Source organism: Abyssisolibacter fermentans, assembly GCF_001559865.1.
Classification (GTDB): domain Bacteria; phylum Bacillota; class Clostridia; order Tissierellales; family MCWD3; genus Abyssisolibacter; species Abyssisolibacter fermentans.
Genome location: NZ_LOHE01000035.1, coordinates 57,672 through 115,342, shown reverse-complemented (window position 1 = coordinate 115,342; position 57,671 = coordinate 57,672). Strand labels below are relative to the sequence as shown.

At 28.4% G+C, this 57,671-nt stretch carries 56 protein-coding genes (1 of these 56 only partly in view); 14 read left to right on the top strand and 42 right to left on the bottom strand.

Annotated elements, in window-relative coordinates; all coding sequences use genetic code 11:
* The 5 genes from AYC61_RS03325 to AYC61_RS03305 form a co-directional block, all read right to left on the bottom strand.
* On the bottom strand, positions 1 to 231 hold the 5' portion of the coding sequence (locus tag AYC61_RS03325; protein ID WP_066496873.1) for a thiamine pyrophosphate-dependent enzyme. 702 nt of this gene lie to the left of the window's left edge; only the first 231 of its 933 coding nucleotides appear in the window; its start codon is at positions 229 to 231; its stop codon lies off the left edge, out of view.
* A gap of 13 nt (positions 232 to 244) precedes the next feature.
* Positions 245 to 1,426 (bottom strand): pyruvate ferredoxin oxidoreductase, encoded by a 1,182-nt coding sequence (porA, locus tag AYC61_RS03320; RefSeq protein ID WP_066496871.1) that lies wholly within the window; start codon positions 1,424 to 1,426, stop codon positions 245 to 247.
* A gap of 12 nt (positions 1,427 to 1,438) precedes the next feature.
* Positions 1,439 to 1,735 carry a 4Fe-4S binding protein gene (locus tag AYC61_RS03315; RefSeq protein WP_066496869.1) on the bottom strand — a complete coding sequence of 99 codons (297 nt, stop codon included), beginning with the start codon at positions 1,733 to 1,735 and terminating at the stop codon, positions 1,439 to 1,441.
* Positions 1,735 to 2,310, bottom strand: coding sequence for a 2-oxoacid:acceptor oxidoreductase family protein (locus AYC61_RS03310; RefSeq protein WP_066496867.1), 576 nt, complete (start codon positions 2,308 to 2,310; stop codon positions 1,735 to 1,737). The genes AYC61_RS03315 and AYC61_RS03310 overlap by 1 nt, the downstream gene beginning before the upstream one ends.
* Before the next feature lie 375 nt (positions 2,311 to 2,685).
* Positions 2,686 to 4,113 (bottom strand): sigma 54-interacting transcriptional regulator, encoded by a 1,428-nt coding sequence (locus AYC61_RS03305; protein ID WP_066496864.1) that lies wholly within the window; start codon positions 4,111 to 4,113, stop codon positions 2,686 to 2,688.
* A gap of 441 nt (positions 4,114 to 4,554) precedes the next feature.
* Between AYC61_RS03305 and AYC61_RS03300 the strand changes: the two genes are divergently transcribed.
* The 7 genes from AYC61_RS03300 (at position 4,555) to AYC61_RS03270 (ending at position 12,232) form a co-directional block, all read left to right on the top strand.
* Positions 4,555 to 7,326, top strand: a complete 2,772-nt coding sequence (locus tag AYC61_RS03300; RefSeq protein ID WP_066496863.1) for a sigma 54-interacting transcriptional regulator — start codon at positions 4,555 to 4,557, stop codon at positions 7,324 to 7,326.
* 109 nt (positions 7,327 to 7,435) lie between these two features.
* The gene (locus tag AYC61_RS03295; protein ID WP_066496857.1) at positions 7,436 to 7,870 is read left to right on the top strand and encodes a PTS sugar transporter subunit IIA; all 435 of its coding nucleotides are present in this window, start codon (positions 7,436 to 7,438) and stop codon (positions 7,868 to 7,870) included.
* Complete coding sequence (locus tag AYC61_RS03290; RefSeq protein WP_066496855.1) at positions 7,855 to 8,328, top strand: PTS sugar transporter subunit IIB; 474 nt, start codon at positions 7,855 to 7,857, stop codon at positions 8,326 to 8,328. The genes AYC61_RS03295 and AYC61_RS03290 overlap by 16 nt, the downstream gene beginning before the upstream one ends.
* Positions 8,329 to 8,416: 88 nt before the next feature.
* Positions 8,417 to 9,190, top strand: a complete 774-nt coding sequence (locus tag AYC61_RS03285; RefSeq protein ID WP_066496853.1) for a PTS mannose/fructose/sorbose/N-acetylgalactosamine transporter subunit IIC — start codon at positions 8,417 to 8,419, stop codon at positions 9,188 to 9,190.
* Positions 9,183 to 10,010 carry a PTS system mannose/fructose/sorbose family transporter subunit IID gene (locus tag AYC61_RS03280; RefSeq protein ID WP_066496851.1) on the top strand — a complete coding sequence of 276 codons (828 nt, stop codon included), beginning with the start codon at positions 9,183 to 9,185 and terminating at the stop codon, positions 10,008 to 10,010. Before AYC61_RS03285 ends, AYC61_RS03280 begins: the two co-directional genes overlap by 8 nt.
* A 109-nt stretch (positions 10,011 to 10,119) precedes the next feature.
* Positions 10,120 to 11,166 (top strand): SIS domain-containing protein, encoded by a 1,047-nt coding sequence (locus AYC61_RS03275; protein ID WP_066496850.1) that lies wholly within the window; start codon positions 10,120 to 10,122, stop codon positions 11,164 to 11,166.
* Positions 11,167 to 11,578: 412 nt separating this feature from the next.
* The gene (locus AYC61_RS03270) at positions 11,579 to 12,232 is read left to right on the top strand and encodes a DNA alkylation repair protein (protein WP_066496848.1); all 654 of its coding nucleotides are present in this window, start codon (positions 11,579 to 11,581) and stop codon (positions 12,230 to 12,232) included.
* Between the two features lie 717 nt (positions 12,233 to 12,949).
* Here the strand turns inward: AYC61_RS03270 and AYC61_RS03265 are convergent.
* The 7 genes from AYC61_RS03265 to AYC61_RS03235 all read right to left on the bottom strand — a co-directional run bounded on the left by AYC61_RS03265 (position 12,950) and on the right by AYC61_RS03235 (position 19,781).
* Entirely contained in the window at positions 12,950 to 13,609 is a 660-nt protein-coding gene (locus tag AYC61_RS03265) for a Dph6-related ATP pyrophosphatase (RefSeq protein ID WP_066496847.1), read from the bottom strand.
* A gap of 20 nt (positions 13,610 to 13,629) precedes the next feature.
* A complete protein-coding gene (locus AYC61_RS03260; protein ID WP_066496845.1) occupies positions 13,630 to 14,586 on the bottom strand; it encodes a class I SAM-dependent methyltransferase in 957 nt (318 codons plus the stop codon).
* A 303-nt stretch (positions 14,587 to 14,889) separates the two neighbouring features.
* Complete coding sequence (locus AYC61_RS03255; protein WP_066496843.1) at positions 14,890 to 16,020, bottom strand: hypothetical protein; 1,131 nt, start codon at positions 16,018 to 16,020, stop codon at positions 14,890 to 14,892.
* A 313-nt stretch (positions 16,021 to 16,333) separates the two neighbouring features.
* Complete coding sequence (locus tag AYC61_RS03250; protein ID WP_066496839.1) at positions 16,334 to 17,602, bottom strand: ABC transporter permease; 1,269 nt, start codon at positions 17,600 to 17,602, stop codon at positions 16,334 to 16,336.
* 3 nt (positions 17,603 to 17,605) lie between these two features.
* The gene (locus AYC61_RS03245; protein ID WP_066496838.1) at positions 17,606 to 18,481 is read right to left on the bottom strand and encodes an ATP-binding cassette domain-containing protein; all 876 of its coding nucleotides are present in this window, start codon (positions 18,479 to 18,481) and stop codon (positions 17,606 to 17,608) included.
* A complete protein-coding gene (locus tag AYC61_RS03240; protein ID WP_066496836.1) occupies positions 18,482 to 19,234 on the bottom strand; it encodes a hypothetical protein in 753 nt (250 codons plus the stop codon).
* Positions 19,221 to 19,781, bottom strand: a complete 561-nt coding sequence (locus AYC61_RS03235) for an RNA polymerase sigma factor (RefSeq protein ID WP_066496834.1) — start codon at positions 19,779 to 19,781, stop codon at positions 19,221 to 19,223. The genes AYC61_RS03240 and AYC61_RS03235 overlap by 14 nt, the downstream gene beginning before the upstream one ends.
* A gap of 199 nt (positions 19,782 to 19,980) precedes the next feature.
* On the opposite strand from AYC61_RS03235, the gene AYC61_RS03230 reads away from it, so the two are divergent.
* The gene (locus AYC61_RS03230) at positions 19,981 to 20,463 is read left to right on the top strand and encodes a GNAT family N-acetyltransferase (protein WP_066496833.1); all 483 of its coding nucleotides are present in this window, start codon (positions 19,981 to 19,983) and stop codon (positions 20,461 to 20,463) included.
* A gap of 35 nt (positions 20,464 to 20,498) precedes the next feature.
* Here AYC61_RS03230 and AYC61_RS03225 read toward each other — a convergent pair whose 3' ends face one another.
* From AYC61_RS03225 to AYC61_RS03140, 19 genes are all read right to left on the bottom strand, one after another.
* Positions 20,499 to 21,035 carry a GNAT family N-acetyltransferase gene (locus tag AYC61_RS03225; protein ID WP_066496832.1) on the bottom strand — a complete coding sequence of 179 codons (537 nt, stop codon included), beginning with the start codon at positions 21,033 to 21,035 and terminating at the stop codon, positions 20,499 to 20,501.
* 318 nt (positions 21,036 to 21,353) lie between these two features.
* Positions 21,354 to 21,869: a GNAT family N-acetyltransferase gene (locus tag AYC61_RS03220; RefSeq protein ID WP_242866731.1), complete on the bottom strand. Its 516-nt coding sequence runs from the start codon at positions 21,867 to 21,869 to the stop codon at positions 21,354 to 21,356.
* A gap of 242 nt (positions 21,870 to 22,111) precedes the next feature.
* A complete protein-coding gene (locus tag AYC61_RS03215; RefSeq protein ID WP_066496822.1) occupies positions 22,112 to 22,294 on the bottom strand; it encodes a hypothetical protein in 183 nt (60 codons plus the stop codon).
* A 102-nt stretch (positions 22,295 to 22,396) separates the two neighbouring features.
* On the bottom strand, positions 22,397 to 23,266 hold the full coding sequence (locus tag AYC61_RS03210; protein ID WP_066496821.1) for an SMR family transporter: 870 nt from the start codon (positions 23,264 to 23,266) through the stop codon (positions 22,397 to 22,399).
* A 196-nt stretch (positions 23,267 to 23,462) separates the two neighbouring features.
* On the bottom strand, positions 23,463 to 24,776 hold the full coding sequence (locus tag AYC61_RS03205; RefSeq protein ID WP_066496820.1) for a M50 family metallopeptidase: 1,314 nt from the start codon (positions 24,774 to 24,776) through the stop codon (positions 23,463 to 23,465).
* Between the two features lie 197 nt (positions 24,777 to 24,973).
* Entirely contained in the window at positions 24,974 to 26,143 is a 1,170-nt protein-coding gene (locus tag AYC61_RS03200; protein WP_066496816.1) for a MalY/PatB family protein, read from the bottom strand.
* 66 nt (positions 26,144 to 26,209) lie between these two features.
* On the bottom strand, positions 26,210 to 27,502 hold the full coding sequence (locus tag AYC61_RS03195; RefSeq protein WP_066496813.1) for a PTS sugar transporter subunit IIC: 1,293 nt from the start codon (positions 27,500 to 27,502) through the stop codon (positions 26,210 to 26,212).
* 21 nt (positions 27,503 to 27,523) lie between these two features.
* The gene (locus tag AYC61_RS03190; RefSeq protein ID WP_066496811.1) at positions 27,524 to 27,826 is read right to left on the bottom strand and encodes a PTS lactose/cellobiose transporter subunit IIA; all 303 of its coding nucleotides are present in this window, start codon (positions 27,824 to 27,826) and stop codon (positions 27,524 to 27,526) included.
* Positions 27,827 to 27,861: 35 nt separating this feature from the next.
* Positions 27,862 to 28,170 (bottom strand): PTS sugar transporter subunit IIB, encoded by a 309-nt coding sequence (locus AYC61_RS03185; protein WP_066496809.1) that lies wholly within the window; start codon positions 28,168 to 28,170, stop codon positions 27,862 to 27,864.
* Positions 28,171 to 28,358: 188 nt separating this feature from the next.
* Positions 28,359 to 31,073 (bottom strand): sigma-54-dependent transcriptional regulator, encoded by a 2,715-nt coding sequence (locus AYC61_RS03180; RefSeq protein WP_066496806.1) that lies wholly within the window; start codon positions 31,071 to 31,073, stop codon positions 28,359 to 28,361.
* 330 nt (positions 31,074 to 31,403) lie between these two features.
* Complete coding sequence (locus AYC61_RS03175) at positions 31,404 to 32,213, bottom strand: ABC transporter permease subunit (protein ID WP_066496805.1); 810 nt, start codon at positions 32,211 to 32,213, stop codon at positions 31,404 to 31,406.
* The gene (locus AYC61_RS03170) at positions 32,197 to 33,132 is read right to left on the bottom strand and encodes an ABC transporter ATP-binding protein (protein WP_066496804.1); all 936 of its coding nucleotides are present in this window, start codon (positions 33,130 to 33,132) and stop codon (positions 32,197 to 32,199) included. Before AYC61_RS03170 ends, AYC61_RS03175 begins: the two co-directional genes overlap by 17 nt.
* Positions 33,133 to 33,548: 416 nt before the next feature.
* The gene (locus AYC61_RS03165; protein ID WP_066496803.1) at positions 33,549 to 34,697 is read right to left on the bottom strand and encodes a TraB/GumN family protein; all 1,149 of its coding nucleotides are present in this window, start codon (positions 34,695 to 34,697) and stop codon (positions 33,549 to 33,551) included.
* A gap of 45 nt (positions 34,698 to 34,742) precedes the next feature.
* Positions 34,743 to 34,922, bottom strand: a complete 180-nt coding sequence (locus AYC61_RS20975) for a hypothetical protein (RefSeq protein ID WP_156456321.1) — start codon at positions 34,920 to 34,922, stop codon at positions 34,743 to 34,745.
* Positions 34,923 to 35,103: 181 nt separating this feature from the next.
* Positions 35,104 to 36,486, bottom strand: a complete 1,383-nt coding sequence (papB, locus tag AYC61_RS03160; RefSeq protein WP_162265429.1) for a PapB family radical SAM/SPASM ranthipeptide maturase — start codon at positions 36,484 to 36,486, stop codon at positions 35,104 to 35,106.
* Positions 36,487 to 37,077: 591 nt separating this feature from the next.
* Positions 37,078 to 37,665, bottom strand: a complete 588-nt coding sequence (locus AYC61_RS03155; protein ID WP_066496798.1) for a TetR/AcrR family transcriptional regulator — start codon at positions 37,663 to 37,665, stop codon at positions 37,078 to 37,080.
* A 106-nt stretch (positions 37,666 to 37,771) separates the two neighbouring features.
* The gene (locus AYC61_RS03150; RefSeq protein WP_066496795.1) at positions 37,772 to 39,127 is read right to left on the bottom strand and encodes an MATE family efflux transporter; all 1,356 of its coding nucleotides are present in this window, start codon (positions 39,125 to 39,127) and stop codon (positions 37,772 to 37,774) included.
* A gap of 276 nt (positions 39,128 to 39,403) precedes the next feature.
* A complete protein-coding gene (gene argH / locus AYC61_RS03145; protein WP_066496793.1) occupies positions 39,404 to 40,783 on the bottom strand; it encodes an argininosuccinate lyase in 1,380 nt (459 codons plus the stop codon).
* Between the two features lie 84 nt (positions 40,784 to 40,867).
* A complete protein-coding gene (locus AYC61_RS03140; protein WP_066496791.1) occupies positions 40,868 to 42,073 on the bottom strand; it encodes an argininosuccinate synthase in 1,206 nt (401 codons plus the stop codon).
* Positions 42,074 to 42,449: 376 nt separating this feature from the next.
* Between AYC61_RS03140 and AYC61_RS03135 the strand changes: the two genes are divergently transcribed.
* Positions 42,450 to 42,872 (top strand): GrpB family protein, encoded by a 423-nt coding sequence (locus AYC61_RS03135; RefSeq protein ID WP_066496790.1) that lies wholly within the window; start codon positions 42,450 to 42,452, stop codon positions 42,870 to 42,872.
* 303 nt (positions 42,873 to 43,175) lie between these two features.
* Here the strand turns inward: AYC61_RS03135 and AYC61_RS03130 are convergent, their stop codons facing one another.
* Both AYC61_RS03130 and proB read right to left on the bottom strand, forming a co-directional pair.
* Positions 43,176 to 44,432 (bottom strand): glutamate-5-semialdehyde dehydrogenase, encoded by a 1,257-nt coding sequence (locus AYC61_RS03130; protein ID WP_066496789.1) that lies wholly within the window; start codon positions 44,430 to 44,432, stop codon positions 43,176 to 43,178.
* Positions 44,433 to 44,449: 17 nt separating this feature from the next.
* On the bottom strand, positions 44,450 to 45,592 hold the full coding sequence (gene proB, locus AYC61_RS03125; RefSeq protein ID WP_066496787.1) for a glutamate 5-kinase: 1,143 nt from the start codon (positions 45,590 to 45,592) through the stop codon (positions 44,450 to 44,452).
* A 230-nt stretch (positions 45,593 to 45,822) separates the two neighbouring features.
* Between proB and proC the strand changes: the two genes are divergently transcribed.
* A complete protein-coding gene (proC, locus tag AYC61_RS03120) occupies positions 45,823 to 46,638 on the top strand; it encodes a pyrroline-5-carboxylate reductase (protein WP_066496785.1) in 816 nt (271 codons plus the stop codon).
* 179 nt (positions 46,639 to 46,817) lie between these two features.
* On the opposite strand, the gene AYC61_RS03115 is transcribed toward proC, so the two are convergent.
* From AYC61_RS03115 to AYC61_RS03100, 4 genes are all read right to left on the bottom strand, one after another.
* Positions 46,818 to 48,296, bottom strand: a complete 1,479-nt coding sequence (locus tag AYC61_RS03115) for a leucyl aminopeptidase (RefSeq protein WP_066496779.1) — start codon at positions 48,294 to 48,296, stop codon at positions 46,818 to 46,820.
* Between the two features lie 160 nt (positions 48,297 to 48,456).
* Entirely contained in the window at positions 48,457 to 49,389 is a 933-nt protein-coding gene (locus tag AYC61_RS03110) for a glycosylasparaginase (protein WP_066496778.1), read from the bottom strand.
* 144 nt (positions 49,390 to 49,533) lie between these two features.
* A complete protein-coding gene (locus tag AYC61_RS03105; protein WP_202906791.1) occupies positions 49,534 to 50,280 on the bottom strand; it encodes a copper homeostasis protein CutC in 747 nt (248 codons plus the stop codon).
* 33 nt (positions 50,281 to 50,313) lie between these two features.
* Positions 50,314 to 51,120, bottom strand: coding sequence for a transposase (locus AYC61_RS03100; RefSeq protein WP_202906790.1), 807 nt, complete (start codon positions 51,118 to 51,120; stop codon positions 50,314 to 50,316).
* 112 nt (positions 51,121 to 51,232) lie between these two features.
* Here AYC61_RS03100 and AYC61_RS03095 point away from each other — a divergent pair, with 112 nt between their 5' ends.
* The 4 genes from AYC61_RS03095 to AYC61_RS03080 all read left to right on the top strand — a co-directional run bounded on the left by AYC61_RS03095 (position 51,233) and on the right by AYC61_RS03080 (position 55,248).
* Positions 51,233 to 51,760, top strand: coding sequence for a DUF4358 domain-containing protein (locus AYC61_RS03095; RefSeq protein ID WP_066496776.1), 528 nt, complete (start codon positions 51,233 to 51,235; stop codon positions 51,758 to 51,760).
* A 24-nt stretch (positions 51,761 to 51,784) separates the two neighbouring features.
* The gene (locus AYC61_RS03090) at positions 51,785 to 52,285 is read left to right on the top strand and encodes a DUF4358 domain-containing protein (RefSeq protein WP_066496770.1); all 501 of its coding nucleotides are present in this window, start codon (positions 51,785 to 51,787) and stop codon (positions 52,283 to 52,285) included.
* 395 nt (positions 52,286 to 52,680) lie between these two features.
* Entirely contained in the window at positions 52,681 to 54,102 is a 1,422-nt protein-coding gene (locus AYC61_RS03085) for an MBOAT family O-acyltransferase (protein WP_066496769.1), read from the top strand.
* A gap of 15 nt (positions 54,103 to 54,117) precedes the next feature.
* Positions 54,118 to 55,248 carry a DHHW family protein gene (locus AYC61_RS03080; RefSeq protein ID WP_066496768.1) on the top strand — a complete coding sequence of 377 codons (1,131 nt, stop codon included), beginning with the start codon at positions 54,118 to 54,120 and terminating at the stop codon, positions 55,246 to 55,248.
* Between the two features lie 90 nt (positions 55,249 to 55,338).
* Here AYC61_RS03080 and AYC61_RS03075 read toward each other — a convergent pair whose 3' ends face one another.
* The 5 genes from AYC61_RS03075 to AYC61_RS03065 form a co-directional block, all read right to left on the bottom strand.
* Complete coding sequence (locus AYC61_RS03075) at positions 55,339 to 55,956, bottom strand: hypothetical protein (protein WP_066496761.1); 618 nt, start codon at positions 55,954 to 55,956, stop codon at positions 55,339 to 55,341.
* Positions 55,911 to 56,093 (bottom strand): hypothetical protein, encoded by a 183-nt coding sequence (locus AYC61_RS20970; RefSeq protein WP_156456320.1) that lies wholly within the window; start codon positions 56,091 to 56,093, stop codon positions 55,911 to 55,913. The genes AYC61_RS03075 and AYC61_RS20970 overlap by 46 nt, the downstream gene beginning before the upstream one ends.
* Positions 56,094 to 56,268: 175 nt before the next feature.
* Positions 56,269 to 56,409 carry a hypothetical protein gene (locus AYC61_RS20965; RefSeq protein ID WP_156456319.1) on the bottom strand — a complete coding sequence of 47 codons (141 nt, stop codon included), beginning with the start codon at positions 56,407 to 56,409 and terminating at the stop codon, positions 56,269 to 56,271.
* A 178-nt stretch (positions 56,410 to 56,587) separates the two neighbouring features.
* A complete protein-coding gene (locus tag AYC61_RS03070) occupies positions 56,588 to 57,133 on the bottom strand; it encodes a DUF2812 domain-containing protein (RefSeq protein ID WP_066496759.1) in 546 nt (181 codons plus the stop codon).
* Positions 57,130 to 57,462, bottom strand: a complete 333-nt coding sequence (locus AYC61_RS03065; protein WP_066496755.1) for a PadR family transcriptional regulator — start codon at positions 57,460 to 57,462, stop codon at positions 57,130 to 57,132. The genes AYC61_RS03070 and AYC61_RS03065 overlap by 4 nt, the downstream gene beginning before the upstream one ends.
* Positions 57,463 to 57,671: the final 209 nt, after the last annotated feature.

Genomic DNA, 57,671 nt, shown 5'->3' with positions numbered 1-57,671 from the left:
TGCATTTTCGAATGCGTTATGAATAAATGAATCTTTCCAAGCTGTATATGGGTACATAAATGTAGATACTTCTAAACATCCTGTAGCAGAACCTATTACAGCTTTGTCTTCTTCTTTTAAAGCTCTAAGGACACTTCTTACAGCAACTGGACCACCACAGCCAGCACACATTCTATGTCCTCCTGCCAATCTTTCAGGTTTTTCAAATACTTCCTTGTGATTATATGCCATTTGCGAGCACCTCCTATTCTCTTACGCTTAAATATCTATATACGTTTTCTACTTCTTCTGCTTTTCCTAATTTTTCTATTTCAGCATAAACTTCTTCTATATTTTCAACTCTTACGTCTCTTCCACCTAAACCGTAGATGTAGTTAACCATAGCTGGTTTTTCACTTACTTGGTACATAGCAGATCTAACTTCAGCAAAAAGTGGTCCTCCACAAGCTGAGAAGCTTTCTGTTTTGTCCATTACTGCAACTGCTTTAAGATGTTTTAAAGCTTCTGCAATTTCTTCAGCTGGGAAAGGTCTGAATAATCTTATTTTAAGAAGTCCTACTTTTTTACCCTCTGCTCTTAATCTATCAACAGCTGTTTTTGCTGTACCAGCAGTAGAGTTGATGATTACTAATGCATATTCAGCATCATCTAATTTGTACTCTTCAAATAAGCCGTATTTTCTACCTGAAATTTTCTCAAATTCTTCAGCTACTTCTAAGACAACTTTCTTAGCATTCATCATTGCTTGAGCTTGTTGTCTCTTATGCTCCATGTAGAACATAGCTGTATCATAAGGTCCAACTGATAAAGGTTGCTTAGCATTTAATAAATATTCTTCTGGTTTATATTCACCAACAAATGCTTTAACTTTTTCATCTTCTATTAATTCTATATTTTCAACCGCATGTGAAGTTATGAAACCATCTTGACAAACCATTACTGGTAGCATAACATCTTTATGCTCAGCTACTCTAAATGATTGAATATAGTTATCATATGCTTCTTGGTTGTTTTCTGAATATATTTGAATCCATCCACTATCTCTTGATCCCATACTATCTGAATGGTCAGCGTTTATATTTATTGGTCCTGATAAAGCTCTGTTTACTACTGCTAGTATTATTGGTAATCTGTTTGATGCAGCTACATATAACATCTCATGCATTAAAGCTAAACCACATGATGAAGTTGCTGTTACAGTTCTTGCTCCTGCTGTTTCAGATCCAATACAAGCAGACATTGCACTATGCTCACTCTCTACAGGTACAAATTCAGTATCTACTTTTCCATTAGCTATATATCTTGAGAAATATTGAGGTATTTCTGTTGATGGAGTAATTGGAAAGGCAGCCATTACGTCTGGATTTATTTGTCTCATAGCTGTTGCTACAGCTTCATTTCCTGATAATCTTTCACGAATACTCATTCTATACACCTCCTATTTGTCTTTAACCATTTCAATTGCGTCAAAAGGACAAACTTTTGCACAAATTCCACAGCCTTTACAGTGATCGTAATCAAATTCTAATCTTTTACCATCTTTTACAGGTATTGAACTATCTGGACAAACAGGAACACATAAAAGACAATGTTTACATTTTTCTTCTATTAATACTGGTTTGTCAACTCTCCAATCACCTGTTTTAAACTCTTCTGAGTTACCACTTGCACATATATTTCCACCAGGAGTTATCTCTTTCCATGTAATTGACTCATTGATATTCACTTTAGACATTATGATCTAACCTCCTCGATAGTTCTTCTTAATGCATCCATATTACCTTTAATAACTTCAGGCTTAGTTGCAAATTTATGCTCAAATGAATGTTGCATTTGTTCAATAAATACATCTGTAGGCATAACTTCGCTTACTTTTACTACTGCTGCAAGCATTGGAGAGTTAGGGAAGTATCTTCCTAAACAAGCTTCAGATATTTTTCTTGCATCAACTGTAAAAACTCTTCCATTATATCCTTTTAACTCTTTTTTAATTTCCTCTGGACTCTTTGCTGTATTTATAATAATAGCACCATCTTCTTTTAATCCTTTAGTTACAGGTACGCTCTCTAATAATGTTTCATCTACAACTACTACATAATCAGGTTCATAAATATTAGAATGAACTAAAGATCTTTCATCACTAATTCTGTTATAAGCTGTTATTGGTGCACCCATTCTCTCTGGACCATACTCTGGAAAACCTTGTACGTATTTACCTGTACTAAAAGCAACATCTGCTAACAAAAGTGATGCAGTTTTAGCACCTTGTCCACCACGACCATGCCATCTGATTTCTATCAGTTGTTTCATTTTTTTACCTCCATTCTCTGTGAAAAATCTACATACTAAATTCAACATACTAATATAAGAGCAATAATCGTGCCAACTTTTTAAAACGTGTTGTTTATAACATTTATAAAAAAATAAGCATTAATATTTCATTCAAACTGTTAGAATGTGTTGTAATTTGTTATAGTATGTTGTAATACGTTAGAGTGTCATATACTTAACATCAGTATACCTTTGAACATAAAAATAACATGTATTCTAACACCTCCAATACATGCTAATTATAGTTAAATATTAATCATTTACTATTTACAAAGGATACATAGGTCAATAAGAAATATATTATAATAGGTAAGAATAATACTACTCAAATCGTAGAAAAACTATTAGTATAACTTATTTCCCACATTTTTTTAAATAATAGGCTATTTGATAATATTTTATGTCATATCCCTGTTCTTGTAATATTTTAGATATCTTCCTTGGACCTAATCCATTATTCCTCAAATCTAAAATCATCTGTTTTGGAAGTACGGTTTTTAAATAATATGGATTACTATTAATATCAAATGTCTTTGAAGATGTGCTATTATCAACAAACGAATTTGTATGTGTTGGAATATGAGTAGAATCAACATAAACATCAATAGAAGAATATGGTTTTATATCACTAATTAAAGGACATGCTGAATCTATACTTGCATTTATAACATCACGAAATTGTCTTATGTTTCTTGGATATTCTGCATCCAACAGTGCTACTTTTGCAATAGGAGTATAATTAACTTCAAGATTTATTTTATTTATTGTTAGAACATTTTCTTCATATTTATCTGTAAAATGTTTTAGTAGATCTTCTTTTTCTTGTTTTGTTCTTTCAGCTAAAGGTGGTAAATACAATTCGTACTGAGCTAACCTCTGATATAATTCAGGTAATAGAACTTCTTTCAAATTTTTTGTGGACGCAGCTATTATAATTACATCAACATTTTGTAATTTAGTACCACCAATTTTACGAATATTTCTTGATTCTATAGCCTTCAAAAGCATTGTTTGGTGATTACCTAATGCATGTGCTTCATCTAAAAAAAGTACACCTTTATCTGCTTGTTCAAATAATCCTTTTTTATTTGTAGATCCAGTAAAAGCACCTTTTTCAGAACCAAATATTTCTATTGCTGCAATGTCTGGATTTGTAAATTGAGCACAATTTACCTCAATAAATGGAGCATCCTTGCCTAACGCACCAATTTCCTTAGCATACAAATATATATAATACGCAAGCATAGACTTTCCCGTTCCTGATTGACCTGTTATAATAGAATGTCTTGGACCACCTAATGCACCTACTGTTTTTCTAGCTTTCTTGATAATATTCTTTAAACTTCCGTTTGCCCCTACAATACTTTCATTGTGGCTTTCTGATTTACTCAATTTTATCTGTAATTCAAGATGATTTAACCTTTCGTTTAATTGCTCTATATCATCAATACTCTTAAATACTGAAAATCCTCCTTTAAATTTGCCATCAATAAAAAATGGATATGCATTAACTAAATATCGCTTTCCATTTTTATAATTTATCTTTCTTCCAACAATCTCTTTTTTATCCACCATTAAATCTCTTAACGCCGAATGTGGATAAAATTCATCTATTGGTTTATTCAACATCTCATCTATACTTTTATTTGCGTATTTTGCTGATTCTTCATTAACAAACACTAGTATACCATTTTCATCTATCACATTAATTCCATCATTTACATGATTAAATATTTCATTAAACATATAATTCTTATCGTAACCAGGCAAATCAATTGACATATATATCTCCTTTCAATATATAGATTGTGCATTAATGATATAATAATATTTTATCACAATATATTAAAACATGGAATTATGTTAAGATTAATTATCCCTGATTATTTCATATTTTTATGTAATCAGGGATAATAATAATTTTTAAACTTTATTTAATTCTTATTTTAAAATTTATTATAACTATATTTTTCACAAGTCATTCATAAATTTTTTATATAATATAACTTCTATAATCTATTTAAAATCTTCTCTTTGAGGTGTAAATATACATAATACCATATATATTTATAAGTCACGTACTATTAAGCCAATCAATTCAATATAATTTTTACCAATGTAAATAGAAGCATTGATGAAAATAAATAAACTTGATAAAATATTATTAATTACGACATATTTTGCATTGGATTGCACTATAGTTTTAGTAATAGGAGGTTTTTTATGAAGAAAAGTTCAATTTTAGAATATTTATACAAAATTACTGAGACCTTTGATTTTGATGGTAAAGAAAAATTTACCGCCAATTATATCAGTAAACAATTTAATTTAAGCCGTAATACAATTAGCCAATACCTCAACGAATATGTTCAATTAGGAAAAGTTATCAAGACACATTCTAGACCGGTTTATTTTTTTCATAAGGAATGTTTAGAAACTAAGTATTCAGTTTCTTTTAAGACAACTAATTTTGATAACATAGATGAACTAAAAAAATTTTTGATAGAAGTAAAAAAACCTTTAAATAATTTTCAAAAAGCTATAGGATTTCAAGATAGTTTATATTATCCTATAGAACAACTTAAAGCTGCTATTAAATACCCTACCGATGGCTTACCTGTTTTAATCAACGGTCCAACAGGTGTTGGGAAAAGTTTTTTAGCACATTTGATGTACGAATATGCTGTTGATAATAAGATAATAGATACTAATCATCCATTTGTAGTTTTAAATTGTGCTGAATTTGCTGATAATCCTGAACTATTGACAGCTAATTTATTTGGCTATGTTAAAGGTGCATTTACAGGAGCAGATACAGATAAAGTAGGACTAATAGAAGAGTCAAACGGCGGCTTTTTATTTCTAGATGAAGTACATTGTTTAAGCTCTAATGGGCAGGAAAAACTTTTTCTTTTTATGGATAAAGCAAAATTCAGAAAATTAGGAGACAATAAAACTTGGCATACTTCTAAGGTTAGAATTATTTTTGCAACTACTAAAAATCCCGAAGAAGCACTTCTTAAAACTCTTATGCGAAGAATTCCTATTGTTGTTCAAATTCCTGCTTTAGAAGAACGTTCAGGAGAAGAACGTCAACATATGGTTTATCATTTTTTACAGGTAGAGTCACAACGTATCGGTAAAACAATTATAATAAGTAAACAAGCTTATAATGTTTTATTAAAAGTAAGCTTTTCAGGTAATGTAGGGGAATTAAAAAATTGTATAAAGCATACTTGTGCTAATGCTTATATGAAACAAGACCAGCAAACAGAGCATTTATCAATTCACATGAATCATTTACCTTATAATTTGTATGGAAATATTTTTGCAAAAAATATAGAAATAAATGCTTTAGAAGATGTTAAAGATATGATAGTTATTAGTCAAGAAAATACTCTCTATTTCGATCAAACACGCTGCAATCGGTTAATAAATTTATATGGTAAAATCATCACTTGCTTTGATAATTTTTACGAGGAAAAAATCGATATCGATACATTTACACAAAAAAGTTTAGGTTATGTGGATAATTATTATGATTACCTTATCTTTAGAAATAAAAACAGAAATCTTAATGCTAAATTGGATATTATCATACATTTACTCAATAATATTTTTAATATGTTAGAGAACAAATACGGTTTGAAAATGCAAAATAATATGATTTTAATTTTATCACAATACATTTTAGAATACGATCATATAAAATCGTATCTAAAAGTCAACAAGCATTTTGAAAGAAAAGAAATAACAAGAATTTTTAACTATTTACAAATAAATTTTCAAAAAGAATATATTATGACAATGGAATTGGTGGATTTTATTAATAAAAATCTGGATGTTGAACTTGATACAATGGATATAGTTATTTTTATTCTTAATATCAAGTCTATTCATAAAAATAAAAACACTAACAAAATTCTGGGTATTATATTAAGCCATGGTTATTCAACTGCGAGTAGTATTGCTGATGCAGCAAACAAATTAATCGGGCAATATGTATACGAAGCAATCGATATGCCCCTAGACGTATCGACTGAAACAATTCTTTTTAGGTTGAAACGCTATCTAAATCGTATGCATACTTTTAAAGAGGTCATCTTATTAGTTGACATGGGTTCACTCAAAGATATTTACAAAGGCTTAGAAAGCTTTGAAGACCGTACAATCGGAATAATAAATAATATCACTACAAAATTAGCACTGGATATAGGCTCTAAAATTGTACAAGGTAAGGAAATGGAAAGCATCTTAAAAGAATCCAGTGAAAATATTTATTCTACTTATAGAATAATCCGCCCTAAGAATAAAAAGAAAGCAATTATAACAGTGTGTGCAACTGGAATTGGAACAGCAGAGAAATTTTCAGAACTACTTAAAACGAGTATTCCATCTAAGGTTGATTTAGACATTATTGCTTATGATTATGAAAGATTATCGAGAAATAAAAAAAATGATGAGGTTTTTAAAAAATATGATGTTGATTTAATATTAGGAACACTAAATCCTGATATTGAAGGTTCAACCTTTGTCGCAATAGAAGATATCATCTCTGGTAAAGGTATTGATGTGCTAAAAAAATCTTTAATTGAATATTTAAGCGAAGAAGAGCTTGAAATTATTAATAATAACATTGTAAAGAATTTTTCTCTACAAAATGTACTCAATCATTTAACTATTCTAAACGCTGATAAAATTTTAGATTATATAGAAGATGCTTTAAATAAACTACAAATTGCATTAGAGCAAAAACTAAGTAATAAAATATTTATTGGTTTATATGTACACTTGAGCTGTTTAATTGAAAGGCTTATAATGAAAAATCCTATTAAGACATATTATAATATAGAATCATTCATAAAAGAACATAAAGACTTTATGCAAATAGTTAAAAATAGTTTTAGTGTCATTGAAAAAGTTTATAGTGTCGAAATTCCCGAAGCAGAAATTGGTTATATATATGATATTATATCTAATGAATGTGATATTTAAGAACTTTCTAATAAAAATTCTATGAATGCCAAGTAATCGCCAGATTATTTGGCATATTTTTTGCTCTTATATAAAGCAGAGAAAAAATAGTAAACAAAGGAGGGCAGATATGAAAAAATTTATTTTAGCATCACATGGGAATTTGGCAGCAGGGATTTTAGACTCAGCCCAGATGATTATTGGAAAACAAGAAAATGTTAGCGTTTTTTCTCTAAAACAAGGAGAACATCCTCAGGATATAGCTGATGAAATAAAAAAGATGATTTTAGCATCACCAAATGACGATTTCATTATTGCAACTGATATCATGGGAGGAAGTGTTCAACAAGCATTATCTCAATTAGTTAAACTAGATCATGTATATCTGGTTACTGGAATGAATTTGTTAATGGTTTTAGAATTGTTTTCAATGGGAGATGAAGAATCAGCTCCCGAAAAAATAAGAAACATTGTAGAGGATGTAAAAAAAAGCATCGCTTTTACAAATGATCAATTTGAACAAAATAAAAACAAAGGAGATGAAGATGAATGGTTAAATTGTTAAGAATTGACGATCGTCTTTTGCATGGACAAGTTGCCTTTGCGTGGACAAAATCTTTAGGTGTAGAAGCAATTGTTGTAGCAAATGATGATGTAGTCAAGGATGATTTAATAAAAATGAGTATCAAAATGGCAGCACCACCAGAAGTTAAATTGGCAATACGTTCAATTGATGATGCTGTTAAATTGATAGAACATCCAAAAACTCAAGATATGTCACTATTCGTCGTAGTAAGAACAGCAAAAGATGCACTAAGACTAGCTGAAAAAACTGATTTAATACAACATATTAATGTTGGAGGAATTAAAAAAGAAGAAGGTAAACAAATGTTAACAAGAGCAGTTTTTGTTAGCGATGAAGATATTCAAATATTTAATCAATTATCAGAAATGGGACGAGAAGTAGAACTAAGACAAGTTCCTACTGATAGTAAAAAGTATATCCATGAATTATTAAAATAAACCCTGATTTTTATATAACTTTAAATAATATGATATTATATTTAATTTGTATGAATAATCTTGGTTAAATAATAGGAGGGAATAAATCATGTTTAATGCCTTTTTGATTGGTCTTATTAATGTATTTGGTTATTGTGATTATTTATTTGGTGGAATTATGATCAATCGTCCAATTGTACTAGCACCTTTAGTAGGTTTAGTATTAGGCGATTTACAAGCAGGTATCATGATTGGAGCAACTTTGGAACTTGTTTTCATGGGAGTTGTTACAATCGGTGCAGCTACACCACCAGACACAGTAACAGGAAGTGTACTTGGAACAGCTTTTGCAATTTTAACAAATAGTGGTCCTGAAATCGCTTTAGCATTAGCTTTACCTATAGCTATGTTATCACAGGCTGCTAAAATTGGAATCAATATTTTAAGAGCAAGCTTTATGCCAAAAGCTTTAGCCTATGCAGAAGCAGGTGATACAAAGGGAATGGAGAGAATCCACTGGATTGCATACTCTCTAATGTTAATAACAATGTTTAGTATTGCTTTTGTATCAATACTAATTGGTGCTGATGCCATGAAAGTATTTGTAGATAGTATTCCAGCTGTAATACTAGACGGAATGAAAGCTTCAGCAGGTTTATTACCAGCTGTAGGAATTGCTTTGCTAGCTAAAATGTTGATATCAAAACAATTTGCAGTATTTTATTTCTTAGGATTCATTTTAGCTGCTTATTTCAAATTACCTATTATGGCTGTTGCAATTTTAGGTATCATCGTTGCAGTTATTCTAATGTTTTTAGTACAGAAAGAACCTGTTAAACAAACGATTGTAGACGCTGAAGAGGAGGTACTTTTTGATGACTAGTATTAATAAAGAAAAAGATATGTCAACTGAGGATAAAAAACTATTAAACAAAGTTTTTAAAAGATCTTTTACACTTGAGTGTTCATTTAACTATGAAAAAATGCAGGCTTTAGGTTTTGCATATTCTATGATTCCTGTAATCAATAAATATTATAAATCAAAAGAGAAAAAAGCAGAAGCTTTAAAGAGACATATGGCATTGTTTAATACAACACCTCATGTTTCTTCATTTATAATGGGTATGGCTGCTGCTATGGAAAAACAAAACGCCGAAAAAGGAAATGTTGAACCATCTTCTATAAACGCAATTAAAGTTGGTTTGATGGGTCCAATGGCTGGTGTAGGTGATTCATTTTTCTGGGGAACTTTTAGAATTATAGCAGCAGGTGTTGGTGTTCAATTGGCTCAACAAGGTAGCCTTTTAGCTCCATTGATTTTCTTACTACTTTTCAATATTCCTCATTTAATAGTACGTTATTTCGGAACATTCTTAGGTTTTAAATTAGGTGCAAAGTTTTTGAAAAATGCTTATGAAAGCGGTATTATGAATAAGATTTCTAAAGCAGCAACTATTGTAGGATTAATGGTTGTAGGAGCAATGACTTTCTCAATGGTAAACTTCAGTACACCATTTGTAGTCAACTTAGGTGGAGCAAGTGTTGCACTACAAAATATTTTAGATCAAATCTTGCCTGGTGTTTTACCACTTGCATTAACATATGTATGCTATAAACAGCTTGAAAAAGGTCGAAATGTTAACTTAGTATTAGTTAGTTTATTAGTATTAGGAGTTCTTGGAAAATTTATAGGTATAGTATAAATAATTTAATATAACACATAACGGAAATTATACTCATCTGCAAATTTCAATGTTTATAATTTCCGTTGTGTTATCAAACTACATTGAAAATGCATAAAGAGGTGATATTATGAATATGTTGGATTACGTCAATCAAACACCAGAAGTATTACAAGATATTTTGTCAAAAAGAAAAACTATATTCAAGCCTTTAGTTGAGGCATTAAAAGAAAAACATTTTAATGAAATTGTATTTATTGGATCAGGAACTTCATATAATGCTGCTTTTACAGCAAAAATCTTTATAGAAACGATTTTAGATGTTAAAGTAACAACAGTTTATCCATATATGTTTAAGCATTATGAAAATATACTAAATCCTAATGCAATTTATATAGGAATTTCACAAAGTGGTAGTAGTCGATTAACCCATGAAGCTCTATCTAAGGTTAAAGCAAAGGGTCTTACTACAATTTCTATTACAAGTAATTTAAACAGTCCAATTGCAAAATTAACTCCTATATCACTAGATATGAGCTGCGGCGTGGAAACTGTTGTATATAGAACAAAAGGATACAGCTCTACACTACTTGACCTTTATCTTTTAACTCTAGAACTTGGGTTAAATCTTGAAAAAATCAGTGATGATAAATATGCTCAGCTAATCTTGAAATTAGAAAATGTTATAAATGAATTAGATGAAGTAATTGAAGCATCCGTTAATTGGTATAAAGAGCATAAAAAACCGCTTTTGAATAGAGATAAAATGGTATTGATCGGAACAGGTGAAAATTGGGGTACAGCTATTGAAGGAAGCTTAAAACTAGTAGAGACAGTTAAATGCTTTACTAATGCATATGAATTAGAAGAATATATGCATGGTCCTCAAAACGCTTTATCTGATGAAAGCTGCTTGTTTATCATAGCATCTGAAAATCAATCAAGTAAAAAAGCTAAGTTATTAAATGAATATCTAAAAACTAAAGTTAGTTGTTCATACTTAGTTGGAAGTGAAGGTGATTTGAAATTACCATGTAAAGGCGAAGCTGAATTCAGTGCTTTAGAGCTTGTGATTCCATTTCAAGTACTTTCATATTATCTTTCAATTGACAAAGGAATTGATTTAGATAAAAAACGCTTCCCTGATTTTGATGAATTCGTAGGTAAAAAATTATAACAAAATATTTTGTATTTAGTTATAAAACAAAATTCAAATAAATGTGGATAATTTTTATTGTTTTAATTCATAAGTTTTTGGCGAGGGAAACCATCTAATAATCTTTGACGGTTCCGACAAGAGCTCGTTTCTTTTGATTTAAGTAGAAGCGATGAAGAAACGAACTCTTGAAGTCACACTTTCAAAGAAACATTAGATGGTTTCCTAGTGACTATATTGGTAGTTTTTATAACTAATTTCAAAGCATCTAAAGATAGAATTTATGGGTATGTAGCATTTTGCAATTAACTAAACATTTTGTATTTAGGGGTGTTTGATACACCCCTATTTTTATTTTCACTCACTATCAAAAAGTATCTTTATAGGTTATAATAAATATAAACAAAATCTTGATTAATGTGGTGATATATATATGTATGAAGATATAATAAATGCTTTTTATGATAATAGGAATAAAGAAAACGCTATAAAAATGTCAGCTTATTTGAAAAATAATTTTCCTTTCTTAGGAATCAAAAAGCCTGAGAGAGCAGCTTTACAAAAGAATTTTATAAAACAGTGTAAACAAACTAAAAAAATAGATTGGAATTTCATATATGAACTATGGAATTTACCTGAAAGAGAATTCCAATATCTAGCTTTAGATTTATTAATAGCTTTAATCAAGGAACTTAAAAAAACTGATATTAATAAAATTGAAAATCTTATCATAAACAAATCATGGTGGGATACAGTGGATTTGCTAGCATCTAAACTAACAGGTTCTATTGTAAGCAAATACCCAGAGTTGAAGGAAACACATATTATAAATTGGAGCAATCAAGAAAATATATGGCTTATAAGAACTGCTATATTATTTCAATTAAAATACAAAGAAAAAACTGACACAGAGTTTCTCAGCAAAATCATAACTACTAATTACAATACAAATGAATTTTTTATTAACAAAGCAATAGGCTGGATATTGAGAGAATATTCTAAAACAAATAAGCAGTGGGTAAAAAGTTTTATCGAGAATAATGAATTATCGCCACTAAGTATTAGGGAAGGTAGTAAATATATATAGTCAATAAACAAAACTTACTGTTAGAGTCACTTACTCAGACTCATTCTTCCTCTGAGTAAGCGATTCACTCCAAAAATGAATTTTGGGTTCTCTGCTTACAGATATGAGCGTACTAGATGTAGCTCACTACTCACTACGTTCCTAGGAGTAAGCGACTTACTAGAAATCAAAGATTTCTGTTCGCTGCTCATCGCAGAAATTTGCCATTTTGAGACATCTCTTTGGGTTGTTTCAAAATAAGTAAAGTTCAAGGCTATATACTAATTGAAACTCAGACTCATTCTTCCTCTGAGTAAGCGATTCACGCCAAAAATGAATTTTGGGTTCTCTGCTTACAGATATGAGCGTACTAGATGTAGCTCACTACTCACTTCGTTCCTAGGAGTAAGCGACTTACTAGAAATCGTAGATTTCTGTTCGCTGCTCATCGCAGAAGTTTGCTATTTTGAGACATCTCTTTGGGTTGTTTCAAAATAAGTAAAGTTCAAGGCTATATATTATTTGAAACTCAGACTCATTCTTCCTCTGAGTAAGCGATTCACTCCAAAAATGAATTTTGGGTTCTCTGCTTACAGATATGAGCGTACTAGATGTAGCTCACTACTCACTTCGTTCCTAGGAGTAAGCGACTTACTAGAAATCGTAGATTTCTGTTCGCTGCTCATGATTAGTCGTGAAATATTTCAATAACGCAGAAATTTGCCATTTTGAAACAACCTAATTTAAATCCAAATCAAGCATATAATAGTTTTGAATTTTAATGACATCCTTTCGTGCAAATTTTAGTGGTTCTTTAAAGATAGGTCCGTCAATAACTATTGTATGAAATTCGCCATTTTCTCCACATGCATCAATACCAAGTTGTTCAAATTCTTTAATTAATGTTTTATCAAAAACTCTGCCTAAATAATCTTTTGACAAAACATCACCATTCAATGTCACTATAATAGCTTTGAAGCCTAAATCAACAAATTCTTCAATTAACTTTCTTCTACTCTCCTGCCAAATAGGATGATATACTTCTATTTCAGTATGATCGCATGCCTTTACAACCCACTCTCTATGGTCATCTATATCTATATCTCCAAATACACCTATTTTAGCTCCTTCTTTTTCTAATAGACACATCTTTTCTTTAAAAACATTTTCATAGTCTTCCCATGTAGCCTCTCCATAAATTAAGTCCATATCAAGAAGCTCAGCCTGTTTTTTTATAATTTCAGGCTTTAAACCATGTCCTCTAGATCTTTGTCCATCTTCTTTAAACATTGTAAATAAATATTTCACTTTAATTCCTTCTTTTAATGCTCTATGTAGTGCAAGACAAGAATCCTTACCCCCACTAAAGGAACAAAAAGCATTGTTTTCTTTGTTCACTTCACTCACCCCTAATTTAACTAAAACTTCAATATCCTTGTTGAATAAAACCTTTGATCCATTGATGATATTTGATGTTTTTTTATGCTGTACTGCCCTAGAGTATTTATATAAGCTTCAACACCCAGCAGTCCCGGTGCATAAATAAAACTTCCATTTGTTTTTAATGAGCTTAATAATTCATTAATTTTCGTATTGAATTTTTGGATATGTCCATCTGATCTATTCATGTGATGATAGACATGATTTGAAAATGCCATATGCGATATGATAGTTCCCCAATAATTCTTTCTATAATCAAAATCAAACCAATCAAATGAATATAAGTAATCAGTATTTTTATCTATACATCTATCTAATCCATATGCTTTTATTCCATGATCTCTCAAATATTTAACTAAATTAGCATTTTCTCCACAGCCTAAGTCCAAAACAGGCTCTACTATATCAGATATATTTAAAGCTAGTATTTTCAGCTGAAATTCAGGAGAATATTCTTCACATATTATTTTTTCTATAAACATATTACTTTGATTTTTAGAAATATAGTCTCCATTAGTCTCTATCAAAAACTCACAAAGATTACAAGAATGAATATATAATATCTTTTCAATATCTTTAGTATTTATTTCTTCCCTACTTAGTAGTTTATATATATTCTCAATGTATCTTATATAAATATCTTTCAATATTTTTTGACTGCTCTTTGTAAAATATAAATATTGATTATTAAATATAAACATTTTTATAGCTTTCTGCATGAAATAATCAGATAGATAATCATACTTATCATTATCATATTCACTCTTTAAACTTTCTCTAATCTCATTCTTGAATTTTCCACATCCAAATAAAAAATATTCAGACGGTCTTATGTTACTTTTAGTACCTTCTAAATTTCTTTTATAAAATAAGTTTACCTTTTCATTATATCTAAACTGCATATCTATATAATTTATCAATTCTTCTCTATTCATATAAATCCTCGTTATTGTTTTTTTAATTCTAACCAATTTATAATGTTTTCATAATTATCATACGTTTTTATCAAAAAATAACACAAAATAACTATTCTTATCTAATTGGTCTTCTACCTTCTAACTAAATTCTCTTTATTAATCTAAAATTTGTGTCACTAGCGGAGACACAAATTTGTTTCAAGAAGTAAGCAATTAACAACAAATGAATTTAGCCTATGCTTAAAAAATTCCTATTAAAAGAGTATTAACTCTAATAATAGGAATTATATCATATACACACTTATAAACAAATTAAATTAACTATATTTCTATAGCTCTCTCCTTTTTCCATCTTAATACAACCAACACTGTAGAAATTATAATAAGTGTTAGGTAACAAATAAATGTTAATGCTTTACCTTTATATATAACTGTCAAATCATTAATTATATATCTTTGCACTAAGAATATAAGCCCTGCATATATTGGAATCTGCAACCCTATTGCAGCCATATAATTTGATACTTTGCTTGATACAAATGCTGTTATTAATGAAACTACAAAGCTTAATATAAATGTACATATAACAATAACATATATATACTGCATAAAACTCAAATCAAACCAAAATAATTTATTGAAAATAGAATTTATACTGCTCTTAAAATACATACTTACATTATTAGTAGAATAGATTATCAAGAAAGCTCCCATTTGTGTTGCTGTAATCATAAATGCTGAAATCAAAGCTGCAGCTATCTTTTTCTTGTATAAATTTCTGCCCGTTTTAGAGGTATATTGAATGTACTCTACTTTATTTCTTTTATCTCTTAAAAATATTGGTATTGTCATAAATATTACACTCAATAATATCAATGCTATAACATACTGTACAGAATCATTAAAATTATTAAAAACAAAATACGGCAGAATATCATTATTATTATTATTTTGTTTTAGTTGTTTATTTCTGCCTTCATAGTTTGTATTTAGGCTACTTTTAGATACCTTCTCTTCACTGTTTTCATATTTATATACCAGCCAATCCATTGCTTGAAGCTCCCAAAACACATCTACTTGCTCTTCAAACATTACTTTTTTTATTAGGTTATATAACTCCTCATCATATACATCTATATCTTCAAATGCACTATAAGTAGTTATACCTACCTTTACAAATTCTTCTTTTGAGGTAAGATATTTATTTGCTTTTTTAATTTTTTCTGCGTGAATACCCTTGAAGTTATTAAATTCACTGCTGTCCATATTATTACCATAGTCTTCTATCATTTTAACTGATATATTATAAAAATCACTTTCTGGTCTCCCATTAGGAAAATAATCTATATAAAAGCTGATAAATATATAATACATCATAAAACTTCCTATTATCACCAAAGAAATCATTTTTATATTAAATATCTTTTTTATTTCGTTTAGTACTACCTTCATATTCATTCTCCTTAATCCCTGATTATTCATATAACGCCCCATAATATGCTGTAAGTTTCTGAATTATGAGCAGAGAACCTAAATTTTAATTTAGTGTGAATCGCTTATTCAGACGAAGTAATGAGTCTGAGGTACATTTTAAATTAGATTCGAAGGCATACCAAGTTGGTATGTCGAGAATTTAATGGATATCTTATAATCAGAAGGATGTTTATTAATGAATCTCATATTCAGTTCCTTCATATGAATAAGCGACTCACATAAAATCACAGATTTTAGTTCCCTGCTCATAATTTTCTATGAATAATCTGGGTTAATATATATTTTGATGCTTAAATCTCTTTATACATAGTTTTATTAATATAATCAATATACAAGCCCAAACGCCTAGTGTAATCAGTTCATAGTATTTAATTATTGTAAGTGCTCCACTTTCCATAAACCAAAATACTGAACCCCACACAAGTGAAAAAGGTGTTAATACTGATAAAAATATAAGCTTTGTACTTCCTGGTATAATCGAAGGAAGCATATAGCATATACCTGCTAAAATCAAAAATACAAAAAATACTACGTAATTATTTCTTATTAGCTCTGATAAAACAACAGCTATACCTACAAAAACTAATTCTATAGCATACACCAGCCCTATAGAACATAATAAAAACTTACCATAGGACATTTTAAACCAGCTCATAAATGGAGTCTTCAATTCCCAATTAAAAACACTATTTATAGGTACATTTAAGAGCCTTGAATAATCAAAAACAATAAAATACACTCCTAATGTAATACCCATTATAACCGTTGTAACTAGTACACTTATTATCAAAGCTGTAAACAGCTTGTCTTTTATAAGATTCCTACCTTTCCTTGTAGTGTAAATCAAAACGAAAGTCTTATTATTAAATTCATAATTAATTAAATAAGAAGTTATTAATACTACAATTATCATCACTTCAAACATTATAGTTTTTAATAAGTCTCTAAATAGAAATAAATGCATTCTATTACTCTTGCCAAATAAAAATAAATTTATATGCTCTTTATTCTTAATTATTTCATAAAATCTATCATTAAATTTTCTATATTGAGTTCTTACTGTTTCTGCTGCCTGACCTGATAATTTATTCATTTCTATTTGCTCTTCGCCTAACTCTATAATGTCTATATTTTTATATTGAGCTTTTAACGGATTTATCAAATCATAATAAAACTCTATTACCCTTAAATCATCAAGTAATTCCTTTTCTTCATCCGTATAACCGTCCATTACTTCTTCAATTTGATATTTGTTTTTTTCAAAAAAATCGTCTATACTTTTATAAATTTTGTTGGTCTTTTTATGATTTAAATTGTTAAACTTTTTTAGTTTATCGTTATAATATTTATCAAGTTTTTCTAACATTTCATCATCTATTTTATAGCCAACTTCGTCTATTATTTTGTTTAGTGAATCAAGCTCTTCTCTTACATAGAGTTTTTCACTTATTAATAAAAAGTTAAAACCTATAAATATACAGATTAACACTATTAACGGATATGATACAGATTTTTTCAACTCATACATCTTATAAATCATGGCTTACTCCTCTATTGAATCTCTATATTCATACAAAAATATATCTTCAAGGTTTGGAGTAACTGCTTTCCAATCATCTTTTTTATCGTCATTGTCTTCACATATAAATCTTATACACATATTTCCGCTTTCTTGTTTTTCAGATAACGCTATGTACTTTTTTCTAAAATTCATAGCATCATTAAACTCAATATTAGTTTCATAGACCTTATTATCTAATATTCTACATATGTTTTTTATAGTATCTTTATACAGTACCTTATGCTTTTTTATCATAATAATTTCATTTGCAATAAACTCAATGTCAGATACTATATGAGTTGATATTATTACTATTCTGTCTCTTGATAAACTGCTTAGTAAATTTCTAAATCTTACTCTTTCTTTTGGATCTAGTCCAGCAGTTGGTTCATCTAATATTAACAGCTTAGGATCATTTAATAATGCTTGTGCAATACCAACACGCTGTATCATCCCTCCAGAAAATTTCTTCATTTTCTTATTTGCTACTTCCTTTAGTCCTACTACTTCTAAAAGCTCTTTTACTCTATTCTTAGCAGTGCTTTTATCTAGTCCTTTTAATGCTGCTATGTACATCAAAAACTGCGATGGACTGTAATTATTATAATATCCAAATTCTTGCGGCAGGTATCCTAATATATCACGATACTCATCATCTAATTTTTTTATATCTGTACCGTTATAAAGAATTTCTCCTTTCGTAGGAAATATTAATGTCGTAAGCAGTTTTATAAGAGTTGTCTTTCCTGCTCCATTTGGAGCTAATAATCCATATATACCATTAGTAAATTCTAATTTTATATTTTCAAGTACTGAAAATCTTCCGAAACTCTTGCTTAAATTATTTACTATTAACACTTAAATCTCTCCCTTTATATTCTTGAAGTTAATAAGTCTTTTTAAATTTTTTAAATATACAGCTGTACATATCATTGTTATTAATACATGTACAAATATTGGAACTTCTATCAAAAGCTTATTATAAAAATCTATCTTATAGGCATTTAATATAATATTTGCTGATATCCATCCTAATGTAATAAAATACTTAGTCAATGATGATGAAATATTCACTATTGCATAAAGAAATATCGAAGAAAATAAAAACAATGAAGAAATCGAAATTATTAATACTCTTAACACATCTATTTCTTTACTTGAGTAAAAAAATATAAAAAGAATGATTGTATTAATCAAAATGGTGACAATGCTAAATATGAGCATTCTAAGAGCAGATATTTGATATATGTTATACTTACATGTCATCTCTATCTCAAAAGTCTTTTTTTGTTTCGTATTAAAAAAGGAAAATAATGAAATACTTAGGTATAAAAGAGGTGAAACAACAAATATAAAACTGTATATCTGTTGAATTGTTACACTGTTATCATTTTTAGTAACGACTAATGCTAATGTAAAAAATACTATACCAATAAGCACTATAAAAATTATCTCACTCATATCATGAAATATATTTCTAACTCCCAACTGGCTGTACATATCTTTTATATGCCCCAAAAATGATACTCTAGGTTTAACACCTCTTTGAACTATCGTTTCTATCTCTGAGTCAATAAAATCAAATCTAGGCTCTAATTTATCTTTGTTCATTTTCCCTCTCCTTCAAAATTTTCTTTATTTTATTAATGCTAGAATAATATCTGGTCTTAACTGTTGATTCAGGAAGCTCTAATGCTTTCGATATTTCAGAAAATGTCAACTGACCAAAAATCTTCAATCTTACTATTTGCTGAATGTTAGCTTCAAAACTATTAATAATTTCTATTATTTCTTTCATATCTTCTTTAAGTTCTAAATCCAGCTCGATATTACTTGAACTCTTCAGCTCATAATCGTCAAGCTTTTCTACTACAGTTGAATATCTATAATATTTAGACCTATAGTAATCAACTATTTTATTACTCGCTATTTTATATAACCAAGTTCTAAAGGATCCTTTATCTCTTCTGTAATTATCTAAAGATTTTAAAACACTTATAAATATTTCTTGTGTTAAATCTAAAGCTAATTCTCTATCACTTGTTTGTCTATATACATAAATGTATATTTCCTTGTAATATATCGATATCAGTTGATTAGCTGCTGTTTTATTTGATTTATTTTTTATTCGTTTTATTAGTTTTTCTTCGTTATTCATATCTCCAGCCTTTTCTTAGTGAAAATAATGTATGCATACTTTTTTATCTTCACTTATGTATTCGAAGTTAATTTATAAATAGTTTTATTTTAGTAACATTTTTTTTATATTCTTCTTGTCAATGTTATAATTATAATATAATTCTTGAGCTAAAAGGTATTATATTATATAATTTTAAAACTAGGGGGAAAAAATAATCATGCATTATTATTTTGTTACTATGAATAGTGAATATGCTAATGAAATTGCTTATGATTGGAAATACGAAGGAATTTATTCATTTTATGATATGACTGCTGATGAAGAAGATTTAAGGGATTTTCTCAATGAAGAAAATTGGGATGGATATTTCGCAGTGCTAAATGACAAAAGTGAATTAGTTGGTTATTATTCTTACTACTTTGAAAATGAAATAATGTGGATAGGTTTTGGTCTCAAACCTGAATTAACAGGAAAAAGGTATGGCTGTGAATTTGTAAATGCAGGTATTAATTTTGGTACAAATAAATTTGATTATAAAAAAAGCTACATAATGCTAGCAGTAGCCACATTTAATAAACGTGCAATACAAGCATATGAAAAAATAGGGTTTAAATCTGTTGAAAAATACATGCAAAACACAAATGGCAGTGAATTTGAATTTATTAAGATGAAGAAAGATATCAAAAAATCCACAACATAACATTGTAGATTTTTTGATATCTTTTTATATAAATATTACTTAATTCTTTTCCTCATCCTATAAACGTCTAGCTCTTTTCCTGAAATTTCTCCTACAGTAGTGTAAAATACTTCAAATCCTACTCTTTCATAAACTTTAATAGCCCTTTTATTAAATTTAGCAACTCCGCAGCGGACGTATTCACCTTTATAATTATATAAATTAACAGCAAAATCAACACAAGCAGAAACAAATTTTACTCCCAATCCTTTTGAGGTTAACTCAGGTTTCAAGCCCCATCCTACCCACATTTCATATATCTTGTCTGGGTTATTGTTAACAGTCTCATGATCAACGTATCCATCGTCTTCTGAGTCATCATCCTCTTCTTCATAAAACTCTATAGTTAACTCTCCTACTAAATTATCTTCTTCATCTAAAGCTGCAAACTTACCTTTTCCCCAACACTCCTCATCTAACAGTAAATCTTCTTCATTACAATAATCATAAATTGAATACTCTCCACCATATTTCCAGTTATTAATCATCTCTGTTGCATACTCTTTATTCATTGGAACAAATGTAAATGTCATTGTTATTCCCCCTTAGTTTTTAACCATTTAGTTAGTTGCGAAACTCTACACTACTCATAAATCTATGTTTATATATTTTAAAGCGACTCAGTTTACCCTTTATGTGAATTGAAAAAATTACCAAAACAGTTACTAGGGAACCGTCAAAGATTATGAGATGGGCCCCCTCACAAAAAACTTATGAGCTAAAATATTAAAGTTATCCACGTTTTTTAAATTTGTATTTTGCAACTACCTATTTCAAGCAAACCTCTTTAGCAACCTACAATTATAATTTTATACAATAATCATTAAAAACTCTACTTTGTTACATAAGCTTTAATTATCTATCCAATACCTTTGTACAAGCTCTCCATCATCCAATACTTCATTTTCCAAAACTCCACCATTTTTCATTATTGTTTTGGCAGATGCTATGTTAGTTTTGTTGCATGTTACAAGAACTCTATTTATACCAAACTCTTTTGCTATATCTAATCCTAAATTTAACATTAATGAAGCATAGCCTTTTTTACGTTCTGATGGACGTACACCATAACCTATATTACCGCCAACCTTTAACAGATGGTCATTTAAATAGTGTCTAATATTTATAGCCCCAACAATCCTATTGTCTTCTGAGGTAAGAAAATACGTATGTGCAGGAACAAAATTGGATGGACATGTCTCTTTGTTTTCTGATTTATGTGTATTCTCCAACCATTCTTCATAGTTCATATCTAATAGTCTTGCTGAATAAGGTACTATTTTTTCATTGTTATTCTCCCAATCCTTAACATAATCAAGAAATTGTGATTTTAAATCAATACTTGGCCTTACTAATTTACATTTCAATTTAAACATCCTTTCTATAAATTTATCACTATCTGATTATATAATTATTTCCAATCATTATATAATATATCTACCTAAATAACCAGAAAAAAGTTTTCTAATTGATATTTACCCAGACTATTTATACCTGTGATTATAAAAAATATATTCTTATCACTTACCAAATATACTATTATATGAAGCGTTTATAATTTTCTATATATAAAAAAAGCACCCTTAGGCACTTTCATCTTTATAAATCTTCAATCATTTTTATTGAATTTTTTAAACGTTTTTACTAATAATGGCCATATAACATATACTGTAATTAATGCTGCCAGCATCATAAAAGCAATTTTACCATTTTCCCACTTCACAACAAATTTTAATACTATCACACATAATATTACTTTAATGAGTATTTCCGTAATTTTTGCCTTATTCATTACATCCACCTAACTATCATCTTATTTTTTCTACTAAAACTATATTTATTTGCAAAAAGTATATCATTTAAATCTAAAAATAAATGATTTTTAAAATTTTGCCTACGCATAATTAATTAACATAACAGCTACAATCATCATTCCTATGCCAATATATTCTTTGCTTTTTAATCGTTCTTTAAAAACTACAGCACTAATTAAGCTTGCACCTATAATTGTTCCTCCACTAAGCAATGGAAATACTACAACAGCAGTTAAATTATTTAGTGCTTGAATCAAAAAGTAGGAAGATAATATATTAGGTATACCAACCATCATACCAATATAATAATCCCATTTTTTCTTTTCTTTAACCATTCTTGTTTCTTTTAAACTTATGACTAAAGCAGTAGTAAACAGTACCCACAAAAAAATCTGATTATGTTGTATCATACAATATTTTTGAAAAACTTTATTAGTAAAACTCCCTAAACCAGTAAATAAAAATAAAAATATCAATACAACATGAATATCATTTAATTTAATTTCTTTTAGATTTATAGCCATAATCAAAATAGCTCCCAATGATATAACGACACCAAACCATTGAATAATATTAGGTACCTCTTTCCAAATAATAATAGATAATATCATAGGAATAATTATACCTATCTTACCAAAAGCAGTAGCTATACTTGGCCCACTCATAAAAACTGATTTTTGATAGTAATAAAAACCTCCATAATAAAATATACCTGTTATTATTCCAATAATTATTGCTAAAAAAACACTATGCTCATTTATACTTATCTTTCCTAAGTCCATAATGTATTGACCAAGACCTGAAAACAATAAGGTGATAAGTAAAATTAATGAAGCAAATGCGTAATTAACTGTAATCACAACTGGTTGATTTATATCATGCTGTTCGCCAAAACGAAAAATATTTGGAATTATTGCACTGCAAATAATAGCTAATAATAAGTAAGTCATAATCTCTCCTTTTATTAATTATTTAAGTTCATCTACTACATTTTATAACTAATTAATAAATGCTTCAAATCAATTTACAAATCTTTATCAATCAAATGCACAAAATGGTCACTGTTGGATTTTATGCAAATCGCTTATTCATTCGAAGAATGAGGTTATTAATAAAAAGTATTTGATTTCTATGAATAATTTGGGTTTAATTACGTTTGACATACAAATATATCTCACCATTACAACCACTTGAAGTTACCATAATTTTATAATCGCCTTCTTTTAAGTTCATTCCTCTACCATCAGTAAAAATTTGGTAATCGTTAATTAATATATCTTCATAATCTTTCCCTGATAGCTTAACTACTGCACTTCCATCTTTTGTAGTAAGAAAAATACTGAATTTGATATTCTCCGTATCCTGTAATGAAAACTCATAAATACATTTGTCTTTACAGTCAATCAAATTTTCGTGAGCAGCAAGTTTATATCCATTATCTAATTGTGGAATAATCCCATTAAATATTTTTTCATTTGAAAACTTATTTTCTAAAGCTTCTTTTTTGTTTATATGAAAGTCGATTTTCCCATTATTATCATGTGATGACACAACAATTTTGTATTTTCCTTTATTTAAAAACCAACCGGTAAATGTACTATTGATTTTGCCCTCTCCGTTAAACAACTGTAACTCTTTTTTTCTAATTCCTTGTATTGGAACATTTCCTTGTAGTTTTATTGAAAGTTTCTCATTACAATTACCTGTAATATAAAAATCATAAATTTCCTCTTCATTTACTTCAAATTCATAAATATTTTCATTATAGTAGTGATTTTTGTTTAACTTTATACTAAAATTTTCATCATATTTTTTTATCATACTTGATGCTTCGTACGAATTAGTAAGTATATTAATGCAACCTCCAACAATTAAAAACAAAGTAAATATTCCACAAACAATTAACATTATAACCTGTTTTTTATTCTCTATATTAAAATTTATTTCTTCACTTAAGACTTCTTTTAAATTAATTTTTTTAATAAAGACAATGCATCCTAATAAGAAAATCAAGGCAAAAATAACAGCTGTTAAATAACCGTTTACTTGTGAATTTATTATGAATTTTATAACATCCTCATTGGAGGCATCAAAACCAGCTTCATACATGATAGGTAGAATTATATTTGGTAATAATGTACCTAATATACCAATCACAGTTATGAATTTTATTTTTTTTACTACAGCATTACTTTTATTAACATACAATAAGATAATAAAAAATAAAACAGCCGGTATAATTGGTCCCGCTATACTTATAATTGCCTTCTGATATGGCTGAAATATACCTGAATAACTTACATGTGGATATCCATTTAAAAAATTAATGTCAAATTCACTTATTTGCCCACCAAATAAAACCGCAAAAAATGCATGAGCGCCTTCATGCACTATTGTATACAACAAAAGCAATATTACACATATTATTAGCATTAAAACTATATTTGCTACTTTCTTCATATTCGCCTCCTAGCATTCCAGTTCATTATATTTAAAAAATATATACACTATTATATCACTTTTCTTAGAATTATAATTTGATATTTAAAGTAATAAATTATTTTACAAATAACAAAAAAGAACCTATATGATAGATTACTTCTTACATTACCTATCTATGGGTTCTATTCTGAAAAAACAAATCTACTAATCTTTATTTATTTGTTATCATAATAGCTTTTGAATCTTCTCATAGCTTCTCTTAATATATCTTTGCTAGTAGCTAAATTAACTCTAACAAAATTCTCATAATTATCTACAAATCTACTCCCTGTTTCAAGCAATACACCTGTATCCTGTGCTAATTCTATAACAAATTTATCTATATCATTTACTTTATTTAACTTAATCCATAATAAATAACCTGCTTGATGATTAATCATTTCTATATCACTACCTGTAAGTATCTCTTTTACTAAGATATAGTTTTCTTTTATATTATTTCTTAATTCATATACCCATCTTTCTCCTTTTTCATAACAGGAAACAAGAAATCTGTATCCAACTCTATTAGGATTTAATTTTCTATTTTTTAATCCTTCTTCAATTTTACCTTTAAATTCTTGATTTGGTGTTAATAAATAAGAAGCGTTTAGTCCTGCTAGATTAAATGTTTTATTTGGTGATGAACTTATTATTATATTTTCGTATTCATTAAAATAATTTGCCATTGATATAAACTCTTTTTCACCTATAACCAAATCACTGTGAACCTCATCTACAAATAATGTTAGATTATATTTTTTGCATAGATAAATTAAACTATCTAATTCAGACTTTGACCAAATTTTACCTGAAGGATTGTGCGGACTACAAAATAATATACTGCTAATATTATTTCGTATTATACTTTTTTCTAATTCTTTAAAATCAATAACATACTCTTTATGTTTTAGCTTTAAAGGATATTTTATTAGATTGCAATTATTTTTATCAACTACATCTCTAAACGGACCGTATACAGGTGTAAATATTAATACATTATCTACATTATTTAATAAAATTGAAATAGATACATATATAGAAGTTATCGTTCCAATACCAGGAATTATCCACGAGTTCTCAATAGAACAATGATGTATTTTTTTATACCAATTAATAATACTCTTGTAATAATCATCTAATATATCATAATATCCAAAATCACTTTGTTGAATGAATTCAATAAAAGAGTCTACTATTTCCTTTGGAAGCTTATAATCCATGTCAGCTATAAATAACGGGAATATTTCATCTTTAGATTTTGGAAATCTTCTTCTGATATACTCTTTATTCCATTTCATAGACCCATTATTTTCTCTATATAATAATTCTTCAAAATTATACATATTTTAAACCCTTCTCTTTTTTATATATTTTATAAAGGATGAAGCATTAGCTTCATCCTATTATTTTTATAAATTATGTTCATCTTTTCTATACTGATTATCAAGTGCTTTTACAAATGGATAATAAATCAATACTGATGCTGCTATAGCAATTATTTGTACAACAGCACCCTGCCACCCACTCACAAGAAATCCACTAAATATAGGTGGTGTAGTCCAAGGAGCAATTACTCCGTTAAAAGGCATCATAAAACCTATTTTGATAGCAAAATATGCTAAATATACTGAAACTATTGGTGCCACAGTAACAGGTATTATCATTAATGGGTTCATTACTATAGGAACACCAAAAACAAGGGGTTCATTTATATTAAACATAGATGGAACTGCACTTAATCTACTTAACATTTTTAATTTTTGAGATCTTGCTACTAGTAACAATGCTATTATTAAGCCTATTGTCATACCAGCTCCACCAATAGTTGCAAATTGGTCTATCATTTGTATTGTACCAATATTTCCAGTTTCCAATGTTAACTTACCTGCTTTGAATAACTCAAAGTTTTCTAGTGAGTTTGCATTTAGTACAGGGTTAATAATTGAATTTACTACTGTTGGGTGAATACCAAACCACCAGAACAAACCATTTAATCCTCCAACAACAGCTATAGCACCTATTGTTGATGTCAATTTTTGAAGTGGAATTTGTAGTAAACTATAGATTACTTGATGTAATGTGCTGCCTAGTGCCACACAAATACCATTAATTAATAGCATAGTTGCAATAACTATAGTTCCCGGTATTAATGAAGAAAAAGATCTAGATACCATCTCTGGAACGCTTTCCGGTAATTTAATTACTAAGTTCATTTTAATAACAATTCTATATATTTCTGTTGTAAGAATACCAACTATAATTGCTGTTATGACTCCTTTTGTTCCAAGCCAAGCCATTGGTAATATTTTATTTATAATTTCTCCAGACTGGGTAGTAGCAAACTTAGGAGTAACAATAACAAAAGACACTATTGACATAATCATAACTGCTATCTTATCCAGTTTATACTGCTCTGCAAGTTTATATGCTAATGTTCCAGCTAATAGAAAACCCATGATATTAAACGTTGACCTATAAGCTGGTTCAAGGTATGATGCCCAATTAGCTCCAAAAATACTTGCCATAAAATCTGAATATCCATTGATAGGAAAATCTGTTAGTAATAAAAATATAGACCCAATGATTGTTAATGGCATTATAGTTAAAAATCCTGAACGTAAAGCTATAATATAACGATTTGTTGAGAATTTTGATACAGTTGGAACTACTTTTTCTTCAATAAAATTCGTAAAATTATTCATTTGTTCTCCTCCCAAATAAATCTATTTTGCAATTTTCTTGTGTAAATCAATAATTTCTAAAGCAAGTGTGTTTAATGTTATACTTGTCATTAAATGATCTTGTGCATGAACAAGAAGTAGTGAAAATTCTGTCTTATTACCGCCAGCTTCTGATTGAATTAAAGTTGTTTGAACTTTATGAGCTTCATCTAGCTTTTCATTGGACTTGCTCATAAGCTCCTGTGCTTTGTTAAAATCTCCGCCCTTTGCCGCTTGTATAGCTTCCATAGCATAGCTCCTAGCATCTCCACTATATAAAATAAGATCTAATACAATCTGCTCCATTTCCTTCCTCCTTTTGTTGCTTCATTCGTTATTCATTACTTTTCAGCTAAACTAAGTGCGAATTTTAATACTTTTTCTCCGTTCATAGTACCATAATCTAAATTATTTATTACATCTACTGGTACTCCTTTTGGCTCTAATTGTTCCCTTATATTGTTGAGCATAAATCTAACCTGTGGTCCAAGTAACACTACATCTAAATTATCAGTATGACTAGAAAGCTGAGCTGAACCAATAGCATTAATATCTACTTCAATATTTGATTTTTCAGCAGCTTTTTTCATTTTACTAACTAATAAACTTGTTGACATTCCTGACGAACATACTAGCATTATTCTTATCATGTCTATCCCTCCTTAGATTTAATTATTACACATTATATATAGTGCAAATTGTATGCCAATTAAAACAACTCTTTCTTATACTATAATAACTGCATTTTAGTACTTTAATACAAAAAATAGTGTGCAGGGAATTTGCACACTACGTATTTTAAAAATTGCACAGTATTTATTTTTTTGCACAGTTTAGTTTATGCTTCATTATTTTTCACTATTATTTTGACTATATTAGATAATTCACTGTCATTTATATTTATTTCATATTTTTGTTCTAATGGCTTAAGTGCTTGTTTTATAAAAATAAATTCTCTATTGTATTGATTTCTAATTTCTCTGAAATCTTCTACTATTTTATTTGATTCACCATTCTTAATTCTATCAATCATAAAAGCTATATGAAGAATAATTCCTGATTTTACTTCCTCATTTATCATTATACTTAATACTTCTTCTATGTTTTTAATAATTAATCTACATTCATCTACAACACTCTCTATTCCAATAATTTCAATATGATTTTTTAATGTATCTTCAATCTTCATATATATTTCTTCTGTCTTAATTAATTTGTTGATTTTATCATTAGCACTTCCATCTAATATGTCTGGTGCTGGTATAAAAGGTATATTCTCAATGAAAATATTTACAGTCCCAACTACTGCGAGAATTTTATATTCTTTACTCAATTTTTCAACATGTGCTAGAAAGTCATTACGATCCAAAATATTTAACGCTTTGATTTCTATACTCGATGTTTTAATTACATTTTCACTAATTATTTTCTTTAATGTTTCTGCAACTCCTTCTCCTGTAAAACATGTTGTTATAATTAGAAATTTTCTTATTTTATTATTTCTTGGTTTTGCTTCAATTTTATATCTACTTATTTGAATACACGCTTTATATATAGAATTTAATTTTCTTCCTAATACTGCTTTACTTAATGCTTCTATAACCACAGGCGTACTTGCCATTTGAATAGTTTTAATATTTATTCCAGTTTCATCTGAAATCATTTCTCCAAAATTACAAAGAGAACCCATATCAACTAATAATAGTACCCCCTTGCCATTATTCATATTTATAATTTTTTCCTTAGCTACCTCATACATTTCATCAACATTTACATTTAAAGGCATATCTATCGCCTGAGCATAATCTTCACCTATAAGTCTATTAGCTACATTGGTCATACTGCTAGCTGTAGAATCACCATGCATCATCACTAGTATACCTACCTTAGAATCCTTTTCTATTTCTTGTTCATATAAATCAAAAGCTAAAAACATTGCTAAATATCCAATTTCATCAATAGGAAATTCTATATTGAATCTATTATCTAATATCTTCGTTAGTTCCATAGCTACTAAAAACTCATCTGCATATCTCACTCTTATAAAGTTTAGCTTAGGATTAAAAATTTTGTTACCATTCCTTATACGTTCGATACTAACTTGTAAATGTATTGCAAGTCCAATATAAACTTTTTCATCAAATCTCTTATTTAATTTCATTTCAGCTATATTTAATATCTCATATACCGTTTCTGCTATTTCTTTATTTACTACTTTAGCTAACTTTTCTTTAGGGAGTATTTTAGGCAGCTTGCTTATATATTTATTAAAATAGCTTTCAATGTCTATGTTTAATATTTGACTTATTTCCTTTTCTTCTAATCCTTGATCTTTTAATTCTAACAATCTCTTTTCAATAATATCATAGAACATTTCGCTTTTTTCATCATTGTCTAGTGAAACTACTGTGTTATTCACAAATTTCTCTTCATTAAAATGAAACCTTAAAACATCACCTTTATATTTTAATACCTCGTCAATCTCTTTTCTATACTTTTGAACATTCATTAATCCTTTTTTTACATCTCTTTGTAAATCTACTTGTTCTATTAAAATGTATCCCAGTACATTAGTCTTATATTTTAAAAATGCCTTTGCACAGGCAAGTTGAAAGTCGCTTTTTAACTGTCCTATATTATTTGGACATTCATATAAAAGATATGAAATCAAAACATTTTTTTCTAAATATATGCTTTTATTTAATCGTTTTGACTCAGATTTTATAAAATCTATCAACAAATTGTATCTTTCAATTAAACTTCTGTCTCTAAGAGGAGGAATCTCAATAATCATAGGTATCCTTCTAACAAAAGTCCTCAACAAACTAGATTGAGGGTATTCTGTTGTAGCAGCAATTATTTGAGTTTCTACATTTTCCATCTTTTCTGTTTCACCTAAAGGTCTAAAACAACCTTTATCTATGAAAGTAAAGAGCATTTCCTGTCCTTGAGGAGGTAATCTATGAACTTCATCTAAAAATAAAATACCACCATGAGATTTTTTCAGTAAACCTTCTTTGTCACTATCCGCTCCAGTATAAGCACCTTTTTTTACTCCAAAAATTTGACTTAAAATAAGCTGTGGATTATCAACATAATCTGCACAATTAAATCTAATAAAAGGTGCTTTATTATCAATTACATTTGATTCCTTAGCAAAATCATGCATTAATTCTGCAAACATAGATTTTCCTACACCTGTTTCTCCTAATATAAGTGTATGCAAACCTCTAGGAGGATAAAGAATAGCTGCTTTTGCTTGCTGAATTGCTACTCTAAGACTTAAATCCGAACCAGCGATAACATCAAAGCCAGATATTTCACTTTCTTTCTTAGTTATTGGACTATTACACTCTTTCTCATTCAGGCTATACAAAACAGGTCTACTTTTACTCTTTAAAACTTTTCCATTTCTATATAATTCGTTAAGATATCGGCTTATACTTGATCTATTAAGCTCCAAATAACCTACTAAATCCTCTGCTGAAATACTTTTTATACCCTTATCATTTAATTGAACTAAAACTTGATAAACTGCATCGATTTTTTTCATAATCGTTCTCCTACCTATCTTCTAGTCAAATTATCCTATAATACTATTATTTTTAAATGTTTATTTAATATAAGAACACATACCCTATTATAGCATATTTTATTATTTTAATCCTTTAACTCCATAGCCTACTATTATAAAACATCTAAGAATAATATAAAGTTTTTTACCAAGCAATATGTTAATTTGTCTAAAACTACAGTATTATTTACTCAATATAGCTAAACTATAGAATTACCACAAAATCTATTTGACATCATAAGTAGAATACTTGCATTGCATGTTTATTAAATTTCTCTAAATATACACTCTTCTAAAAGTACTTACAAATTAATTGTTATATAGATTATTATGAAAAACTTTAACCCCTAATTTATATACAAAAATATCGATTAACAATATTACAATACCTAATAAAAGTAAAACTTTTATTCCTAGTACCATTACACCAAAGCTCTGAATGATAGTAAATATAATCGGAGGTAATACTATAAAACCTCCCATTTGCTGAGCTTCTCTAAAACCTTTAGCTTTAGCAGATACAATAATCATAAATCCTATACCAAAAAAACATAATAATGGTGTAATATAAAAACATACTAATATCCAAGCTATATTTGGCAGTATCAATTCTTTAATATTAATCATTGATATAGTATTTGACACAAGACAATATAAAATGAAAGATATTGTAGTGATAAACATTGTTATACACATAATGCTTGCAATCTTTCCTAAAAACAATTCTTTAAAAGAAATAGGTGCATACTTAATTGCCTCTAAGGTTTTTCGCTCTTTTTCACCTGCAATACTATCTGCCGCTATAAAATTAACAGCTATTAAAGGAATAATACTAAATAACGGTGCCATAAAATACTTTAGCATTAATATAATCATTTTTTGCTGTTGTGTATAGCCTATAATGGCATTATTAATACTCTCAGGTATGTTTTTTAAAAAGTAATTATTTAACATCATATTATTCCCAGGAATATTTTGACCATAAACCATCAATATAGGAATGATTGTAACAAATAAAATTGGTATCAGTATCATTGGTATATATACTTGTTTACTTTTTTTTAATAAACGAATATCATTTCTTATAATCGCTTTAATATTTTTAGTTTTGATTTTCATTGCTTTCCCTCCCAATTAGTTCAATATAAGCTCTCTCAATTTGATTTGTATTTTCTCCAAAAGATAATAATTGAATATCTGCAAATCTATTCATTAAATCGTTAATACGTTTGTTATTGTCAACCATCAATTTGAATGTATTTTCTTTATTATTTTCCTCAACAATAGATACCCAATTATGAATATTAATAAATTGAACTAATTCTTTTCTATTCGTATATTTTATATTTAAGTAAAAACCTGCATTAACTACCTTTAATAAATCATCTTTTGTTCCATCCAATAGCAATTTCCCATTCTTCATTATTATAAATCTATCACACAATTCAACAGCATCATAAATATTATGAGTACAAATAATTCCAGATAGTTCATTTTTTCTTACTAAAACTTTCAAATGATTCCTCAATTCATTAGCACTTTTAGGGTCTAAATCTGAACTAGGCTCATCTAAAAAAATAATCTCTGGATCATGAAATATACTTCTTGCTAATGCTAGTTTTTTCTTCATCCCTTTACTGAATGTTTTAACATCGTTTTTATTGTTATCTAATTGAAACAGCTTTAAAATATCATTTATCTTTTCTTTAGGATTTTGTACATTATATAATTCAGCAAATAGCTCTAGATTTTCTCTAGCATTTAAATTCTCATACACACTATAATGTTCTGTCAGCACCCCTAATCGTTCCTTAATCTTGATAGCATCAGTCCTAATGTCATATCCTAATATTTGAGCGTAACCACTAGTTGGCTTTAATATTCCTCCCAACATTTTTATAGTAGTCGTCTTTCCTGCTCCATTAGGACCTAAAAGAGCAATTAGTTCACCTTTATTTATTTTAAAATTAATATCATCAACAACTGTAACTTCGTTGTATGCTTTCTTTAAATTAAATACTTCAATAGAAACACTCATTATAATTTTTCCTCCTAATAATATTTAGATATTTAGATATTTATTTAAATATCTATTAATAATAATATTATTATATTACTTTAATGTCAACAAAAATTTTTATATATGATATCTACCTTAATCAACCCATAAACAACTGCTATAATAACTTTTTCAAACAATAAATTTGCTAGGGCTCAATCTGAGGTTTCTTTGCAGGTGACTTTTAATAAGTAATTTTTTTCAGCTTTTATAAAATAAAAAAATCTTAAGTATCGCCATTTACATACTCAAGATTCTTATAAAAACATTATTTTTTTATTTTATGTTCAACTTAATATAACTGCTAATTAAATCACATAATAAAATTACATGATCTTCTTCACAAGATTTATTTGACATCACTAAATACATACATGTATTAGTAAGTTTTCAATTTATAATGGGGACGATGCCTCTGCTCCATTCATAAGTATACAATATTGAATATTATTAGTGAGAAATTTTTTTAAAATAGGTAATTTAAATTGGCTCATATTCTTAGTAATAAATGGTGTGTTTTTTTCATTAAGTTTTATTAAGACTTCGTTTTCTTTATAAAAGGGGTTGAATATTTCATTTATAACCATAGGTGAATTGATGTTATTTTTCTCATAAGTTCCTTGATACGGAGTCATGCTTTTACAATTTTTATATAAAGATAATAGGGTTATAACCTTACCTCTTACATAAGAAGTAGGATTATTATTCAATCTACTAGCAAAAGATTCAACACAATTATAACCATTTGCAATGTGAGCATTACCCAAAACTCCAAAAAAATTTCCTTTTAAATAATACTTATACTGTATCATAAAATTTTCATATAATTCCTGTTCTCTGATTTCTCGTGCATTTAGATTATCTATTCTTCTTTTGAACTTAGCTATTAAATTTCTACTAATCATATAGAAGTCAAAAAAATTGCTCCCAAAATATTGTTTGTATATGTCATAATACTTGTCTATACTAATTAAATAAGTACTCCAAAATTGATAATAATCATAACTAACTTTCGTCTTATTTTTTATACAACAATAAATATTTTTTAACTCATCGATTACATATTTTATTTGTGATGGTATTTTTTTTTGAGGTAAACATGTATATATATATTCTATTGCCTCGTTTGAAGAATCCGTTATATCAATACCTACGACTACAATCTTATTCTTGTTAGATAATGTCTTATTAAAATTATATATTGCTTTCCACATTTTATAATTTTCCTGTGTAGCAAAATAGCAATTTTTATAAGTCTTTAATAAATTTTTTAGAATACTTTCATCGCCTGTTCGAAGATATTCATTAAGTTTTCTTGCATCATTATAGCCTAGTTCTTTTACATAATATTTTACTCCAGCATTAATTACAAAATATTTTAGCAAATCATATTCAATGCGTGCATTGCAAGCAACTCCATGAAATTCCCCCATAAGAAATATATTAGCATTTTCTAAATCATTGTCTAGTTTCAATTGACAATAAGTATTATTTGACAAATATGTATAAAAAGTCTCAAATAATTTTTCATTATATCCCTTCATTTAAAATCAGCCTTTTTAAATTATATTCATTGTTTTTCATGCAATTTATCTCCTTTTATTATGGCATATAATTTCTTTTGACTTCTTATCTAATGCTGATGTTGGTTCTTCTAAGATTACAATAGCTTTATTCATTAAGAATAGCCGAGCCAATGATATATCTTCTGTGCTATTAAGCATTTTAACTTTATATCTTTTTTCAAAATATCTCGTATTACTTTTCATGTATTTATTATTGAAGAAGTCATTTTCGTTATATGATTTTATTAATAATTAAGGTTAGCCAAATGATTGCATAATAGCAATCAGTTCACCTTGTTTCACATTAAAGTTAATATATTTACAACTCATATCTCGTATAATCCATAACTCTTCTTTATGTTTTTAACATCTAAAACATTTTCCATCATTTCTCTTTTCCCTCTAACAAAATGTTGATGTCTTCCTTTGACATTCTAAGATATATTTTAATGAGTTCTTTCCATATTTTTCTGGTGAAATTACAAAATTGATCAGATGGAAGATTTATATCTCCTGTTGACGTATAATTCGTATGAATACAACCACCAATACATAGATTTCTAGCCCAACACTTAGAACATTTTTGTCGATGTTCTAAAGTTATATTGTTTAGAAAATCGCTTCTATTATTGAATCCCTTATCAATATTACCCATAACAAACTCTTTATTATTAACAAACCTTTGGCATGGATAAATATTACCGTGAATATCTACAGTACAAGTGTTTCTGCCAACACCACATGCTATACTACGCCTATTTGAATTATGTATTTTCTTTAATCCCGTAATAAATATTTTGTTTTTATAAATTTCCTCATAGGCTTTCTTCTTAATAAGTTCTTCAAGCTCTTTGTACATTGCTATATATCCATCAGCAGCTTTATCATATTCTTCATCAGATAATAAATTAAAAGCTGGAGATAATATAATTTTTTTAAAATTTAAAGAGTCTAAATAATTATATATAGAGTTAATGTCAAGTTGTTTGCCAGTAACTGTTGCACGGGCAGTTAGTAAGTTCTTATTACGTAGTGATTGTGTTTTCGCAAGTACTATATCATGACATCCAACTTTTCCTTTAAAATATCTATTATAATCGTGTGTTTCTTTATCTCCATCAATACTAATCAATACATTCATATCATGCTTTATAATGAACTGCTCTATTTCCTCATTTAATAAGGTTGCATTAGTTGTCATTGTAAATTTAAAATTTTTAGATGTTGCTATTTTTTTTTGCTCACAATATGCTACTATTTCTTTAATTAAGTCAAAACGCATTAAAGGTTCTCCTCCAAAAAAACAGATAGTCAATGTATCATTTTTTGAATTTTTAACAAAAAAATCAATAGCTTTTTTGGCTGTTTCAATATCCATAACTCCCCTATCATTGTATTCTCCATTTTCACCAAAACAATATGAACATCTTAAGTTACATTCTTGTACAATAAGAAGTGTTACCATCATCATATCAGGAAAATTATGCGCTACATCACCTTGTTCATTATTTATAATGTCTATATTATCTATGATAAAATCATGTTCTTTCATCGCCTTTATTGTCGTATCTAATTCTTCTTGAGTATAGATACTTTGCAAGTTATCATATATTTCTTTATAACTTTTACCATCTTGACCTAATAATTTTTCAGTTTTATTATCTATTTTAAATATTTTATTATTTTCTATGTAATATACATATTTACTATCTTGAACACAAAAAATTTTATAATCACTTAAATGCATGGCTTCAGATGAGTTAATCATGGCGTCTCCCCCTTGTTTTTCTATAAAGTGAACTCGTCCAGCTACGCTGAACATCGATAATTAAGTGGGGAGTCTACCCCACCTGGTTAGAAATTCCCACTTATAGAAGTGGGAAACTCTAAAAAAATTGAGATAAAACATAACAAATCGTCAATATTTATAATCAGTGATTTGTTATGTTTTTCTTATTCTCTGTGTACTTATTATACTACGTCCCATATCTTGTCATCATCACAGAATATACAATCTGGTAAATCAACTAATGCACAATTATTTCCTTGTTCTTCACAATTATTGTTTACTAATTCAAACATTTCAAGTACCCCCTTTTTTTATATTTTTATATAACAATTTCATTTAATCATAAATTTTGACATTTGTCAATATTTATATCCAAAAGATATCACAAAAGTAAAATTTACTAAACTAATCTATTTTAATCATTTATTACTCTTACTAATAAATTTTTACATTTTTAAGAAGTAATATATACCTTCTAAAGACGGTGGATTTAGAACACTTACTTAGAAATAAAAAATCTTGAGTATCGCCATTTACATACTCAAGATTCTTATAAAAACATTATTTTTTTTATTTTATATTCAACTTAATATAACTGCTAATTAAATCACATAAGAAAATTACATAATCTTCTTCAAAGGGTTTATTTGACATAACTAAATACATACATGTATTAGTAAGCTTATCAAAGCTTTTTCCTTCAATCTGTTCATCATTTAAGTTAAAACTTTTTTGAAGTACTTTTCTTATTTGTTTTCTATGAATAATATGAAATTCTGTATTTGTAAAAAAAGCCTTTGAATTAAGTTCATCCTCAGTTGTTTCTATTAGTTCTAGCCTAAATAGCTGTCTGCCAATTCCTTTTTTCTTATCCTTTTCTTTTTGCAAAGCTGTTATATATTTTGCTAATAAACCTTCCTGTGGATCACCATTATCAATAATTTCATTTAATATATCTATTGACTCAATCCATAAATTATTAAAAACTTTAAACATAAGTTTTTTCTTATTAGGGAAATAATTATATAGAGTTCCAACAGCGATATGACATTCTAAAGCAATTCTTCTCATATCAATCGCATTAAATCCTTCCTCATTAAATATCTTAATAGCAGCTTCTATTATTTTAGGTTTCAAATTTTTTATAATTTTGGGCATTTAATTCATTCCCTTTCTTAAAATTATATCAAACAACATCACTCTTTTTCAAAATATAACCTTCTATATAAATATTATAATTATATAATCAATATATATCAACTCATTAGGCTGCATCTTTTAAAACGCTTATTTTTTTACACACACGACCTCCTAAAATAGCTGTTAATATAAATGTTAATATATCCGCTAAAGGCTGAGCAAATAATATTCCATTCAGTCCAAATACCTTAGGTAAAATCAAAAGAAGTGGTATCAATATAAACCCTTGTCTTGAAACAGATAATACAGCTGCTTCCTTTGCCTTTCCCATAGCTTGAAATAACATATTTATAAGAATAGAGAAACCTAATAAAGGTAAAGATAAGGACCATGTCCTTAATCCTTTTACTGCAATATCGGCAACAGCAGCTTCTGGTCTAAATATCATAACTATAGGTCTTGAAAATATCATAAATACTGCAAAAACAACTATACAATAAATAGTACTAACCTTTATTCCTATTTTAGTAGCATCTAACAATCTATCATATTTCTTTGCTCCATAGTTAAAACCTGCTACAGGTAAGAAACCTTGAGTATATCCAAGCAAAGAATAGAATCCAAGCATAAACACTTTTGAAACAATTCCTATACCAGCTACAGCCTCAGTACCATAACCCGCTGCTGCCTTATTCATTATTCCTATAGCAAAGCTTGCCAATAGCTGTCTTATTAGAGTTGGAATTCCAATTTTAAAAATTTCACTGTATATTTCTATTGATGGCTTAAATAAACTTATTTTTATTTTAAGCATACTCTTTCCCCTTAAATAATTACTAAGAAGAAATATTGTCGTAATACATTGAGCAAGTATTGTTGCTAAAGCAGCTCCTGCAATTCCCATGTCAAATACAAATATGAAAATAGGGTCAAGTATAATATTAAGCACAGCTCCAAGAACGAGTGCAGACATACTTGTAACAGCACTTCCTTCTGCCCTTAAAAGATTGTTAAGAGTCATATTCCCCATAATAAACAATGATCCAATAAACAAAATACTTGTATAAGATATCGCAAGGTCAAAATCATTGCTTGTTGCACCAAATAAGTTTAATAGTGGTTTTATAAAAATCAAACCACATATAGCTATAACAATTCCTGATAAAACTGCAGTTATATATGTAACTGTTGCAGTTTTATTTGCTTCTTCTTTCCTACCTTCTCCTAGCAACCTGGAAACGTAAGAAGAACTACCTATTCCAAAAAGCTGTCCAAATGCTGATAAAATCATAAATATAGGAAAACCAATCTGTGCTGCTGACATAGCATTTGTTCCTATCCAACTAACAAATAATGTATCAACAAAATTATACACAGCATTAACTAACATACCAATTATTGCAGGTATTGCAAGCTTTGCAATGACTTTCCCAATATCTCCTTCACTCAGCATTCTACTTCTTTTATCTTTATATTCCATATTAGAATTCACCTCTTTCATTTTTATGAACAAGTTCATTATATATTATTATATGAACTTGTTCATAAAAAGTCAAGGATATTTTTTTCTTTCTAAATTTTACTAGTTATTAACGGAACCATTAAAGGTTCTCAATTATCTCCCATATATAAAACTACATCATAGTCAGCTTTAACTATTTGCTCTCTTTTTTAGAAGCTTACTAAGAATATTTATTATTTATATACAAAAAAATAAACCTATCAAATTAGATAGGTATTTTTCTGTTAATAATGTTTAGTTTATTTTCTCAAGCTTTTCCTTAGCTTGTTTAATCATTAATTTGACGCTTTTTTTAGAAGTTGATCCTATTGATTTTTTTGCTTCTATACAGCATATAATATCAATTTTATCATATATATCAGTATCAAACAGCTCTGAAAAACTTTTTAGTTCATTTAATGATAGCTCCTCTATTGCTTTTCCATTTTGAATGCAGTAAAGAACCATTCTACCAATTATTGCATGACACTCTCTAAATGGTATACCTTTAGAAACTAAATAATCTGCTGCATCTGTTGCATTCATGAACCCTGTTTTTGCAGCACTGTACATCTTGTCTTTGTTGATTTTCATAGTCCTTATCATCTCAATAAAAATAGCTAACGAATTTTTTATGGTTTCTACCGTATCAAATAACGGAGGTTTATCTTCCTGCATATCTTTATTATATGCTAAAGGCAAGGCTTTCATTATGGTAAGTATATTCATCAAATTACCATAGACTCTCCCAGTTTTACCCCTAATAAGTTCTGCTAAGTCAGGATTTTTCTTTTGAGGCATGATACTGCTTCCTGTACTATATGCATCATCCATTTCTACAAAGCTAAATTCTGATGTACTCCATAATATCAATTCTTCACAAAATCTACTTAGGTGCATCATACATATAGAAGCATCACTAATAAATTCAATAACATAATCACGGTCACTAACTGCATCCATACCATTATCACAAATACCTGCAAATCCCAGCTCCTTAGCTAGAAAATATCTATCGGTTTCATATGTTGTACCTGCTAATGCACCCGCCCCTAAAGGTAAATAATTCATCCTATTATAACAATCAGAAAGTCTATTATAATCTCTTAAAAACATCTGAAAATAAGCCATTATGTGATATCCCAAAGTTATAGGTTGAGCTCTTTGTAAATGAGTATAGCCCGGAAGAATTGTCTCTATGTTATCCTCTGCTATTTCTATAAGAACATTAAGCAAATTTTTTATAAGGTTTTGTATATCACATAAGCTTTCTTTAAAATATAGTTTAATATCAACAGCTACTTGATCATTTCTACTTCTTGCAGTATGAAGTTTCTTTCCTATATCACCTATTCTATCAATCAACAATTTTTCTATATTCATATGAATATCTTCCAAGTCAATAGAAAATTCAATATCACCTTTTTCTATATCCTTTAATATTTCATAAAGGCTTTTTATAATAATCTCAGCATCTTGATTAGAAATTATATTTTGCTTTGCAAGCATTTTAGCATGTGCAATACTCCCATGTATATCATGTTTATATAATTTCTGATCAAACTCTATAGAAGCATTAAAATCATCAACTAATGATGCTGTTTCCTTAGAAAATCTTCCACCCCAAAGTTTCAAGTTAATCCCCACTTTCCAATTAAAATATAATTTTCCTTTTAAATCACATAAATATTATTCGCAAGTATAACAATTTAAATCTACCTAAATTTGTGTGTTTTTCATAATTGCACGAATTTTAAGAGGAAGTGCAAATAAATTAATAAATCCTTCTGCATCCTTTTGATTATATACTTCATCTTCACCAAATGTCACAAATTCTTCATTATAAAGAGAGTACGGTGATTTTGATGCAACTGCTTTACAACATCCCTTATATAATTTCACTTTAACAACACCTGTTACATTTTCCTGAGTTGAATCTACAAAAGCTGCTAATGCTTCTCTTAGTGGTGTATACCACAAACCATCATAAACTAAATCAGCATACTTTTGAGCAACTGTATTTTTAAAAGATAATGTATTTCTATCTAAGACAAGCTTTTCTAGTGCTTTATGAGCTTCGTATAAAACAGTTCCACCTGGCGTTTCATACACACCCCTTGATTTCATACCTACAAGTCTGTTTTCTACTATATCAATAGTACCTACACCATTTAACCCCGCTATTTTATTTAATAATTTTAACATTTCTAGTGGCTGAACTTTTTTACCCTCTATTGTAACTGGAATTCCTTTTTCAAATCCAATTTCTAAATATGTTGCACTATCTTTTGCTTTTTCAGGTGAAACGCTCATAACATAGATATCATCTACATGTTCATTCCAAGGATCTTCTAAATTACCTCCTTCATGACTTATATGCCATATATTTTGATCTCTACTGTAGATTTTTTCTTTAGTTTGTGCAATAGGTATATTATACTTTTGAGCATATTCAATACAATCTTCTCTGGATTTTAAATCCCAAATTCTCCAAGGTGCAATAATCTTCAGTGAAGGATTTAAAGCATGTACAGTAGCTTCAAACCTTACTTGATCATTACCCTTACCTGTTGCACCATGTGCTATAACTGTAGCATTTTCTTTTTCTGCAATTTCAACAAGCTTTTTTGATATTAGAGGACGTGCAAAAGACGTACCTAATAAATAGTCATTTTCATAAACAGCTCCTGCCTTTATAGTTGGGAATATATAGTCAGTAATAAATTCTTTCTTTACATCTACAATATAAGATTTGATTGCTCCAGTAGCATAAGCTTTCTTTTCTACTTCGTTAAAATCTTCTTCTTGGCCTACATCAACACATACTGCAATAACATCATAACCTAGCTCTTCTTTTAGCCAAGTTAAAATAACTGATGTATCTAGTCCGCCTGAATATGCTAAAACTGCTTTTTCTTTAGTCATTGTTTTACCTCCTTTAAAATCTTCGATTTATATAATATTAATATTTTTATAGCGAAATTATAAAAGTGATCTAATTTCCTATACCTTGCAAATCACATAACCGATAATTTTTTATATTATATAAAATTATAACAGGAATTTTGAAAAAATCAATATAATTATTCATTTTTATTTATAAATATACTTTTATGTAGGTTTATGCTTTATTTTTACCGAATTTTAATTGTATAATTATTAATTTTAATATCGGTATATATTTACTTTTTTTACTTAGAACCCTAGACAATACCAACTTTTTAAATTATAATTTAGTAATATATTTTTATATCAATGAGTGGATTTGATTAAAAATATACAAACTTGGAGGTAAATAATAATGATTGGATTAGCAAGAGGGACTGTTAAAATTTCGCCTTATAGTTATGAGTGGAAAGAAGCATATAAACAAGAAGAAGCAATGTTATATTCATTAATCGGTGAGTATGTCATTGATATTCAACATGTTGGCAGTACATCCATAGAAGGACTTGATGCAAAACCAATTATAGATATTGCTGTAGGAGTTAAATCCTTGGATGATGTAGAAAAGTTTAAAAATATATTAGAAAGTGTAGGATATCATTTTAGAGGTAATGCAGGTGTTAAAGGAAGGGTATTATTTGCTAAAGGAAATGAAAATTTAAGAACACATTATTTACATGTAGAAGTTTATAACGGAGATTTGTGGATGAATCACATCTATTTTCGAAACTATCTACGTTTAAATAAAAATTTAGTTGAGGAATATTCAAGTTTTTAAAAAAAATTGGCAGTGAAATATGTAGAAGACAGAAATGCATATTCTAATGCTAAAAGTAAATTTATTAACTCAATATTAAGAAAAGCAAAAGAAGATTTTTCAAAAGAAAAAAAATAATTCTATAAATAATTATTCATTAATCTCATATTATACATTAAAGGAGGAAACTATTTCCTCCTTTAACTATGTGCTGTGAAATTGCAGTTATTAATGAAGTAAATACCAATATAATAAATTATTTCTTATATATTTTTCACTTCTATAATAATTTGAACTTCTATAACTGTTAAGTGCATTAACGTATTAACCTCTTATTTGACCTTCTCCATATATTATATATTTTGTAGTTGTAAGCTCTTTTAGACCCATTGGTCCTCTAGCATGTAACTTTTGTGTGCTTATACCTATTTCAGCACCAAATCCAAATTGACTTCCATCAGTAAATCTTGAAGATGCATTAACATATACAGCTGCTGCGTCAATTTCTCTCAAGAATTTTTGTGAATTATTATAGTCATTTGTTACAATAACTTCTGAATGATTCGTACCATATTTATAGATATGTTCTATAGCTTCATCTATAGACTCTACAACTTTTATTGCTACTATAAAATCCAAATACTCTGTAGCCCAATCTTCCTTATTTGCAGGTTTAATATCAGGTATAATTTCTTCAGTCTTTTTACACCCTCTTATTTCTACACCATGAGAAGTTAAACTTTCAGCTATTTTAGGCAATACTTTAGAGGCAATATTTTTGTGTATAAGTATTGTTTCTATAGCATTGCAAACAGCTGGTCTTTGAGTTTTTCCGTTTATCACTATATCATGCGCCATTTCAGTATCAGCACTTTCATCAATAAATACATGACAATTACCAGTACCTGTTTCTATGACAGGCACAGTAGCATTATTTACAACTGCATTTATTAATCCTTTGCCACCTCTTGGAATTAAAACATCAATATACTTATTTAATCTCATCATTTCATTTACAGCTTCTCTATCAGTGATATCAATAAATTGTATACACCCATTAGGAAGTCCATTTTCTCTTGCTGCCTCTTTTATGATATTAGCCAGAGCTATATTTGAATTAATAGCTTCTGATCCTCCTCTTAATATTACAGAGTTCCCTGCCTTAATACAAAGCGCTGCTGCATCAACAGTTACATTCGGTCTTGACTCAAAAATCATTCCAATTACACCAAGTGGCACTCTTATTTGACCTATTTGAAGATTGTTCTGAGTTCTCCACATTTTTACTGCTTCACCTATTGGATCTTTAAGGGAAGCTACTATTCTTATTCCATCTGCCATTTGATTTATTCTTTCATCGTTAAGCAAAAGTCTATCTAACATATATTTAGACAGTCCTTTTTGTTTCCCATTTTCTATATCTTTGGCATTAGCCGTTAATATTAAATCTATATTATCTATTAATGCATTTGCCATTGCTTTTAGTGCTTCATTTTTTACAGCTTCACTTATTGTATTCATTTTTCTTGATGCTTCTTTAGCTAGTTTTGCTTTATCTACAACATAATCCCTTATATTCATTTTTCGCCTCCTTAGTTTTAATTTTCGTTAGTAATAACTACCATATTATTTGCATGAACTACTTCATCATAACTCTTATAGCCAATTTTCTCTTCTATAAGGTGAGTTTTACATCTCTTTATTGTGTCTATTTCATTCGAATTATAATTTGTTATTCCACGTGCTATTTCATTATTAGAAATGTCTATAATCGAAACTATATCACCTTTTTCAAAAAAACCCTCTACCTTGCAAATACCAGCAGGCAGGAGACTTTTATGGTACTCTATAATCGCTTCTTTAGCTCCATCATCTATTGTTATTTTACCCTTTATAAGTGTATTGTATGTTAACCAGCACTTTCTACTTTGGAGAGGATTTTGATTTGCTTTAAAAAAAGTGCCTACATTTTTAAACTCTAAAATTTCATTGATTATATTAGGCCGTGAACCATTCACTATAATCATGGATGCCCCTGAGTTAACTGCAATATCAGCTGACTTAATCTTTGTAATCATTCCTCCAGTACCAAATTTAGTACCTGCTCCACCGGCAGCTTCCTTGATTTCATCTGTAATAATATCTACATAACTTATTAATTTTGCATCCTTATTTTCATTTGGATTTGAGTTATAAAGTCCATCAATATCTGAAAGCAATACAAGCAAATCAGCTTCTACAAGGCTCGTAACCATAGCTGATAATGTATCATTATCACCAAATTTCAGTTCATCAACAGCTACGGCATCATTTTCATTGATTATAGGTATAACTCCTTGGTTAAATAATGTAAAAAAAGTATTTCGAGCATTTAAAAATCTTTTTCTATTTAATATATCTTCCTTTGTTAAAAGAATTTGTGCTACAGTCTTTCCATATTCAGAAAATAATTTTTCATACATATGAAGTAGTACACCCTGTCCTACAGCTGCCGCTGCTTGTTTTTCAGGAATAGTATTTGGTCTTGTTTTAAGCCCTAATTTTCCTATTCCTGCTCCAACTGCTCCTGAAGTTACCAGTACAACTTCAATACCCTTATTGTGTACATTAGTTATCTGCCTAACAATATGTTCTATTTTATTTAAATCTAGTAGTCCAGTTGGATGAGTTAATGTCGAAGTTCCAATTTTAAAAACTATTCTCTTAATGTTTTTTATATATTTATCTCTTTCTATTTTCATATTGTATACTAAAAAGTCTTGCCTCCTCTCACATAATGTATTATTATTAAAATATTATAAGCAGATATTCAAAATTATATGAATATTTACTCAATAAAAAATTCATACTATTGCACATATAAAGTTACCGCTTTGTAATTATTTCAACATTTTAATCAATTTATTACGTTAATTTAACAAATTATATCATAAAAACTATAGATGTTCAAACTACTAATGGAGGTATTTATATGAAAACTAATATTGGCTTTATTGGATGCGGAAATATAGCAAGTGCAATGATAGGTGGTCTTGTAAAGTCCAAGACCATAACTTCAAATTCTATAATTGTAAGTAATAGAACTGAAAAGAAACTTGAAAAAATTAAAGAAAACTATGGAGTAATTACTACTCTTGATAATAAGAAGGTTGCTGAGTTTGCAGATATACTAATTCTTTCTGTTAAACCAAATAAGTATCAATTTATAATAAATGAAATTAAAGATTGCATTAATGAGGATACTGTAATAGTGTCATTAGCTGCTGGAAAAACCCTTGATTCTATTGAAAAGTTGTTTAATAGAAAGATTAAACTTGTAAGGGCTATGCCTAATATACCTGCAATAGTTGGTGAAGCCATGTCCGCACTATGTCATAATGGCATGGTGACTATAGAGGAGTTTAATATGGTTCTTGATATATTTAAAAGCTTTGGAGAGGTAGAAGCCATTAACGAAGAAATGATGGATGTTGTAACTGCTATATCAGGTTCTTCACCTGCACTAGTATACCTTTTCATTGAATCTTTAGCAGATGGAGCTGTTCTTAAAGGTATGCCAAGAGACAAGGCATACAAAATGGTTTCTCAAGCAGTTTTAGGTGCTGCTAAAATCGTTTTAGAAACTGGTAAACATCCTGGTCAGCTTAAGGATGAAGTTTGCTCTGCTGGAGGAACAACTATTGAAGCTATTTATGCTCTAGAGAAAAAAGGCTTTAGAGGACATGTCATTGAAGCTATTGAAAAAGGAACTGATAAATCTAAAATACTCGCTCAGAAACAAAACTAAAAATTGAAAAAAGGTTCAACCCAAATATTAAAGGTTGAACCTTTTTAATTAAGCCAAAGGCACGATATCTCTATATTTTTTATTTTCTAGCCCGAAATATTTATAAGATTATTTTTCACCTTTTCAAATAAATCTGGGATTTCATTACATTTTGTACATTTAATAAAGATTTACCTTTATTATTTATTACTTAAATTCTTTACAACATGGTACAGTGTTCTTACACCTACACCTGTTCCACCTTTAACACCATACTCATATTTTTTATCAGCCCATGATGTAGCAGCTATATCTATATGTATCCATGGTTTATCTTGAACAAATTCTTCAATAAACACACCTGCTGTCATTACCTGCGGATGACCTCCAGAATTTGTTAAATCAGCCACGTATGATTTTATTGATTCTTTATACTCATCAAAGCATGGCATCCTCCATATTTTTTCACCACTAATATCTGAAGCTCTTTGAATATTATTAAAAAACTCATCATCATTAGACATAACAGGTGTTGCAGCTTTACCTAATGCTGCAACTGCTCCTCCCGTAAGAGTTGCAATATCAAATATTTTTGTTGCATTTTCTTTTTCTATAAGGTAGTGAATTGCATCTACAAGAGTAAGTCTGCCTTCAGCATCAGTGCTTCCTACAAATATTGTTTTACCTGCCATAGAACCTATAATATCTCCTGTTCTGTATCCTTTTCCTGATATCATATTTTCGCAAGCTGCAATAACTCCTACTACATTTGCTTTAACTTTAAGCTCTGCAATTGAGGACATAGCACCTAATAATGCTGCCGCTCCTCCCATATCTGCCTTCATATTTACCATACCAGCTTTAGTTTTTATACACAAGCCTCCACTATCATATGTAATACCTTTACCTGCAATACCAATTATATTTTCCTTATTTTCAGCATCTCCCCAATATCTCATAACAATCAATCTTGGTGGATTATCAGAAGCCTTTGCTACTTCCATATAAGCCTGCATATTAAGCTCTTTTATTTCTTCTTCATCATATATTTCAACATCAAAACCATATTTATCTCCTGCTTCTTTTGCTCTATTGGCAAGCTCAACAGGAAGTAATGCATTTGCAGGCTCATTCACAAGGTCTCTTGCAAATACAGTTTCTTTTGCAAGTATACTACCCTCTTTTGAAGCTGACCTCATTATCTCTAAGTCCTTTTCATTTTTACATAATATCTTTATCTCGCTAACTGTGGATTCTTTTTTTACTTTTTGATATTTATCAAATTTATAATCCACAAGTAAAGGAATCTGTGCTATAATCCTTGTAGCATTTTCTAAAGTAATACAATCATTTACTCCCATAGGCTCTATCAATATACATTTTGATTTTATTTTATTACCTTCATTTACTATTTTAGCTACTATTTTTCTTAATTTTTCATCAGCAAACTTATCTCTTTCTCCAAGACCTATAAATATAAATTTATTAGGTTTTTCATTTATAGGTAAAATAATTGATTCAATTTCACCAAATTTACCTTTAAATTCTCCTTCATTAACAAGATAATTAATACTTTCTTCAAGTTTTTTGTCATTAAAGGATACAGTCTCTTTTTCAAAAAGTCCTATTACCCTTGTATCATAAGAATTATCTAATGTTTTTATAACACTTACATTCATTCTTACTCCCCCTTAATTTAATGAAAAAGAGAGAACGGTTAAAAACGAGGGGACGGTTCATCTGTTTGCTGCTGTTTAACCCCTTTTTTAACCGTAACCCTCTTATTCTTATAATTTTATCTTCAAAAAATATTTTCTTATTTTTTAAGATTCCAACTTCTCATTCAGTATGAGTATTAATCCACTCTCTACTAGCTTCTTTATATGTAGTTTTACCATTAGAAAAAGATGCAATATAAACAGTAGGTTTTTGACTATCAGTAGCTACAACAAAAGAAAATTTATTAATATTTGTCGCTACACCCCATTCACCTTTGTTATTCATACATACTACGGAAATATCACCCGCTTTACCTCTTCTATCAATAAGTTTTTTATTTAAATTGTATACTGCATATTCGGCTGCATATTGAGGATGATATCCTTTGTCCATAAGACTAACTATTTCATAAGAAATACAGCCCTTCATTATGTCTTCTCCTAAACCCGTTGCACTTGCTGCTCCTATTTTACTATCAGCATAAAAACCTGAACCTGACAATGGTGAATCACCTACTCTGCCATGTTTTTTCATAAATAAACCACTTGTAGATGTAGCAACAGCTATTTTACCTCTTTTATCAAGTCCTACCATTCCTACTGTATCATGTCCATCATAAGGATTCAAATTTTTATCATAGATTTCTTTTCTTTTTTTATACCACTCTTTTTTTGAATACTCTGTTAACATATTTATTCTCTCAAATCCTGTTTTATGCGCATATTCTTCTGCTCCTGAACCTACTAAAAATATATTGAATTTTTCTTGCATTAATTTTCTAGCAATTGAAACTGGATTTTTGAAATCTCTTAAACCACCAACAGCACCTATTGAAAGAGTATCTCCATCCATAAATGCAGCATCAAGTTCAACCTGACAATTTTCATTTGGTAATCCTCCATAACCTACAGATCTGTATTCAGGACAATCTTCCACCATGTTAACCGCTGTTTCTACAGCATCTAAAGATGATTGTCCATTTTCCAGAATTTCTTTTGCTTTGATTATTCCTTCCAAAGCCATCCTCCAAGTAGCTATAATTCCCCATGCCATCTTATACACCTCTTTTTTTTATTCATATTAACAAGTATATAAAATTCCTTTGTATTTCTATAATAACTCATTCACATCAAAAATCAACTTACTCATTTTGTACTTTAATAAATTAAGTTTAAAAACTCGTAGTTTAATCATCTATTAGGTTAAAATTTTTCGTACTACTCTTACTGTCTCTTCATCTGTAAAATAATTATTAAACTCAGAAATCACTAAACTTCCTCCCATAGCTACATTATTATTTCTGTATTGCATTACACTATCTATATTCTTTTTAGCTGACATATGTATTTCCTTAACTCCGGTTTTCATAACGATATTTCTTACATTTTCTTCATTAATACCTGATCCAGGCATAATAATTATCTTATTCTTAGCTTTTTCAACTAATTTTTTAATCAAATATATGCCATCTATAGCCTTGCTCTCTTGACCTGAAGTTAAAACTCGCTGTACATTAAGATTAATTAATGTATCAAGAGATTCAAAAGGATCCTTTGTCATGTCAAAAGCCCTGTGAAATGTAACACTTAAAGGTCTTGCTAATTGAATTATTTCTTTCATTCTAGCAATATCAATATTTCCATTAGGAAGCAATACTCCTGTTACTATACCATTTATCCCAGCATTTTTAGCAAATTCAATATCTCTCTTCATTACTTCAAATTCAAGGTCAGAATAACAAAAATCCCCACTTCGAGGACGGATAATCACATTTATATCAATATTCAAATATTTCCTTGCAAGTTCAATTGTTGCAGAGCTTGGAGTAGTACCTCCTGCTATTAAATTATCACACAGCTCAATTCTATCAGCTCCTCCTTTTTCTGCATTTATAGCTGACTTAATAGAATCTACACATATTTCAAGTAATATACTATTATTCACAAAACCCCTCCTAGGGGACGGTTCATTTGTTTGCTATGCTTTAAACACTTTATTAACCGTAAACCCTGTTATTCTTGCAATTTGTCTTAAAGTAATTGCTTCTTGTTTTTTTAGATATTTTAATATTTCCATTTGATTTTCTATTGGTAAGTTCTTAATCTCAAATGGTTCTACTTCAAATTTACCTCTTATCATTTTTATTATTTTTTCATCAATCAATTTATTTACCTTTTCTTCTATTTCAAGGCATTTATCTTTATTCCTTGTATTTATATATTTAATAAATACTGCTTTTTGTTCCTCTTCTTTAGGTGATAATATTTGAAAAATATATTTGGTATCTGTAATACCATTACCTTGAATATAATCATTATAACTACTCCACTTGTATTCTTCTAATTTACTACACAAACCTACTTTAATCGGATTTTGCATTATATATCTTATAACAACCATAAGATATGTATCATTTTCTACAGGTTCACTCTTAAACCTATCTTGAAATAGATGCCCAATTCTTTCATATTTCCTATTATACCAATATACATATCTAGCACCTACTCTTTTAAATATATGATCTATTTTTTCTTTATTCTCTTTTATCAATAAATGTACATGATTTCCCATCAGACAATACCCATAGATATCAAATTCACTTATTTCTTTACATACTTTTATTGTTTTTAAGAAAAAAGCCCTATCTTCATCATCTTTAAAAATATTTTTTCTATTTATTCCTCTTAACATTATATGGTATATACCTGTGGAACTTTTTATCCTCGCTTTTCTTGGCATTTCATCACCCTTGAATATTTTATCATACTTAACATATATTTGCAAACAGATGAACCGTCCCCTTATTTTTTTATTTTTGTGGAACTTTTTTATTTTTTAGTAGTCTAACATAATGTGCAAAATAATATATGTGAATTTTATCAAGGAGGAATTTAAAATGAAAAAAATTTTAAGCTTAATATTTATTATTGCAACACTTTTCTCATTTGTAGGTTGTACTGAAAAAGCACCTGAAGTTAATGTACCTGTAAAAGATATTGTTGCAAGTATTAAAGAACAAATGATTAAAGATATGAAGGCAGCTGGAGTTCCTGAGGACATGTTTAAAGATGGAGATTTACCTAGGTACATGGAAACTGATTTAACTTCAGAGGGGCAAGATCCAATATCTAAATTGTTTAATAAGGAAGACCTTGAAGGTGGTATCGTATTACAACAAATGATGAATGTTAAATCAGACTTAATAATAGTTTTGAAAGCAAAAGATGAATCTAGCATTGATAATTTGAAAGCTTCTCTTGAAGAAGTTAAAAAACAGCAAGAAAATATTTGGTCAACTTACCTACCTGATCAATATGAAAAAGTTAAAAACAATATTATCAAAGTTGAAGGTAATTATTTAGTGTATATTACTTATGACAACCCTGAAAATATTATAACTGTATTCAATAATACTTTAAAATAAAAAAAGACTATAAGGAGATTAATTATGAAAAAAATATTAAGTTTAGTTATCGTGATTACAACACTTTTTACATTTGTAGGATGTAGCAAAGAACTGCCAAATGTTGCAGTAAAAGATATAATGGTAAATATTGAAAATGAAAGTGAAGTTGTTTCAGGACTTGTGGAATTAGATTTCAAAAAGTCTGATTTAAATGATTTTGAGAAACAAACAATCGAATCTTTAGGTATAAATTTAGAAGCTATTGAAGAGGGTATTATGAAATTCCCTATGATAAATCTACAAGTAGATAGCGTTATATTGCTAAAAGCAAAAGATAGTTCTAACCTTCCAGAGTTAAAAACGTCACTAGAAAATTATGTTGAGAATCAGATAAAAGCATTTGAAAATTATGTACCAAAGAATGCTGAAATAGCTAAAAATCATGTTTTAAAAGAAACTGGTAACTATATTATACTAATCATTTCACAAGATGCAGATAAAATTGAACAAGCTTTTGACAATTCTTTTAATACATCTAAATAATTAAATAAAAGGCACAAATAGTGCCTTTTATATTTTCAAAAATTAGTATATAGTTATTATTAATATTACTAAACTCAGAATATTCATAAAAATTATGAGCAGAGAACTAAAATCTATGATTTTATGTGAATCGCTTACTCCTGAGTAGAGAACAGAAATCTATGATTTCTTGTGAATCACTTACTCCTAGGAATGAAATGAGTAGTGAGTTTCATAGTAGAGAAGATTAGGAGATTCATTTTTAAATATATTCTGATTAGAAGATGTCCATTAAATTCTCGACATACCAACTCGGTATGCCTTTGAATTCACTGAAATCTTATAATTCAGAACTCTACAGCATATTATCGGGAGTTATATGAATAATCAGAGTTAAAATAAAAGAGAGGTATTTCATGGTATTTAGCAGCCTGGTTTTTTTATTTATTTTTCTACCAATCGTACTATTGATTTATTTTTTATCACCTAAGAAAATGAAAAATATAGTTCTACTAATAGCTAGTTTAATTTTCTATGCTTGGGGTGAACCAATTTATATATTCTTAATGCTTTTTTCGTCAGTTGTTGATTATATACATGGTTTATTAATAGATAAATTTCGAAATAATGATAGAAAAGCAAAATTAGTTGTTTTATCCTCAGTTATTATAAATTTAAGCTTATTGTCATTTTTTAAATATGGTAGTTTTTTTATAGATAACATCAATCACTTGATTGGTACAAACTTTACAGCACCAAATTTACCACTACCGATTGGAATTTCATTTTACACGTTTCAAACTATGTCTTACACTATAGATGTATATCGAAAAGAAGCACCGGTGCAGAAAAATCCAATATCTTTGGCAACATATGTGACTTTATTTCCACAATTAATTGCAGGTCCTATTGTGCGTTACCAAACTGTTGCAAAGCAAATAAATAACAGAAAAGAAACTATTGATAGATTTGCTGTGGGTATAAAAAGATTTATATTTGGTTTAGGAAAGAAAGTACTACTTGCTAATAATATAGGATTACTATGGAGTCAAATACAAAACACGAGTATTAACGACTTAACTGTTTTAACTTCATGGCTGGGAGTAATCGCTTTTTCTTTTCAAATCTATTTTGACTTTAGCGGATATTCAGATATGGCTATAGGGCTTGGAAAGATGTTTGGGTTTGATTTCCTTGAAAACTTTAATTATCCTTATATATCTCAAAGTATTACTGAATTCTGGCGTAGATGGCACATGTCACTTGGTACTTGGTTTAAAGATTATGTATATATACCTCTTGGAGGTAACAAAGTAGGAAAAACTAAAATGTATATTAATTTATTCTTAGTATGGTTTCTAACAGGTCTTTGGCATGGAGCTAGCTGGAATTTTGTGTTTTGGGGATTATATTTCGGATTTATTATAGCTATTGAAAAAGCATTTTTATTAAGACTATTAAATAATTTATATAGACCTATTAGACATACTTACGTCATTTTCGTATTGCTTTTAAGCTGGGTGTTATTTGTCTTTGATGATTTATCAACAGGTTTAAGTTATTTAAAAGTTATGCTTAATTTAAATAATGCAAATTTATTTGATACTCAATTTCTATATTATTTATGCAATTATAGTATATTAATAATTGCATTAGTCATTTGCTCAACACCTGCAATAAAAAATGTGCATACCAAATTGCTTGAAAATTTATCAGAAAAACATAAAGTGTTTTATGAAAATATTGTAATTCCATTTATTTGTTTTGGAATATTATTTATTTCTACTGCTTATTTAGTTGATGCAACATACAATCCATTTCTTTATTTTAGGTTTTAAGGAGGCAACCCTAATATGAACAAAAGTTCCAATAAAATAATCGTCATAATGTTTATAATATTTTTGGTTAGCATCAACATTTTTAATCTATTAACACCTGATAAAATATTTTCTGAAACTGAAAACCGCATGTTGGCTAAGGCTCCAAAATTCAGCATGAAAAATTTACTATCAGGAAAATTCACCGATAAATTTGAAGAATATGTAACAGATCAATTTACTTTCAGGGATTTTTGGGTATCAGTTAAGTCAGATATTGAAATTTTAACTCTAAAAACTGAAAACAATGGTATTTATTTTGGTAAAGACGGATACTTATTAGAAGATTATAAAAAACCTGATGAGCAATTAATTGAAAATGTAAAAAGTATAAATAATTTTTATAACAAAAATCCTAATATACTAACTCATTTTCTATTAGTACCAAATTCAGTGAAAATATATGAAGAAAAATTACCTTTGTTTGCAAGCCCATTTAATCAAATAGACACTATTAATAAAGTAAAGGCAAGTCTTGATCAAAATATAAATTTTATAGACGTATATGAAAAATTAAATTCGAAAAAAGATGAGTATATTTATTTTAAGACAGACCACCATTGGACAACGCGTGGAGCTTATTATGCATACCAAGTTTTTGCTAAACAGTCAGGTTTTGAAGCCTACAATATTGATGATTTTAATATAGAAACTGTTAGTAGTAATTTCTATGGTACGTTTTATTCAAGGTCAAATAACAGACATGTTAATCATGACTTAATCGAAATTTTTAGACCTAAGTTTGATATTGATTATAAGGTTAATTATTTAGACAATAATAAATCCTCTGATTCTCTTTATGAATATAGCTATTTAGATAAAAAGGATAAATACTCATTATTTTTAGATGGAAATCATGCATTACTATCCATCAAAACTAATGTTAATAACGGTAAAAAACTAATAATCTTTAAAGACTCTTATTCTCATTGTTTTATTCCATTTTTAGCAAACCACTATGAAGAAATTCATGTTATTGATTTAAGATATTATAAGTTAAATATTTATGATTATATAGAGGAACATCAAATAACAGAAGCTTTATTCTTATATAATGTAAATACTTTTTCTGATGATAAAACTATTCAATTATTAAATATCAATTAAAAGGCTTTGTTTATCCTGCTTTTACCGAAAACTAAAATGTATTACATCAAAAGAAAATGTCTCAAAATATTGAGACATCTCTTTTATTAACTATATTATACAATCACTCTTACGTTCAGGCTTTTTATGACATCTTTTATTTTTACAATCTACTTCTATATCAATGAGTCCTGTTATTTTCCATACTTCATCTTTACAACAATCATCACATATTCCTACAAATTTTGCATCAAGTGAATCTTTATCAATTTTAAATTTAACAGTAACATCACATTCTACAGTTGTTTGCGGACAGCATACACACAATGTTTGTTCTTCTAAACATACACATGTTTCACAACATACAAATGTGCAATCACGCTCTTTATGACAATCAATATCACTTGCACAACAACCATTATCATCTCGTTTTTTCCTTTTTATTTTTAAAGCATTTTGAACTTCTAAACATCCTGATAGCTTAGCTGTAGGAAGTTCTAAATCACAAAAAATAGTACCACAATTACCTGTATCTATTTCAACATTTTTGACAAGTCTTTTACCCTGAGAAATAGTAGTGCAGTCTTTTATGATTGTTGAACATATTATTTTAGATCCTAATCTATCTAATTTTGGTTTAAATCCATCTGGTATAGTCACAAAGCAACAGAAAGGTATCGGATCTACAATGCATTGACCTTGCTGCTTTTTCTCACAAATAGGTCCCATAATATCATCTCCATTAACAAAATATTTGTTGCTGCTTTATATCCTACTTTTACACAATCTACTGTTAATTCTGCATTAAATACTAGACAAAATACAACAGCAGGGTCTGATTCTTCTTTACCAACAAAAGATTCCAAATCATTTTATGGTGGCTTACTTTTAAACTTAACACCTATAATGGGAACTTTTGAAGCAGGTGGACTCACAACTTTTTCAGCAATTACTTTATCAGTAACATCATCTCCATCAATAAACATGGAAATGATACTATTTCTATTTCATCTTTAACTTGTCTTCATTATCTGGACAAACTTATAATACCCAGTTGCTTAAATCATTAGGAGCACCTTTGCCTTTTACTTTATAACAAAAAGTATTTGATTCTCCAGAAAAAACAGGTCCTTCGAAGGTAAATTCATACCCATCAACTAACACAGAACCAAAACAAGCCAATTTTCATCTCTCCTTAACAATTTCTTATTTCAATTTATATTATGCTTGTAATAAAAAGATGTTAATCTTTAAGCAAAAAGACACGACAAAACCTAATTGTTCAATCGTGTTATATTCAAATAAAACTAATTTTATAATAATAGTCATTATATCCTAAAATTATAGATTTAATTGTGTTTTATTCCTTCAATTTATTTTGTAATTTTTTATATTTTAGTAATATTTTTATTACTGCAAATATATGAAGACCTGTTAAAATTAATGCAAAAATTCGAAAGAAGAAATAAAAGCTTGGAAATTCTAATTTCGATTCTGACATGTTAGGAAAAAATATAAGGGTTTGATAATATAATGGAAATCCTGTTATCATAAGAAAGAACATAAGACGTTGATACTTTTTTCTTTTTGACTCATTATCATTAAACAATGATAAATCAACTTCATCTTCACTCCACTCTTTACAAAAATAATACCATGATCCATATTTATATACACAATCCCATCCAGCATCTTCATATATTTGAAGATAATTCTCTTCACTCATTTTATCATAACCTCTAAAATCAAACTGATATATAAGTTTTTTAGGTTTATCTTTTTCAAAAGTATATTTTCCTAAATTTACTTTAATAAGTCTATATCCTTTTAGAGCCATATCTTCTAAAAACTTTTTTTCTTTTTCTTCGTTCCATGCAAAAAACATTTTCCTTACTACTTTTCTCATGATTTTCCTCCTATCTCTTTTATTCCGTTGTTTACCATTTCTTCTAATCTTTGAATTTCATATTTTAACAGCTCTAATCCTAGATCAGTTATTTCATAAAGTTTCCTTCTTTTATTATCTTTATCTTCTCCCATAGGAATAATAAGTTTGTTTTTTTGTAGTGTAGTAATCGCACCATACAACGTACCTGCAGCTAAATGTACTCTTTTACAGCTCATTTCTTCAACTTTTTTTATAATTCCATATCCATGTAATGGTTCAACTAATGATAATAAAATGTAATATGTTGACTCTGTTAATGGTGATAATTGTTTTACTCTATTTTCCATATAAACCTCCTATATGAAGTCTTTTAAAGTTTTGTATCGTTTCGCGATATATCGTTCATCTATAGAATATGATAATTTTACTTTTCTGTCAAGCATTCCTATAGAATTTTGTACCTAAGAAACATTAAAGAAATTTTAAATAATTACTCGAAAGTCTATTGACATTAATAATGTACTAGTGTATTATATACATAGTACACTAATATTAT

Excerpts from the sequence above, each read along its gene's own strand:
- porA (WP_066496871.1), bottom strand. The coding sequence starts at position 1,426 with ATGAGTATTCGTGAAAGATTATCAGGAAATGAAGCTGTAGCAACAGCT.
- AYC61_RS03315 (WP_066496869.1), bottom strand. The coding sequence starts at position 1,735 with ATGTCTAAAGTGAATATCAATGAGTCAATTACATGGAAAGAGATAACT.
- AYC61_RS03310 (WP_066496867.1), bottom strand. The coding sequence starts at position 2,310 with ATGAAACAACTGATAGAAATCAGATGGCATGGTCGTGGTGGACAAGGT.
- AYC61_RS03305 (WP_066496864.1), bottom strand. The coding sequence starts at position 4,113 with ATGTCAATTGATTTGCCTGGTTACGATAAGAATTATATGTTTAATGAA.
- AYC61_RS03300 (WP_066496863.1), top strand. The coding sequence starts at position 4,555 with ATGAAGAAAAGTTCAATTTTAGAATATTTATACAAAATTACTGAGACC.
- AYC61_RS03295 (WP_066496857.1), top strand. The coding sequence starts at position 7,436 with ATGAAAAAATTTATTTTAGCATCACATGGGAATTTGGCAGCAGGGATT.
- AYC61_RS03290 (WP_066496855.1), top strand. The coding sequence starts at position 7,855 with ATGGTTAAATTGTTAAGAATTGACGATCGTCTTTTGCATGGACAAGTT.
- AYC61_RS03285 (WP_066496853.1), top strand. The coding sequence starts at position 8,417 with ATGTTTAATGCCTTTTTGATTGGTCTTATTAATGTATTTGGTTATTGT.
- AYC61_RS03280 (WP_066496851.1), top strand. The coding sequence starts at position 9,183 with ATGACTAGTATTAATAAAGAAAAAGATATGTCAACTGAGGATAAAAAA.
- AYC61_RS03275 (WP_066496850.1), top strand. The coding sequence starts at position 10,120 with ATGAATATGTTGGATTACGTCAATCAAACACCAGAAGTATTACAAGAT.
- AYC61_RS03270 (WP_066496848.1), top strand. The coding sequence starts at position 11,579 with ATGTATGAAGATATAATAAATGCTTTTTATGATAATAGGAATAAAGAA.
- AYC61_RS03260 (WP_066496845.1), bottom strand. The coding sequence starts at position 14,586 with ATGAATAGAGAAGAATTGATAAATTATATAGATATGCAGTTTAGATAT.
- AYC61_RS03255 (WP_066496843.1), bottom strand. The coding sequence starts at position 16,020 with ATGAAGGTAGTACTAAACGAAATAAAAAAGATATTTAATATAAAAATG.
- AYC61_RS03250 (WP_066496839.1), bottom strand. The coding sequence starts at position 17,602 with ATGATTTATAAGATGTATGAGTTGAAAAAATCTGTATCATATCCGTTA.
- AYC61_RS03240 (WP_066496836.1), bottom strand. The coding sequence starts at position 19,234 with ATGAACAAAGATAAATTAGAGCCTAGATTTGATTTTATTGACTCAGAG.
- AYC61_RS03235 (WP_066496834.1), bottom strand. The coding sequence starts at position 19,781 with ATGAATAACGAAGAAAAACTAATAAAACGAATAAAAAATAAATCAAAT.
- AYC61_RS03230 (WP_066496833.1), top strand. The coding sequence starts at position 19,981 with ATGCATTATTATTTTGTTACTATGAATAGTGAATATGCTAATGAAATT.
- AYC61_RS03225 (WP_066496832.1), bottom strand. The coding sequence starts at position 21,035 with ATGACATTTACATTTGTTCCAATGAATAAAGAGTATGCAACAGAGATG.
- AYC61_RS03215 (WP_066496822.1), bottom strand. The coding sequence starts at position 22,294 with ATGAATAAGGCAAAAATTACGGAAATACTCATTAAAGTAATATTATGT.
- AYC61_RS03210 (WP_066496821.1), bottom strand. The coding sequence starts at position 23,266 with ATGACTTACTTATTATTAGCTATTATTTGCAGTGCAATAATTCCAAAT.
- AYC61_RS03205 (WP_066496820.1), bottom strand. The coding sequence starts at position 24,776 with ATGAAGAAAGTAGCAAATATAGTTTTAATGCTAATAATATGTGTAATA.
- AYC61_RS03200 (WP_066496816.1), bottom strand. The coding sequence starts at position 26,143 with ATGTATAATTTTGAAGAATTATTATATAGAGAAAATAATGGGTCTATG.
- AYC61_RS03195 (WP_066496813.1), bottom strand. The coding sequence starts at position 27,502 with ATGAATAATTTTACGAATTTTATTGAAGAAAAAGTAGTTCCAACTGTA.
- AYC61_RS03190 (WP_066496811.1), bottom strand. The coding sequence starts at position 27,826 with ATGGAGCAGATTGTATTAGATCTTATTTTATATAGTGGAGATGCTAGG.
- AYC61_RS03185 (WP_066496809.1), bottom strand. The coding sequence starts at position 28,170 with ATGATAAGAATAATGCTAGTATGTTCGTCAGGAATGTCAACAAGTTTA.
- AYC61_RS03180 (WP_066496806.1), bottom strand. The coding sequence starts at position 31,073 with ATGAAAAAAATCGATGCAGTTTATCAAGTTTTAGTTCAATTAAATGAT.
- AYC61_RS03175 (WP_066496805.1), bottom strand. The coding sequence starts at position 32,213 with ATGAAAATCAAAACTAAAAATATTAAAGCGATTATAAGAAATGATATT.
- AYC61_RS03170 (WP_066496804.1), bottom strand. The coding sequence starts at position 33,132 with ATGAGTGTTTCTATTGAAGTATTTAATTTAAAGAAAGCATACAACGAA.
- AYC61_RS03165 (WP_066496803.1), bottom strand. The coding sequence starts at position 34,697 with ATGAAGGGATATAATGAAAAATTATTTGAGACTTTTTATACATATTTG.
- AYC61_RS20975 (WP_156456321.1), bottom strand. The coding sequence starts at position 34,922 with ATGAAAAGTAATACGAGATATTTTGAAAAAAGATATAAAGTTAAAATG.
- papB (WP_162265429.1), bottom strand. The coding sequence starts at position 36,486 with ATGATTAACTCATCTGAAGCCATGCATTTAAGTGATTATAAAATTTTT.
- AYC61_RS03155 (WP_066496798.1), bottom strand. The coding sequence starts at position 37,665 with ATGCCCAAAATTATAAAAAATTTGAAACCTAAAATAATAGAAGCTGCT.
- AYC61_RS03150 (WP_066496795.1), bottom strand. The coding sequence starts at position 39,127 with ATGGAATATAAAGATAAAAGAAGTAGAATGCTGAGTGAAGGAGATATT.
- AYC61_RS03140 (WP_066496791.1), bottom strand. The coding sequence starts at position 42,073 with ATGACTAAAGAAAAAGCAGTTTTAGCATATTCAGGCGGACTAGATACA.
- AYC61_RS03135 (WP_066496790.1), top strand. The coding sequence starts at position 42,450 with ATGATTGGATTAGCAAGAGGGACTGTTAAAATTTCGCCTTATAGTTAT.
- AYC61_RS03130 (WP_066496789.1), bottom strand. The coding sequence starts at position 44,432 with ATGAATATAAGGGATTATGTTGTAGATAAAGCAAAACTAGCTAAAGAA.
- proB (WP_066496787.1), bottom strand. The coding sequence starts at position 45,592 with ATGAAAATAGAAAGAGATAAATATATAAAAAACATTAAGAGAATAGTT.
- proC (WP_066496785.1), top strand. The coding sequence starts at position 45,823 with ATGAAAACTAATATTGGCTTTATTGGATGCGGAAATATAGCAAGTGCA.
- AYC61_RS03115 (WP_066496779.1), bottom strand. The coding sequence starts at position 48,296 with ATGAATGTAAGTGTTATAAAAACATTAGATAATTCTTATGATACAAGG.
- AYC61_RS03110 (WP_066496778.1), bottom strand. The coding sequence starts at position 49,389 with ATGGCATGGGGAATTATAGCTACTTGGAGGATGGCTTTGGAAGGAATA.
- AYC61_RS03095 (WP_066496776.1), top strand. The coding sequence starts at position 51,233 with ATGAAAAAAATTTTAAGCTTAATATTTATTATTGCAACACTTTTCTCA.
- AYC61_RS03090 (WP_066496770.1), top strand. The coding sequence starts at position 51,785 with ATGAAAAAAATATTAAGTTTAGTTATCGTGATTACAACACTTTTTACA.
- AYC61_RS03085 (WP_066496769.1), top strand. The coding sequence starts at position 52,681 with ATGGTATTTAGCAGCCTGGTTTTTTTATTTATTTTTCTACCAATCGTA.
- AYC61_RS03080 (WP_066496768.1), top strand. The coding sequence starts at position 54,118 with ATGAACAAAAGTTCCAATAAAATAATCGTCATAATGTTTATAATATTT.
- AYC61_RS03075 (WP_066496761.1), bottom strand. The coding sequence starts at position 55,956 with ATGGGACCTATTTGTGAGAAAAAGCAGCAAGGTCAATGCATTGTAGAT.
- AYC61_RS03070 (WP_066496759.1), bottom strand. The coding sequence starts at position 57,133 with ATGAGAAAAGTAGTAAGGAAAATGTTTTTTGCATGGAACGAAGAAAAA.
- AYC61_RS03065 (WP_066496755.1), bottom strand. The coding sequence starts at position 57,462 with ATGGAAAATAGAGTAAAACAATTATCACCATTAACAGAGTCAACATAT.